Source organism: Metabacillus sp. KJ11-3 (assembly GCF_055808295.1).
In genome coordinates this window covers 4,177,024-4,230,000 of the sequence record NZ_CM147865.1, presented here as the reverse complement: position 1 = coordinate 4,230,000, position 52,977 = coordinate 4,177,024, and the positions used below count along the sequence as shown (strand labels likewise).

The following is a 52,977-nucleotide window of genomic DNA, read 5'->3' as shown; positions in this document are numbered from 1 at the left end:
TGACGCAGAAATGTGAAGTTTATCGGAAGCCGTAAACTATATTATTTGGTGATGATGGCGAAGAGGTCACACCCGTTCCCATGCCGAACACGGAAGTTAAGCTCTTCAGCGCCGATGGTAGTTGGGGGTTTCCCCCTGTGAGAGTAGGACGTTGCCAAGTGAAAAGAGGAAGAAAAGATCAGTAGAGATACTGGTCTTTTTTTGTGTGAAAAAATAAAAACCGAAGGTTTTTCCTTTCCCAAAGAACAAAGACAAATGGAATCTAGGGAGAAGTATAACAATGTAGATTTTTGGTGGACATTGGAGAATAGTTGGTAATTTAGGATAATCAAAGATAAATTAGACTTAACTCAATGTTAATGTACCAAAGGATTCATTTGATAACGAATGTGGCTTTAAATATAGATGTTGTTGTAGGGGAGATTGAACAAAGAAGATTGGTAAAGTATATTGCACGACAATATAAGCATATCAAGGCTTTTATTTTAGTCTCCCTTTACCGTTTTCTATCCTTCCGGAAAATACTTCAAACTATGATTTAAGACATTTTAGCGTGAATTACATGTGATTCACGCATTTCCTATTTAAAGATTATTGTCTTTCCATTTATATCTATAATTCCAGAAATAATTTCAAGTTGTAATTGTTGTTTATGGTAAAGAGATTGCAATTTAGGGACAGAAATGTTTAATGAAGAATAACTATTTGCAATTTGATTTAATTTTAATGAGAATTCTCAGGTGATTTTTTTCAACCAAAACAGTTAACATGATGTTTTTATTATTACCTTGGTAATCCATTAAAAGCTATTGTTTGATAAAAATGAATTAAGTAGTTGACAATAAACAAATAGTTAGTTATTATAAATATCTGCCGTTAATTGGCTGAATTAAAAATTTGATTTTAAAATACTTTTAAAAAAGTTGTTGACTTATTATGTTTCGAACGGTATACTAATAAAGTTGCTTCCGAAAAAGGAGTTAACAATAAATGATCTTTGAAAACTAAACAAAACCAAGCGTGCCAACGTTAATTTCGATTAACAAAAACGTACTATATAGTACAAAACTTTTATGAGCTATATCAAACACTTTATTGGAGAGTTTGATCCTGGCTCAGGACGAACGCTGGCGGCGTGCCTAATACATGCAAGTCGAGCGAATCTGAGGGAGCTTGCTCCCAAAGATTAGCGGCGGACGGGTGAGTAACACGTGGGTAACCTGCCTGTAAGATTGGGATAACTCCGGGAAACCGGAGCTAATACCGGATAACATTTTGAACCGCATGGTTCAAAATTGAAAGACGGCTTTTAGCTGTCACTTACAGATGGACCCGCGGCGCATTAGCTAGTTGGTGAGGTAACGGCTCACCAAGGCAACGATGCGTAGCCGACCTGAGAGGGTGATCGGCCACACTGGGACTGAGACACGGCCCAGACTCCTACGGGAGGCAGCAGTAGGGAATCTTCCGCAATGGACGAAAGTCTGACGGAGCAACGCCGCGTGAACGATGAAGGCCTTCGGGTCGTAAAGTTCTGTTGTTAGGGAAGAACAAGTACCAGAGTAACTGCTGGTACCTTGACGGTACCTAACCAGAAAGCCACGGCTAACTACGTGCCAGCAGCCGCGGTAATACGTAGGTGGCAAGCGTTGTCCGGAATTATTGGGCGTAAAGCGCGCGCAGGCGGTTTCTTAAGTCTGATGTGAAAGCCCACGGCTCAACCGTGGAGGGTCATTGGAAACTGGGGAACTTGAGTGCAGAAGAGGAGAGTGGAATTCCACGTGTAGCGGTGAAATGCGTAGAGATGTGGAGGAACACCAGTGGCGAAGGCGACTCTCTGGTCTGTAACTGACGCTGAGGCGCGAAAGCGTGGGGAGCGAACAGGATTAGATACCCTGGTAGTCCACGCCGTAAACGATGAGTGCTAAGTGTTAGAGGGTTTCCGCCCTTTAGTGCTGCAGCAAACGCATTAAGCACTCCGCCTGGGGAGTACGGTCGCAAGACTGAAACTCAAAGGAATTGACGGGGGCCCGCACAAGCGGTGGAGCATGTGGTTTAATTCGAAGCAACGCGAAGAACCTTACCAGGTCTTGACATCCTTCGCTACTTCTAGAGATAGAAGGTTCCCCTTCGGGGGACGAAGTGACAGGTGGTGCATGGTTGTCGTCAGCTCGTGTCGTGAGATGTTGGGTTAAGTCCCGCAACGAGCGCAACCCTTGATCTTAGTTGCCAGCATTCAGTTGGGCACTCTAAGGTGACTGCCGGTGACAAACCGGAGGAAGGTGGGGATGACGTCAAATCATCATGCCCCTTATGACCTGGGCTACACACGTGCTACAATGGATGGTACAAAGGGCTGCAAGACTGCGAAGTCAAGCGAATCCCATAAAACCATTCTCAGTTCGGATTGCAGGCTGCAACTCGCCTGCATGAAGCCGGAATCGCTAGTAATCGCGGATCAGCATGCCGCGGTGAATACGTTCCCGGGCCTTGTACACACCGCCCGTCACACCACGAGAGTTTGTAACACCCGAAGTCGGTGGGGTAACCTTTTGGAGCCAGCCGCCTAAGGTGGGACAGATGATTGGGGTGAAGTCGTAACAAGGTAGCCGTATCGGAAGGTGCGGCTGGATCACCTCCTTTCTAAGGATATGAGGCATGCTTGGTATTTTGTTTAGTTTTGAGAGATCATACGATCTTTCAATAAGTAAGAAAACACATAGGAGTGAAAATGCATTCAGCATTTGATTATCCTGTGATTTATGTTCCTTGAAAACTAGATAACGAAAAACAATTCAAGTAATTCACTGAGTTTAAACGCTTAGTTTAGTGATTCTCTTAATAATGTAAGTGACATCTTTGATGTCAAAGGTTAAGTTGTTAAGGGCGCACGGTGGATGCCTTGGCACTAGGAGCCGATGAAGGACGGTACTAACACCGATATGCTTCGGGGAGCTGTAAGTAAGCTTTGATCCGGAGATTTCCGAATGGGGAAACCCACTGCTCGTAATGGAGTAGTATTTTTACCTGAATACATAGGGTAATAAAGGCAGACCCGGGGAACTGAAACATCTAAGTACCCGGAGGAAGAGAAAGCAAACGCGATTTCCTGAGTAGCGGCGAGCGAAACGGAATTAGCCCAAACCAAGAGGCTTGCCTCTTGGGGTTGTAGGACACTCTATACGGAGTTACAAAGGAACGGAGTAAATGAAGAGGTCTGGAAAGGCCCGTCAAAGAAGGTAACAACCCTGTAGTTGAAACTTCGTTCCCTCCAGAGTGGATCCTGAGTACGGCGGGACACGAGAAATCCCGTCGGAAGCAGGGAGGACCATCTCCCAAGGCTAAATACTCCCTAGTGACCGATAGTGAACCAGTACCGTGAGGGAAAGGTGAAAAGCACCCCGGAAGGGGAGTGAAAGAGATCCTGAAACCGTGTGCCTACAAGTAGTCAAAGCCCGTTAATGGGTAATGGCGTGCCTTTTGTAGAATGAACCGGCGAGTTACGATCCCGTGCAAGGTTAAGTTGATAAGACGGAGCCGCAGCGAAAGCGAGTCTGAATAGGGCGTGCAGAGTACGTGGTCGTAGACCCGAAACCAGGTGATCTACCCATGTCCAGGGTGAAGTTCAGGTAACACTGAATGGAGGCCCGAACCCACGCACGTTGAAAAGTGCGGGGATGAGGTGTGGGTAGCGGAGAAATTCCAATCGAACCTGGAGATAGCTGGTTCTCTCCGAAATAGCTTTAGGGCTAGCCTTGAAATGAGAGTCTTGGAGGTAGAGCACTGATTGGACTAGGGGCCCCCATCGGGTTACCGAATTCAGTCAAACTCCGAATGCCAAAGACTTATGTTCAGGAGTCAGACTGCGAGTGATAAGATCCGTAGTCAAGAGGGAAACAGCCCAGACCACCAGCTAAGGTCCCAAAGTATACGTTAAGTGGAAAAGGATGTGGAGTTGCTTAGACAACCAGGATGTTGGCTTAGAAGCAGCCACCATTTAAAGAGTGCGTAATAGCTCACTGGTCGAGTGACTCTGCGCCGAAAATGTACCGGGGCTAAACGTATCACCGAAGCTGTGGACTGTTCTTACGAACAGTGGTAGGAGAGCGTTCTAAGGGCTGAGAAGCCAGACCGTAAGGACTGGTGGAGCGCTTAGAAGTGAGAATGCCGGTATGAGTAGCGAAAGAGGGGTGAGAATCCCCTCCACCGAATGCCTAAGGTTTCCTGAGGAAGGCTCGTCCGCTCAGGGTTAGTCGGGACCTAAGCCGAGGCCGAAAGGCGTAGGCGATGGCCAACAGGTAGAAATTCCTGTACCACCTCCTCACCATTTGAGCAATGGGGGGACGCAGAAGGATAGGGTAAGCGCGCTGTTGGATATGCGCGTCCAAGCAGTTAGGCTGACAATGAGGCAAATCCCATTGTCACATAAGCTGAGCTGTGATGGCGAGGGAACTATAGTACCGAAGTTCCTGATTCCACACTGCCAAGAAAAGCCTCTAGCGAGGTGAGAGGTGCCCGTACCGCAAACCGACACAGGTAGGCGAGGAGAGAATCCTAAGGTGAGCGAGAGAACTCTCGTTAAGGAACTCGGCAAAATGACCCCGTAACTTCGGGAGAAGGGGTGCTTTTTAGGGTGAATAGCCCGGAAAAGCCGCAGTGAATAGGCCCAGGCGACTGTTTAGCAAAAACACAGGTCTCTGCGAAGCCGCAAGGCGAAGTATAGGGGCTGACGCCTGCCCGGTGCTGGAAGGTTAAGGGGAGAGGTTAGCGCAAGCGAAGCTTTGAACCGAAGCCCCAGTAAACGGCGGCCGTAACTATAACGGTCCTAAGGTAGCGAAATTCCTTGTCGGGTAAGTTCCGACCCGCACGAAAGGCGTAACGATCTGGGCACTGTCTCAACGAGAGACTCGGTGAAATTATAGTACCTGTGAAGATGCAGGTTACCCGCGACAGGACGGAAAGACCCCGTGGAGCTTTACTGTAGCCTGATATTGAATTTTGGTACAGCTTGTACAGGATAGGTAGGAGCCTGAGAAGCCGGAGCGCTAGCTTCGGTGGAGGCGTCGGTGGGATACTACCCTGGCTGTATTGAAATTCTAACCCGCGAGCCTTATCGGCTTGGGAGACAGTGTCAGGTGGGCAGTTTGACTGGGGCGGTCGCCTCCTAAAATGTAACGGAGGCGCCCAAAGGTTCCCTCAGAATGGTTGGAAATCATTCGTAGAGTGTAAAGGCACAAGGGAGCTTGACTGCGAGACCTACAAGTCGAGCAGGGACGAAAGTCGGGCTTAGTGATCCGGTGGTTCCGCATGGAAGGGCCATCGCTCAACGGATAAAAGCTACCCCGGGGATAACAGGCTTATCTCCCCCAAGAGTCCACATCGACGGGGAGGTTTGGCACCTCGATGTCGGCTCATCGCATCCTGGGGCTGTAGTCGGTCCCAAGGGTTGGGCTGTTCGCCCATTAAAGCGGTACGCGAGCTGGGTTCAGAACGTCGTGAGACAGTTCGGTCCCTATCCGTCGTGGGCGTAGGAAATTTGAGAGGAGCTGTCCTTAGTACGAGAGGACCGGGATGGACGCACCGCTGGTGTACCAGTTGTCTTGCCAAAGGCATAGCTGGGTAGCTATGTGCGGAAGGGATAAGTGCTGAAAGCATCTAAGCATGAAGCCCCCCTCAAGATGAGATTTCCCATAGCGTAAGCTAGTAAGATCCCTGAAAGATGATCAGGTTGATAGGTCAGAGGTGGAAGCGCGGTGACGTGTGGAGCTGACTGATACTAATCGATCGAGGACTTAACCTAACAATAAAGCGAATGCTTAGTGAATTGAATTGTGTATCGTTATCTAGTTTTGAAGGAATATATATTCTTTCAATCAAAGTTCATATTAAGAGGGTTGCGAGAAACGAACAGTTCAAGGAATCGATTGAGGAGACACCGCAACGTACTTCAGTACGTAAGGATGTTGACGAATGAGATGACGCAGAAATGTGAAGTTTATCGGAAGCCGTAAACTATATTATTTGGTGATGATGGCGAAGAGGTCACACCCGTTCCCATGCCGAACACGGAAGTTAAGCTCTTCAGCGCCGATGGTAGTTGGGGGTTTCCCCCTGTGAGAGTAGGACGTTGCCAAGTAAGAAGAGGTAGAAAGATCAGTAGAGATACTGGTCTTTTTTTGTGTGTTAAAAAACTATTGCCCAAAACCGAAGGTTTTCTGTAAAAATGTAGAGACAAAGTATAACTCCTAGCCTGAGGCTTGGGAGAAGCAAGAAGATCAAGGAAGCGCCGAGAGAGAAGACCGGAATGTGCGCAGTTGGCACATGAGGATCTGAACGAACAAGCTGACGCGGAGATTCGCCGCTTATCGCAAGCCGAAATCCGAACACGGAAGTTAAGCTCTCAGCGCCGATGGTAGTTGGGGGTTTCCCCTGTGAGAGTAGGACGTTGCCAAGTAAAAAGAGGAAGAAAAGATCAGTAGAGATACTGGTCTTTTTTTGTTTGAATTAAATAAATGTAGAAAAACCGAAGGTTTCACGTAAAGAGGTTGGAACAAAATACACTTACTAGCCTGAGGCTTGGGAGAAGCAGATCAAGGAACTTCTACTAAGAGCGCCACGTCCTGTGGTAACGTAGAAGTCAGCACATCCTGTGCAAGTAAGGAAGTGCAGAGAGAGAAGACCGGAGTGTACGATTTTGGCACATGAGGATCTGAACGAACAAGCTGACGCGGAGATTCGCCGCTTATCGCAAGCCGAAATCCGAACACGGAAGTTAAGCTCTCAGTGTCGATGGTAGTTGGGGGTTTCCCCCTGTGAGAGTAGACGTTGCCAAGTAAAAAGAGGAAGAAAAGATCAGTAGAGATACTGGTCTTTTTTTGTTTGAATAAAACAATAGTCACAAGTCAAAGGGTTTAGCGAAATACCAACTTTTTACAAAAAATGTTATATTAAAGAAAACATATAGGCGGGTGCGAAATGGAGAGAAGAAATAATTGGGATGCGAATTTATATGATCAACATCATTCATTTGTCTCTGAGTATGGACAAGATTTAGTAGAGCTGTTAAATCCTATGCAAGATGAGAGAATACTTGATGTTGGATGTGGAACTGGCGATTTAATGAGTATATTGGATCGCTTAGGTGTATCTGTATTAGGTGTGGATCAATCTGTGCCGATGATAGTGAAAGCTAAAGAAAAGTATCAACAATTTAACTTTGAAGTTAGAGACGTGTTGGAACTAGGTTTTAAAGAAGAGTTTGATGCTGTTTTTTCAAATGCTACTTTACATTGGGTAAAGAGCCAATGGTAGCTTTAGAAAAGATGTTTGAAAGCTTAAAGGAAGGAGGACGTTTTGTTGCAGAATTTGGGAGTGCTGGTAATGTAGAGCTGATTTTTCAACGAGTTTAGAAATCAGTGTGAAAAGGAGGGGTATCCTGTAACAAGTGAATCGCTTCCATGGTATTTCCCTAGTATTGGTGAATATACATCATTAATGGAGAAAGTTGGTTTTAAGGTGACATATGCGGTACATTTTAGTAGATCAACAGCTCTCGATGGTGAAGAAGGGCTTAGATACTGGTTGCGAATGTTTATGCCGGATTTTCTAGGTTCATTGCCTGATGATGTAGAAACGAAGGTGTTAGAGAATGTAGAAAATAGCTTACGTTCCATTTTATATAAGAATCAGCAATGGGAAGCAGATTATAAGCGTATTAGAGTTATGGCTTTTAAGTAGGAGAATAAGTAACGTTTAGGTTTTATAACCTAACCAAAAGAAAAACTAAATATTGAATTTTTTGATATTGTGAATGATGATTAAGGATTTCCTTAGTTTATCATTCTTTTTTATTTGCTAAAATAATCACTTTTGATATAAAGGATATCTTTACATAAATAGTGGTAGAATGTAGAATACATAGAACTGTGAGCATGGAGGTAAGAGCATGACATCTAAGCCAAAAAAGAAAAAGTTTATTGTTGAGGAAAATGAAACAATTGATGATTGTCTCGACAGGATGAGTAAGGAAGGGTATATGCCGGTTAGAAGAACAGAACAGCCAATTTTTAAGGAGGAGATCCGGAATAATGTGGTTGAACAGGTCCCGTGTGGAAGAATGATTACATTTGAAGGAAAACTTCTGTAAAAACCGAACAATAAGGAACTATTAAAAAAAATCGTTCGATTTTACGTTGACATGGGATAGCTTCATTGTTAATATAAACATGTAAATAATTAATTTAAAATATACCTCATATATAATTGGGAATATGGCCCAGAAGTTTCTACCCGATGACCGTAAATTATCGGACTATGAGGGAAAGTGTATATACGAATCGGAAATAGACAAATCCGAGCTCGATATATCTAACTTTCTCTACTAGTTGAGAAGGTTAAATATCGAGCTTTTTTGTTATTAAGATTTTTTATAAAGGTGGGGAAAGAATGGATCCGATTGTTGGAGTCATAATGGGAAGTACCTCTGACTGGGACACGATGAAATTTGCATGCGAAATACTGGAGGAACTTAGTATTCCGTATGAGAAAAAGGTAGTTTCTGCACATCGTACACCAGATTATATGTTTGAGTATGCTGAGAATGCTAGAAGCAGAGGTTTGAAGGTTATTATTGCCGGTGCAGGCGGGGCAGCCCATTTACCAGGTATGGTTGCGGCAAAAACAACTCTGCCAGTCATTGGTATTCCTGTTCAGTCAAAGGCTTTAAATGGTCTTGATTCATTATTATCAATTGTTCAAATGCCAGGTGGTGTTCCTGTTGCAACTGTTGCCATTGGCAAAGCTGGAGCAACAAATGCAGGATTATTGGCTGCAGAGATTTTGTCCACAAATGATCAAGCATTAGCTGATAGACTAGATACGAGAAGAGAAGAATTACGATTAAAAGTTTTGGAGAGCAGTGATGAGCTTGACTAATCAAATGATTCTACCAGGCAGTACAATTGGCATCATCGGTGGTGGACAGCTTGGGAGAATGATGGCCATTGCAGCAAGACAACTAGGCTATCGTATTGCTGTATTAGATCCGACAAAAGACTGTCCTTGTGGTCAAATTGCTGATATCGAAATAACAGCCAGCTATGATGATCTTGATGCAATTAAAGAATTAGCTAAGGTAAGTGATGTTATAACATATGAGTTTGAGAACATTGATTACACAGCTTTACGTTGGTTAGAAGAGCATGCATCATTACCACAGAAGAGTTCATTGCTTTTGCTAACACAGGATCGTGAAACAGAAAAAGCTGCGATTGTAAATGCAGGTTGCCAGGTTGCGCCATATGAGATTATCCATTCCGCAGAAGAAATGCAAAAGGCAGTAGAAGTGCTTCAGTATCCATGTGTCTTAAAAACGTGCCGTGGTGGTTATGATGGTAAAGGACAAGTCGTGCTTCGCATGGATAAGGATCTCTCAAAAGCTGAGGAGCTGCTAGTTCACGGAACATGTATATTAGAAAAGTGGGTTCCTTTCGAAAAGGAAATTTCAGTAATTGTGACGAGATCGGTTAATGGAGAAACAAAGACGTTCCCAGTAGCTGAAAATATTCATAAAGACAATATTTTATACCAAAGCATTGTTCCTGCCAGAGTATCGGATCGTGTCATTCAGAAGGCGGAAGAGCTTGCTATTAAACTATCAAATAGTTTTGAACTTGTTGGAACACTTGCCGTTGAAATGTTTTTAACAGACAATGACGAAATTTATATAAATGAGTTGGCACCACGCCCACATAACTCGGGTCATTACACCATTGATCTATGTGAAACAGATCAGTTTGAACAACATATACGTTCTGTATGTAATCTTCCTTTAGGGCAAACAAAGCTATTACAAAGTGGTATGATGGTTAATCTTTTAGGAGAGGATTTAACAATAGTAAGTGAGCATCTTTCCCTGCTGCAACATGCTAAGCTTCATCTTTACGGCAAAAAAGAGCCTGCCTCTAAGCGTAAGATGGGACATATAACATTTATTATTGAACCAATTCAGGATAATATAGAAAAGATTAATAAAATATGGGGTCAAAATTGAACGGAGGCAAAAGAAATGATTGAACGTTATACAAGACCAGAAATGGGTGCAATTTGGACGGAAGAGAACAAATTTAAGGCATGGTTAGAGGTTGAAATTCTTGCATGTGAAGCCTGGGCAGAGCTTGGTGTTATTCCAAAAGAAGATGTGGCACTGCTTCGTGAAAATGCATCATTTGATGTGAATCGCATAAATGAGATTGAGCTAGAAACTCGTCATGATGTTGTAGCCTTTACAAGAGCAGTATCTGAGACTCTTGGCGAAGAGCGTAAATGGGTTCATTACGGTTTAACATCAACAGATGTTGTTGATACAGCTTTATCATATTTATTAAAGCAAGCGAATGATATCTTATTGAAAGATATTGAGAACTTTATCCAAATATTAAAAGAAAAAGCTCAAGAGCATAAATATACAGTTATGATGGGACGTACTCACGGTGTTCATGCCGAACCAACAACTTTTGGTTTAAAACTTGGTTTATGGTATGAAGAAATGAAGCGTAATTTAGATCGTTTCAAACGTGCAGCAGAAGGCGTTGAGTACGGAAAAATCTCTGGCGCAGTAGGAACGTATGCAAATATTGATCCATTTGTTGAAAAGTATGTTTGTGAAAAGCTAGGAACAAAACCAGCTCCAATCTCAACACAAACCCTTCAACGTGATCGTCATGCTGATTACATGGCATCCATCGCACTTGTAGCAACATCAATCGAAAAATTTGCTGTTGAAATTCGCGGTTTACAAAAAAGTGAGACTCGTGAAGTGGAAGAGTCCTTTGCAAAAGGTCAAAAAGGGTCTTCAGCAATGCCACACAAACGTAATCCGATTGGTTCAGAAAACATGACTGGTCTTGCGCGTGTTATTCGCGGTTATATGTTAACAGCTTATGAAAATGTTCCATTATGGCATGAAAGAGATATTTCTCACTCTTCTGCTGAGCGTATTATCTTACCGGACGCTACGATTGCTCTTAACTATATGTTAAATCGTTTTGGTAACATCGTGAAAAACTTAACGGTTTTCCCGGAAAATATGAAGCGTAATATGGATCGTACACAAGGTCTTATTTACTCTCAACGTGTCCTACTTGCTCTCATTGATACTGGAATGACTAGAGAAGAGGCATATGATCTAGTTCAACCAAAAGCAATGGAAGCTTGGGAAAAACAAGTACCTTTCCGTGGTTTAGTAGAAGCTGAAGAAAAAATTACTTCAAGACTCTCAGAAGAAGTCATTGCTGATTGTTTCGATTATAACTATCACTTAAAAGGTGTAGATACAATTTTTGAACGTCTTGGTCTTTAAAAAATAATAGCAAGGGCTAAACAAGTCCCTTGCTATCTCTTTGAACAAAAACATAGGTAAGAAAATCTGACAGAACATAATCTAAAGGTTCCCAATATTCAGTTTTAGGAGGGCTTTCATGAGCACAGAAAAGCTTGAGTTACTATATGAAGGTAAAGCTAAACAGATTTTTAAAACAAACGAACCTAATATTCTATGGGTCTCTTATAAAGATTCCGCTACTGCTTTTAACGGTGAGAAGAAGGAAGAGATTACTGGTAAAGGGCGATTAAATAACGAAATATCCACATTGATTTTTGAAAAGTTAACAGCAAATCATATTGAAAACCACTTTGTGAAAAGACTGTCATCAACAGATCAGCTTGTCAAAAAAGTAACGATTATTCCTTTAGAGGTCGTTATAAGAAATGTTGTAGCAGGAAGCCTTTCTAAACGAATCGGTATTGAAGAAGGAACAGAGATTAAGAATCCTTTAGTGGAGTTTTACTATAAAGACGATAACTTAGGCGATCCACTCATTACAGAAGATCACATTGCTTTATTAGAATTAGCTACGCCAGAACAGGTTCAAACACTAAAAACACTTGCCAAGCAGGTCAATGAAGTGCTTAAGGCTCATTTTCTTTCCTGTGATATACGCCTGATTGATTTTAAATTAGAGTTCGGTATGACAGAGGAAGGAAAAATTATTCTTGCTGATGAAGTATCACCTGATACATGCAGATTATGGGATATCAACACAAATGAGAAGTTTGACAAAGATGTTTTTCGTAGAAATATTGGTAGTTTAACAGATGCATATGAAGTTATTTTAACTAGACTTGGAGGCCAATCAACATGTACAAAGTAAAAGTTTATGTCACGTTAAGAGAAAGTGTATTAGATCCACAAGGAAGTGCGGTAAAGAGTGCATTACACAGCATGGACTATCAAGAAGTTCAAGATGTTCGTATCGGGAAATATATGGAGTTAACGATTGAGAAGTCAGATCGTGATTTAGATACAGCTGTTCGTGAAATGTGTGAAAAATTACTTGCTAATACAGTGATTGAAGACTTTAGCTATGAGGTACAGGAGGTTGTCACAAAGTGAAATTCGCTGTGATTGTATTCCCAGGATCTAATTGTGATGTTGATATGTATCATGCAATTAAAGATGAGCTCGGTGAAGAAGTGGAGTATGTATGGCATGATGAAACAGATTTAAGCCAATTTGATGGAATTCTTCTACCTGGTGGTTTTTCATACGGAGATTACTTACGCTCAGGAGCTATTGCCCGCTTCTCAAATGTAATGAAGGAAGTCGTGAAAGCTGCTGAAGCTGGTAAGCCTGTACTAGGTGTATGTAATGGATTCCAGATTTTATTAGAGGTAGGATTACTTCCAGGTGCAATGAAACGAAATGAAAACTTAAAGTTTATGTGCAGACCAGTTAATTTAAAGGTTGCAAATAATGAAACAGCCTTTACTTCAGCTTATGCTAAGGATGAGGTTATCTCAATTCCGATCGCACATGGAGAAGGGAACTATTATTGTGATGAGCAAACACTACAAACGCTTAAAGAAAACAATCAAATTGTGTTTACGTACGAAACGAATCCAAATGGCAGCCTAGTTGATATTGCAGGTATTACGAACGAGCGCGGAAATGTATTAGGAATGATGCCACACCCTGAGCGTGCTGTTGATGAGCTATTAGGAAGTGCAGACGGATTAAAATTATTTCAATCAATCGTAAAAAACTGGAGGGAATCTCATGTCACTACTGCTTGAACCAACTAACCAGATGATAAAAGATGAAAAAATCTACAGACAAATGGGTGTAAGTGATGACGAGTTTGCTCTGATTGAAAAAATTATTGGACGTCTTCCAAATTACACAGAGATCGGTATTTTTTCAGTAATGTGGTCTGAGCACTGCAGTTACAAAAACTCTAAACCCATTCTTAAAAAATTCCCTGTTACAGGTGAAAAAGTATTACAAGGTCCTGGTGAAGGTGCAGGGATTGTTGATATCGGTGATAACCAAGCCGTCGTATTTAAAATCGAAAGTCATAACCACCCATCAGCAATTGAGCCGTATCAAGGTGCTGCAACAGGTGTAGGTGGAATCATCCGTGATGTTTTCTCAATGGGAGCAAGACCGATTGCAATCTTGAATTCACTTCGCTTTGGAGAACTAGAAACACCTCGAGTGAAATACTTATTTGAAGAGGTTGTTGCAGGGATTGCAGGATATGGTAACTGTATCGGTATTCCAACAGTAGGTGGAGAAATCCAATTTGATGATTCATATGAGGGAAATCCACTGGTTAACGCAATGTGTGTTGGTTTAATCAATCATGAAGATATTAAAAAAGGTCAGGCTAAAGGTATTGGCAACACAGTTATGTATGTGGGTGCGAAAACTGGTCGTGATGGAATTCATGGTGCAACATTTTCTTCTGAAGAATTAACCGACGATTCTGGTGCAGATCGTTCAGCTGTTCAAGTAGGGGATCCATTTATGGAGAAACTTTTATTAGAAGCTTGTTTAGAAGTAATTAAGAATGATGCATTAGTTGGTATTCAAGACATGGGGGCAGCTGGATTAACAAGCTCTTCAGCAGAGATGGCAAGTAAAGCTGGTTCTGGAATGGAAATGGATCTTGATCTTATCCCACAACGTGAAACAGGAATGACTCCATATGAAATGATGCTTTCTGAGTCTCAAGAAAGAATGCTCCTTGTTATTGAAAAAGGAAGAGAGCAAGAAATCATTGATCTTTTTGAGAAGTATGATTTAGAGGCTGTTTCAGTTGGTAGAGTAACAAATGATAAAATGCTTCGTCTATTTCATAAAGGAGAAGTCGTTTGTGAGCTTCCAGTAGATGCTCTTGCTGAAGAGGCACCAGTTTATCACAAGCCTTCTAAAGTACCTGCGTATTATGAAGAGTTCCAAAAAATGGACGTAGCACCACTGCAAGTAGATAACTATAAAGAAACACTTATTAATCTATTAAAGCAGCCGACGATTTCTTCTAAAGAATGGGTTTATGATCAATACGATTACATGGTTCGTACAAATACAGTTGTTGCACCAGGTTCAGATGCTGCAGTCGTTCGTATTCGTGATACGAAGAAAGCATTGGCAATGACAACAGATTGTAACTCTCGTTATCTCTACCTTGATCCGGAAGTTGGCGGAAAAATTGCTGTAGCGGAAGCAGCACGTAACATTGTATGTTCAGGAGCTACTCCATTAGCGATTACGGATAACTTAAACTTCGGTAACCCTGAGAAACCGGAAATCTTCTGGCAAATCGAAAAAGCTGCGGACGGTATTAGTGAGGCTTGCCGTGTATTAAATACACCGGTTATCGGCGGAAATGTTTCACTATATAACGAAACAAACGGAACAGCAATCTATCCAACTCCTGTTATCGGAATGGTTGGATTAATTGAAGATACAGATTATATTACAACTCAAGATTTCAAAACAGCTGGAGATCTTATCTATTTAGTAGGGGAAACGAAAGCAGAATTCGGTGGTAGTGAGCTTCAGAAGCTTACACACGGAAAAATCTTTGGTCAATCACCTGAGCTTGATTTAGACAAAGAAAGCAAAGTACTAGGCCAGCTCTCAGCAGCAATCCGTGCGAAGTCTGTTGCATCTGCACACGATGTTTCTGAAGGTGGAGTCGCGGTTGCATTAGCAGAACCATTATTCGGCGGCAAAGGACTAGGTGCGGAAGTAGCTCTATCAGGTGATGCAACTGCAGCACTATTTAGTGAATCGCAAACAAGATTCGTTGTTTCAGTGAAAAAGGAAAACAAAGAAACATTTGAACAATTAGTTGAAGCGGTTTGTATCGGGGAAGTAACAAACTCTGGTAACCTAATTATTAAAAATGAACAGGATGAAACACTTGTCGATGCATCTGTTGAAGAATTAAAAGATGCATGGAAAGGAGCAATCCCATGCTTGCTGAACTCAAGGGATTAAACGAAGAATGTGGTGTATTCGGAATCTGGGGTCACCCGGAAGCAGCGCAAATTACGTATTATGGCTTGCATAGTCTCCAGCATAGAGGTCAAGAAGGTGCAGGGATTGTAACAAGTGATGGTGAGAAACTAACTGGTATGAAAGGGTTAGGGCTCATCAATGAAGTATTTGCAAACGGGAAATTAAAAGAGCTATCCGGTAAAGCGGCGATCGGCCATGTTCGTTATGCAACAGCAGGTGGAGGCGGATATGAAAATGTTCAGCCTTTGCTTTTTAAGTCACATAGCGGAAGCTTAGCTCTTGCACATAACGGAAACCTTGTGAATGCAACACAGGTTAAACATCAGCTTGAAAGCCAAGGGAGTATTTTTCAAACAACTTCTGATACAGAGGTATTAGCACATCTAATTAGAAGAAGCGGCTATCAGGATATGAAAGAAGCTGTAAAAAATGCCTTAACGATGATTAAGGGAGCATATGCATTTTTAATTATGACGGAAAATGAAATGATGGTTGCTCTAGATCCTAATGGATTACGTCCACTGTCTATTGGAGTCATGGGAGATGCGTATGTTGTTGCATCTGAAACATGTGCATTTGATGTGGTTGGGGCAAAGTACGAAAGAGACGTTCAACCTGGTGAGCTTTTAATTATCAATGATGAAGGAATTCGCTCTGAGCGCTTCTCTATGAATATCAACCGTTCAATATGCAGCATGGAATATATTTACTTCTCACGTCCTGACAGTAATATTGATGGCATTAACGTTCATACAGCACGTAAAAACCTTGGCAAACGCTTGGCTGTTGAATCAGAAGTGGATGCCGACGTTGTAACAGGTGTACCTGATTCAAGTATTTCAGCAGCAATCGGTTTTGCTGAATTAACTGGAATCCCTTATGAGTTAGGTTTAATTAAAAATAGATATGTAGGCCGAACATTTATCCAACCTTCACAATCATTACGTGAGCAAGGTGTAAAGATGAAGCTTTCTGCTGTTCGCGGTGTTGTTGAAGGGAAGCGTGTTGTCATGGTTGATGATTCGATTGTACGTGGAACAACAAGTAAACGTATTGTGAATATGCTTCGTGAAGCAGGGGCAAGAGAGGTTCATGTGCGTATCAGTTCACCGCCAATCGCAAATCCATGTTTCTATGGAATTGATACTTCTACACATGAGGAACTAATTGCTTCAAATCATTCAGTGGAAGAAATTCGGCAAATTATTGGGGCTGACAGCTTGGCTTTCTTAAGTGTTGAAGGCTTACTTGAAGGTCTTGGGCGGCCATATGAAGGTGAAACAAGAGGTCAATGCTTAGCTTGCTTCACAGGTCGTTATCCTACTGAAATTTATGCAGATACCGTTTTACCGCATGAAAAAGCGTAAATAGAAAAATGTGATAGGAATCGAATGCTCGATTCCTGTCTTACTTTAAAGTAAAAAATGGTCAGTCTCGCACTGATCTTTAATAAGATAAATAGATTAGTTTTTAGGAGGATCACACATGTCTGACATTTATAAGCAAGCTGGTGTAGATATTGAAGCTGGTTATGAAGCTGTGACAAGAATGAAAAAGCATGTTGCCAAGACAATGCGCGCTGGTGTATTAGGTGGACTTGGCGGCTTTGGTGGAATGTTTGATTTAAGTGAACTAAATTACAAAAAGCCTGTCCTTGTTTCAGGAACAGACGGTGTTGGAACGAAGTTAAAGCTTGCTTTTATGGCTGATAAACATGATACGATCGGAATTGATGCTGTTGCCATGTGTGTGAACGACATTTTAGCTCAAGGTGCAGAGCCTTTATTTTTCTTGGATTATCTAGCACTAGGAAAGGCAAAGCCGGAAAAAATCGAGCAAATTGTAAAAGGAATTGCTGACGGTTGTGAACAATCAGGATGTGCATTGGTTGGTGGAGAAACAGCAGAAATGCCAGGTTTATACGAAGAGGAAGAATATGATGTTGCCGGCTTTTCGGTGGGAGCTGTGGAAAAAGAAGAAATTGTAACAGGTGAACATATTAAGTCCGGCCATGTTTTAATTGGTCTTGCATCAAGCGGAATTCACAGTAACGGTTTTTCATTAGTTCGCAAGGTTCTGTTGGAGGATCAAAAGCTTGAACTTGATAAAGTTTATGAGCCTTTTACACAAAACTTAGGAGAAGTACTTCTAACTCCAACAAAAATTTATGTGAAGCCTGTCTTAGACGTGGTTAAATCCTATCAAGTTGATGGAATGGCCCACATTACCGGTGGCGGTTTTATTGAAAATATTCCAAGAATGTTACCTGAAGGAACAGGAGCAGAAATTGATCTTGGTTCATGGCCAAAGCCTGCAATCTTTGACTTTCTGAAGGAAAAAGGCCAGCTGGAAAGTGAAGATATGTATAATGTATTTAATATGGGAATTGGTTTTGTTCTTGCTGTGAAAGAAGAAGTATTGCAAGATGTGCTTGCAAAACTAGATGCAAATGGTGAAAAAGGATATGTCATTGGACGCGTCATTGAGGGCTCTGGAGTAACATTCAATGGAGGAGCATTTTAATGAAAAAGTTAGCCGTTTTTGCATCAGGGAATGGCAGTAATTTTCAAGCGATATTAGATGAAGTGAAAAGAGGAAATTTAGAGGCAGACATTAGCTTGGTTGTATGTGATAAGCCAACAGCAGGTGTCATTGCACGAGCTGAAGCAGCAAATATCCCGGTTTTCTGTTTTATCCCGAAAGAATATGAAACAAAGGCTCAGTTTGAACAAGAAATTTCAGCTGTTTTACAAAAACATCAAATTGATCTCGTTATCCTTGCGGGCTACATGAGGTTAATTGGTGAAACACTGCTAACGGCTTATGAGTCAAAAATCATCAATATTCACCCATCATTGCTGCCTGCTTTCCCAGGGAAAGATGCGATCGGACAAGCATATGAAGCAGGGGTAAAAGTAACGGGTGTAACTGTCCATTATGTAGATGCGGGCATGGACACAGGTCCAATTATTGCTCAGAAGGCAATAGACATTTCAGAGGAAGATACTGCCCAATCCATTGCTGAAAAAATCCATGCAGTTGAACATGTATTATATCCAAAAGTCATTCAAGAACTAGTTACCAAATAAAGCTTAGAGGTGAGGAATCATGTCAGTAAAACGTGCACTTGTTAGTGTTTCAGATAAAGCGAATCTTGTTCCTTTTGTAAAAGAGTTAATTGAATTAGGTGTTGAAGTCATTTCAACAGGTGGAACAAAATCATTATTAGAAGAAAACGGACTAAACGTTATTGGAATTTCAGAGGTAACAGGTTTCCCTGAAATTATGGACGGCCGCGTTAAAACCCTTCATCCAAATATCCATGGCGGTTTACTAGCTGTGCGAAATAATCCTAGTCATATGAATCAGCTGAAGGAAAATAATATTGAAACCATTGATATGGTTGTGGTGAATCTTTATCCATTCAAAGAAACCATTTCAAAACCTGATGTTCAATTCCAAGATGCGATTGAGAACATTGATATTGGCGGTCCTTCTATGCTTCGTTCTGCAGCTAAAAACCATGAAGATGTGACAGTGGTTGTTGATCCGGCTGATTATCAAAACGTATTAGATGAACTAAAATCATCAGGTGAAGTTTCATTAGCGCAAAAGCAACGCTTAGCTGCAAAAGTATTCCGTCATACAGCTGCATATGACGCGTTAATTGCCGAATTCCTAACGAAAACAATTGGTGAAGAAGATCCTGAAACTGTCACATATACATTTGAGAAAAAACAATCTCTACGCTATGGTGAAAATCCTCACCAAAGTGCAACATTCTATCAAAAACCATTCGTACCAACGGCTTCAATTGCAAATGCAAAGCAGCTGCACGGGAAAGAGTTATCTTTTAATAACATTAAAGATGCTGATGCAGCACTACAAATTGTACGTGAGTTTGCAGAGCCGGCAGCGGTTGCTGTTAAGCATATGAATCCATGTGGCGTTGGTGTTGGAACATCAGTAAACGAAGCATTTACACGTTGCTTTGAAGCAGATCCAACTTCTATTTTCGGCGGGATCGTTGCACTAAATGAAGAAGTTGATGTAGAAACTGCCAAGCAGTTACATGAAATCTTCCTTGAAATCGTTATTGCTCCATCTTTTAGCCAAGAAGCATTGGATGTTTTAACAAGTAAGAAAAACCTTCGTTTGTTAACAATTGATGTAAAAGCAGCATCTAAACAGGATAAAGTACTTCAATCTGTACACGGTGGTTTACTTGTACAAGATGAAGATACCCTTTCACTAGATGATGTTGAGGTAACAATTCCTACGAAACGTGAGCCTTCTGAGGAAGAATGGAAGGACCTTAAGCTTGCTTGGAAAGTAGTCAAACATGTGAAATCAAATGCCATTGTGCTCACAAAGGATGAAATGACAGTTGGTGTTGGCGCCGGTCAAATGAACCGTGTTGGTGCAGCGAAAATTGCGATTGAACAAGCGGGTGTTAAGGCACAAGGCAGTGCATTAGGTTCTGATGCATTCTTCCCTATGTCAGATACGGTTGAAGCAGCTGCAAAAGCAGGTGTAACAGCAATTATTCAACCGGGTGGGTCTATCAAGGATGAAGATTCTATTCGTATGGCGGATGAGTATGGTATTGCGATGGTATTCACAGGAGTACGTCACTTTAAACATTAAGAACAAAAGCGCAAGCGCCTTGATCAGCCTCGGGCAAATAAGACGCAAATGAATAGAAGACGTTGTTTGTCTTCAATTCATTTGTGGCTAGACCCTAGAGGGGCTAGGCGCTGGCAGTCAAAACACGCGACGTCAATCGCCATGACTGCACTTGCACATCCTGTGCTTCGGAGCTGGATGTCAAAGCGCTTATCCACAGTTCAAGGATTTTATAAATTCCTAAACGATCAACATGGAGCCAGTTGAACTGGCTCTAGAATGTTTTATAAACAAGAGCGGGGTGTGAAGATGAAAGTACTGATTATCGGGCAAGGCGGACGTGAACATGCATTAGTATGGAAGGCAGCACAAAGTAAACTTGTAGAGGAAGTTTTTGTTGCACCTGGTAATGATGGAATGGATGAGCTGGCTACACGAGTAGACATCAGCGAAACAGACAATGGAGCACTAGTTTCTTTTGCAAAAGAGAAAAACATTGATTTAACAATCGTTGGCCCTGAAGTTCCTTTACTAAACGGTATTGTAAATGATTTTGAAGCTGAAGGTTTAAAAGTATTTGGACCAAGAAAAGAAGCAGCACTTATTGAGGGCAGCAAAAACTTTGCTAAAGAAATCATGATCAAATACAATATTCCAACAGCTGAGTATCAAACATTTACAGATGTTGAAAAGGCAAAGACATATATTCAGGAAAAAGGTGCACCAATTGTTATTAAAGCGGACGGGTTAGCTGCAGGTAAAGGTGTAACAGTTGCTGAAACTCTTGAAGTAGCGTTAGATAGTGTGACAGATATGCTGGAAAATGCGAAGTTCGGTGATGCATCAAGTTCTGTTGTTATTGAAGAGTTTTTAGCAGGTGAAGAATTTTCACTAATGGCATTTGTTAAAGATGAACAAGTATACCCAATGGTCATCGCTCAAGACCATAAACGTGCCTATGACAATGATGAAGGCCCAAACACTGGTGGAATGGGTGCCTATTCTCCTGTCCCACAAATTTCAGAGGAAGTTGTGGAAACAGCAGTTGAAACAATTTTAAAACCGGCGGCAAAAGCGCTTGTTAGTGAAGGCCGTTCATTTACAGGAATTTTATATGCAGGACTCATCTTAACACCGAATGGTCCAAAAGTTATTGAGTTTAATGCTCGTTTTGGTGATCCTGAGACACAGGTTGTTCTGCCAAGATTGGAATCTGATTTGGTAGAATCATTATTAGCCATTCTAAATGATGAACCTGTAGAGTTAAAGTGGTCTGAACAAGCCGTGCTAGGTGTAGTTCTTGCTTCGAAAGGCTATCCAAATGATTATGCAAAGGGACAACCGATCGGTACTCTTACTGCCAAACATGAAGAAGCTGTTATCTTCCATGCAGGGACAAAAAAAGTGGATAATCAGTTTGTCAATAATGGGGGACGTGTGCTAGTTGTATCTGGCTATGGTTCAACCATTCAAGATGCACAAAAACAAGCGTATGAACTAGTAGAAAAAATTTCAGCTCCTGCATTGTTTTACAGAACTGACATTGGAAACAAAGCTATTAAGCACGTCGTTTCTTAATATAGACATATAGCAAGGCAACAATGCCTCCAATTAAGGCAATAAGAAGAAAAGACATATCTGTTAAATATTCTAAAAACATATGTAACACCTCCTAAAACGATAGAATAAGGGGCTGGCAAGGCCAGTCCCAATTTATTTAAACAAATGGTTGTAATTAGTTTAGTGTCTAGCTCCAGCGCCTAGACCCTCGAGGTCATAAGTGAAGAATTTGCCCTAGGCAGATCAATGCGCTTACGCTTTTCTTATTAAGAAGGATTATACGTAACTTCCTCCACATCTTCACCAAAATAATCTTCATCATCATCTTCAAAGAAATAAGTATTCCTATTTTCAAACAAATAGGTGATTGGGCAAAAACGCAGAATACCTTCTCCAACTTTCATTGCGCCAAGTATGATCGCAATAAGATAAGAATCTCTCCAAGGCTTCTTACAATATTTTGATGTAGCCCATGCTAATACAGATAGCCCACATGTAATCCGAATAAGCGCATTTACAATCCCTATATTTGGTCTAACCATCATAAGCCTCCCTAATTGTCATAAAATTGAAATAAAAACTTTAATGCGTTAATAAATTCCATATGTTAACATAGTATCTAAGTAGTAACTAGAAAATGGAGGGTTTTTTATGCCCGAGCAAAAATTTCAATGGAAAAATAGTCAGATACGAAAACAAATAGAGGTATTAACGAATCATTTAGCTCCAACAGTTGTGCTTAAAAATGCAACATATCTTAACTCATACTTAAGACAATGGATGAAAGCAAATATTTGGATCTATGAAGATCGCATTGTTTATGTGGGGGATAAATTACCTGAACATTCATTTCAAACGGAAGAAATTGATTGCGCTTCCAATGTAATTGTACCAGGATATATTGAACCACATGCACATCCATTTCAGTTATATAATCCCCAATCCTTAGCGAGATATGTGTCACAAACAGGAACAACAACATTTATAGGTGATAATCTTTTTCTTCTTTTGCAGTCCAGTAAAAAGAAAGCGCTTACTTTTATGGATGACATGGAAAAGTTGCCTTATCACTATTTCTGGTGGGCCAGGTTTGATTTGCAGACAGAGGTACACTCTGAGGAAAGTGTCTTTTCACATGATTTTGTTCGAAAATGGTTGGAGCATAAGTCAGTTCTTCAGGGTGGTGAGTTAACAGGATGGCCAAAGCTTGCTGATGGAGATGATTGGATTCTGTATTGGTTGCAGGAAACAAAACGAAGGGGAAAACGAATAGAAGGTCACTTTCCAGGTGCCTCTAATCATACGTTAACAAAAATGAAGTTATTTGGAGTTGACAGTGATCATGAATCAATGACAGGAAAAGATGTGATAAATCGTCTAAAGATGGGATATACTGCTGCATTAAGACAATCATCTATTCGCCCGGACCTGGAGAAGTTAATAAAAGAAGTGCAAAATGAGGGGCTTTCGGTATATGATCATGTCTATTTCACAACAGATGGTTCAACACCGACTTTTTATGAAAATGGAATGATAAATTCGTGTATAGACATCGCTTTGGACTGTAATGTTCCTGCGATTGATGCTTATCACATGGCCTCTTTTAATATTGCCAGGTATTATCAGCTGGAAGATCGCATCGGCGTTATTGCTCCGGGGCGTATGGCAACATTAAATATCCTTGAAAATATTGATAACCCTGATCCTCTTTCGGTTATGTCAAAGGGAAAATGGCTGGTGAAAAACAGAGAGGTTCAACAATATAACGATGATGTGGACTGGGGACAGTATGGGTTGGAACCTGCTGAAATAAAGTGGGATTTACTCATTGATGATTTGCAATTTTCGATGCCGATGGGAATGAAAATGCGTAATGCTGTCATAATGGAGCCTTATTCAGTTACAATTGACAGTTCCTCCGACGTACTTTCGGAAGATCATGATGAAAGTTTTTTAGCATTAATCGACCGTAATGGGGAATGGCGGATTAATACTGTGATCAAAGGCTTTTCAAAGAAAGTGCAGGGTTTTGCTAGTTCATATTCAACAACTGGTGATATGATAGTGATCGGCAAAAATAAAAAAGAAATGCTGTCAGCTTTTGCACGAATGAAAGATATAGGTGGAGGTATTGTATTAACGGAGAATGGGCGCATCATATTTGAAATGCCATTAAAGTTAAATGGTGGAGCTTCCCAAGAAGTACTAGAAAAGGTTATAACAAAGCAAAAGGAATTAAATATCTTATTAAAAGAGAGAGGATACCGATTTGATGATCCGATTTATTCTTTGCTTTTTTTATCATCTACTCATTTACCCTATATACGAATTACACCAAGAGGTATATTTGATGTGATGAAAAAAACGGTACTCTTTCCATCTATAATGCGTTAAAATATAAAAGTGGAAATTAGATAAGGTTGTGTTAGTTTGAGGAATGTAAAATTTGCGGCCGCTTTCTTTTCAATATGTGTATTTATGAGTGCCTGCAGTAATGATGAATCACAAGAGCAAAGGATTCCGGATAATGGTGAAGCATCCGAACAAATAGAAGAAACAGTAGTAGAAGCAGTTGAAGAAAGCGTTGTCTCGCCATTAACAGGATTAGAAACAGACGAACAAAATATAACACAACGTCCAGTTAGTGTGATGATTAACAATCACCCAGCCGCAAGACCGCAATCAGGGTTATCAAAAGCGGACATTGTCTATGAAGTCTTAGCTGAAGGAAATATTACCAGGTTTTTAGCTGTCTTTCAAAGCGACATACCTGATATTATCGGGCCTGTAAGAAGTGCAAGACCTTATTATATTGATTTAAGTAAAGGATATGATTCCCTTTATATTGCCCATGGCTATAGCCCGGATGCGTTAGTAAAGCTAACAAACGGTGAAGTCGATTCCTTAAATGGTATGGAATACGACGGAACGCTTTTTGGAGAGCTGAACATCGGAAAGCACCGCACAACTCCTATATATCAAAAGAAAATATTTTAGTAGGTGCTATTTCCAAACAATATGAAGTGGCAGCAGAAGTAGAACCCTTTGAATTTTTATCCGAAGAGGAAGTCCAAAATTTAAAAGGGGAACATGTTAACAAGTTTGTTATCAAATATGACAATTCCCAAACCTGGCAAGCAACTTACGAGTATAATCAAACTGATAAGGTCTATAGTCGCTATAGTGACACTCAACAAACAGTTGACCTTGAAAGTAATGATCCTGTTAAACTTTCTAATATTTTTGTAGTAGAAATGAAGCATAACATCGTAGATGACTATGGAAGACGCGGAATTAACTTGACGTCTGGAGGAAAAGCTTTATTACTTCAAAATGGTTTGATGCAAGAGGTAGATTGGGTAAATGAAGATGGTAGGATTTTACCTGTAAAAGAAGGGAACATCGTAAAGTTTGTTCCGGGAAAAACATGGATTAATATTGTACCAAATTTAGATATGTTTCTAATTCAATCGCAAGAATAAAAGGAGAATGAATTATGCAAATAGAAAAGCTTCGCGGAAAAGAGCTTGATCAGCTTTTTCAATCTATTTTGTCATTAAAAGACCTTGAGGAATGCTATCGTTTTTTTGATGATTTATGTACAGTCAATGAAATTCAATCTCTGGCACAGAGGCTGGAGGTTGCTAGAATGCTGCGTGAAGGCAATACCTATCATAAAATTGAAACAGAAACAGGTGCCAGCACAGCCACTATTTCACGTGTTAAGCGTTGCTTAAACTATGGAAATGATGCCTACACAATGGCATTGGAACGTGTTCATGGAAATAAGGAATCAGAAGAAGTTGAATAAATAGATAAACACCACAATATGTGGTGTTTTTTATTTGACGTTTATCCAGAAATTACGCTCGTAAAACTTCAAACATCTTCCTTCTCTTTTAAGTTTTTTGCTAGCATGTAATTTGCTATAATAGGGAAATGGATGTTTTGAATGGAGGAATCCAGCATGTACGATATTACCGAGTGGAAGCATGTGTTTAAACTCGATCCTGATAAAGAGATAAATGATGAAGAGTTAGAGAAGATCTGTGAATCCGGTACAGATGCAATTTTAGTCGGTGGAAGCGATAATATCACAGAGGATAATGTGTTGAACTTAATGGCGAGAATTAGACGCTATCTTATCCCTTGTGTTTTGGAAGTTTCCACAGCAGAATCCATCATTCCTGGTTTTGATTTGTACTTCATTCCAACTGTTTTAAACAGTAAAAAAACGAAGTGGATGATGGAACTACATCATGAAGCTGTTAAGGAATATGGCGAGATTATGAATTGGGATGAAATTCTTGTTGAGGGCTACTGTATTCTTAATCCGGAATGTAAAGCAGCAGCTTTAACAGATGCAAATACAGAATTGTCCATTGAAGATGTGAAGGCTTATGCCCGCGTAGCAGAAAATATGTATCACTTACCGATCTTCTATTTGGAGTATAGCGGTAAGCTTGGAGATATGACTGTCGTCGAGCAAACAAAAAAGGTGTTAAATCATACAAAGCTATTCTATGGCGGTGGAATTTCAACTCCTGAGCAAGCAAAAGAATTTGCTCAATATGCAGATGTGGTTGTAGTGGGCAATGTTATATATGAAAATTTACCAGCAGCATTAAAGACTGTGGATGCAGTTAAAGAATGATTGAAAATAATTTTTTAAAGGTATGAAAGTATAAATTATTAATTAGTTATAGTGTCTAGCTCCAGCGCCTAGCCCCTCGAGGTCATAAGTCAATTTGAAATTGAAGGCAAAGAACGCCTTCTATTTCAAATTGACTTATTGCCCTAGGCTGTTCAAGGCGCTTGCGCTTTTCTTAGTTGAAGGTTTTTTGTGATGACGTTAAAATAGAACATATGTTTTTATGAAGGATGGTGAGGATGTTGCAATTTTTATCAAATCAGTTATTAGCAGGTTTGAATGATATGCAACAAAAAGCGGTAAAAACAACAGACGGCCCTTTACTAATTATGGCCGGTGCCGGTAGTGGAAAAACAAGGGTGTTAACACACCGTATTGCATATTTAATGACAGAAAAACAAATTGCCCCGTGGAATATATTGGCGATTACGTTTACGAATAAAGCTGCACGTGAAATGAGAGAGAGGATCCAAGGGATCTTAGGTTCTGGCGGGGATGATATTTGGATTTCTACCTTTCACTCGATGTGTGTAAGAATTTTACGAAGAGATAGTGACAGAATGGGAATCAATCGTAACTTTTCCATTCTTGATACGACAGATCAATTGTCAGTAATAAAATCAGTACTAAAAGAGAGAAACTTGGATCCTAAAAAATATGATCCAAGAAGCATACTAGGATCTATTAGCAGTGCCAAAAATGAACTAATCACACCAGAAGAATTTGATAATCAAGCAGGAAGTCATTACGAGCAAATCGTTAGTGATATATACAAAGATTATCAAAAGAAACTCCGTAAAAACCAGTCACTTGATTTTGACGACCTTATTATGACAACCATTCAATTATTTCAACGTGTTCCGGAAGTGCTAGAGACATATCAAAGAAAGTTCCAGTATATTCATGTTGATGAGTATCAAGATACGAACAGAGCGCAATATATGCTTGTTAAGCTTTTAGCTGCAAGATTTCAAAATTTATGTGTTGTTGGAGACTCTGATCAATCAATCTACCGATGGCGTGGAGCAGATATTGCTAATATTTTATCGTTTGAGAAGGATTATCCTCAAGCAAATGTTATTTTATTAGAACAAAACTATCGTTCAACCAAGCTTATTTTAGAAGCCGCCAATGAAGTGATTAAGAAAAACTCGAATCGTAAACCTAAAAAGCTTTGGACCGAAAATCCGCAAGGGCCGAAAATTACGTACTATCGTGCTGATAGTGAGGCATCAGAAGGACAATTTGTGGCAGGGAAAATTAAGCAGTTGGTGGATTCAGGACAACGTAAGCTTTCTGATATCGCGATTCTGTATCGTACAAATGCACAATCCCGTATTATTGAGGAAGTATTATTAAAGTCAAACTTAAATTATACAATCGTTGGTGGTATTAAGTTCTACGACCGAAAAGAAATTAAGGATTTACTAGCATATCTTCGTTTAATTGCTAATCCTGATGACGACATTAGCTTGGCCCGTGTTATCAACGTACCGAAACGTGGTGTTGGTTCAACATCTTTCGATCGGATTGCAAATTATGCAATCGATCAAGATATCTCTATATTCCGGGCACTGGACGAAATAGAACATATTGGAGTAAGTGCCAGAGTTGTTAATGCATTGGTAGAGTTTCGGGAATTAATCCGAAACCTTGGTAATATGCAGGACTATCTTTCCGTTACTGAGCTTGCTGAAGAAATTATTGAAAAATCGGGTTATCGAGACATGCTAAAGCAGGAAAAAACTCTTGAGGCCCAAAGCCGCCTGGAAAATATTGATGAATTTTTATCTGTTACTCAAACTTTTGAGAAGCAAAATGAAGACAAAAGCCTTGTTGCCTTTTTAACAGACTTAGCTCTTGTATCAGATATTGACAAACTTGATGAAGAGGAACAGGAACAAAGTGATGCACTCGTTTTAATGACACTTCATTCTGCAAAAGGCCTGGAGTTCCCGGTTGTCTTTTTAATTGGACTTGAGGAAGGAGTTTTCCCACATAGCCGTTCTTTAATGGAAGAAGATGAGATGGAGGAAGAACGCCGTCTGGCATATGTAGGGATTACAAGGGCTGAGCAGGAACTGTTTATTACAAATGCCCAAATGCGTACATTATTTGGTAGGACGAGTATGAATCCGGAATCACGATTTATTTCCGAAATTCCAAGTGAGCTAATTGAGAACTTGAATGAACAGGTGAAAAAAGCTTCAACTTCATTCAATACTGCACGCAGACAGGAAAAACGCCCCCCAGTGTCAAGGCCTGTTGTTACACCATCTTCTACTGGAGGAGATGAACTACCATGGGCAGTTGGAGATAAAGCTGAACATAAAAAATGGGGTATTGGTACGGTTGTAAGTGTAAAAGGAGCAGGAGAAGGAAAGGAATTAGATATTGCATTTCCTAGTCCAGTCGGGATTAAACGTCTCCTTGCTAAATTTGCTCCTATTAATCGTGTGTAAACCAAAAGTTCCGGAAGAAAGGATTGGACATCTGAATGGATAAACAATCAGCAACAAAACGAGTTCAAGAGCTTCATGAACTACTAAACACTTACAACTATGAATATCATGTTTTAGACCAGCCAAGTGTTCCTGATGCAGAATATGACCGTCTCATGCAAGAACTTATAAAGGTCGAAGAAGAATTTCCTGAATTTAAAACACAAGACTCTCCTACCCAAAGGGTTGGAGGGGTTGTGTTGGAAGCTTTTCAAAAGGTTGTTCATCGAACGCCGATGCTAAGCCTTGGCAATGCATTTAATGAACAAGACCTGCGGGATTTTGATCGAAGAGTTAGACAAGCTGTCGGTGACGATGTCCAGTATGTTGTTGAATTAAAAATAGATGGATTAGCCGTTTCTCTTCGCTATGAAAGTGGTTATTTTATCCAAGGTGCTACACGTGGTGATGGAACTACTGGTGAGGATATCACGGAAAATTTGAAAACTGTGCGCTCTATACCGCTAAAGCTAAAATCGAATGTGTCCTTTGAGGTACGCGGCGAAGTATTTATGCCGAAGAAGTCTTTTGAAAAATTAAATGAACTTCGACTAGCCGCAGAGGAAGAGCCATTTGCAAATCCCAGAAATGCTGCTGCAGGTTCAATTAGACAACTGGACCCTAAAATAGCAGCCAAGAGAAATCTCGATATTTTTGTTTATAGTATCGCTGATTTAGGGGCGACTGGCATTCAAAGACATAGTGAAGCACTAGATTTTCTTGAGAAAGAAGGCTTCAAAACAAATAAAGAACGTAGAAAATGTGAAAATATTGATGAAGTGATTACTCTGATTGAAAACCTTCAGGAAAAACGTGCAACACTACCTTATGATATTGATGGGATTGTTATTAAAGTAGATTCCTTAGATCAGCAGGAAGAACTTGGGTTTACGGCAAAAAGTCCCCGCTGGGCTGTTGCTTATAAATTTCCTGCTGAAGAAGTTATGACAAAACTAATCAATATCGAACTAAGTGTAGGAAGAACAGGAGTTATCACACCGACAGCTATTTTAGAACCGGTGAGGGTTGCTGGTACAACCGTACAACGTGCGTCACTACATAATGAAGATTTAATTCGAGAAAAAGACATTAAGCTCGGAGATACAGTTGTGGTTAAAAAAGCGGGAGATATCATTCCCGAGGTCGTCAATGTTTTAGTGGAACATCGTACAGGTGAAGAACAGGAATTTTCAATGCCAACACATTGCCCGGCATGTGAAAGTGAGCTGGTAAGAATTGAAGGAGAAGTAGCATTACGCTGTATTAACCCACAATGCCCTGCTCAGATTCAAGAAGGTCTCATTCATTTTGTTTCACGGAATGCGATGAATATAGACGGTCTTGGAGAAAGAGTTGTTTCTCAACTATTCCTTGCAGGATTAATTAAAGATGTGGCAGATCTTTACCGTTTAACAAGAGAACAGCTCCTCGGGCTTGAGAGAATGGGTGAAAAGTCAACAGACAACCTATTACAAGCAATTGAGCAATCGAAGGAGAATTCACTTGAAAGACTTCTTTTTGGTTTGGGCATTCGCCACGTCGGATCAAAAGCAGCTAAAACATTGGCTCAGCAATTTGAAACAATTGAAAACCTTCAGAAGAGTACAGAGGAAGAGTTAGTAGCGATTAATGAAATCGGTGGAAAAATGGCAGATGCTATTACAACTTATTTTCAAAACCCCGATGTACAGCATCTTGTGAGTGAATTACAAGCATTAGGTGTTAACACAATGTACAAAGGCCCTAAACTGGTAAAAGCGGAAGACAGTGATTCTTATTTTGCCGGAAAAACGGTTGTGTTAACAGGGAAGCTTGAACAATTGTCACGAAATGAAGCGAAAGAAGGTATTGAAGCACTAGGTGGTAAAGTGACTGGAAGTGTTAGCAAAAGCACAGATCTTGTCATAGCCGGCGAGGCCGCAGGAAGTAAACTTAAAAAAGCGGAAGAGCTAAATATCGAAGTATGGAATGAGACTCAATTAATAGAAGAGTTAAATAAATAATCGTCAACCCGTCCCAGTGAAATAGGAAAAAATAAGAGGTGTGGACTTACATTGAAAAAGAAACTAGTTGTGGTGCTAACAGGCTTACTGTTTTTAACAGCGTGTGCACCTAATTTCGGAGAGCAAGAGGAAATCGTTCAGGAAACCGTGGATGAATCTAAGGAAACAGCGATCATTCCAAAATATAACATTTCAGATTCATATTACAAAATGATTTTACCGTTTAAGCAAGGGGAAGCAAGAGGCTTAGTTTCTGAGCAATTAAATACCCGACTAGATATAGATGAGTTTGAAACGGGATTAATGAGAGTTGCGCAGGAGACATTTTCAACAGATAAATATCTATACCAGGAAGGACAATATTTAACAAGTGATGTTATTACTAGCTGGTTAAAACGAAAGCTAACAGGAGATGCCTTGGAACAGGCCCAAGCAGAGGCGAAAAAAGGTGGAGAGAAATTTGTAGATCTAGGATTAAATCCTGCTCTCACTGGTGAAGGTGGACTAGAGCAAAAGAATGCTGCAAATCCTATTTATCTCGCACATATGCTTGAACATAACTATTTAATCCGTGAAGGTGATACCGTAGAGCTTGGCGGAGTTGTTATCGGGTTAGCGATGAATTCTGTACACTACTTCAATCAAGAGGCTGGTTATGCTAGAGAGCATAAAATTAGTAGAAGTGAAATCCTCTCAAAAGGAAAAGAAATTGCACAGGAAGTCATTAATCGTGTTAGAAACACGAGTGGTTTAGAAAACGTACCAATTGTTATTGCTTTATACGAACAAGAAGAGAAGTCCTCAATTGTGCCTGGTAATTTTATTGCGAAAACAACAGTAAAGCAGGGGACAAACAATTTAGGGAAATGGGAAGATATAAAGGAAGATTATTACTTCTTTCCATCACCGGAAGCAACAAAAGACTACAGAGATGACGCACAAATGTTTAATCGATTTAAGCAGGATATCGAAGAATTTTTCCCAAATTACACAGGTGTAATCGGAAAAGCATTTTACAAAAATGAGGAACTTAACTACCTGGATATTGAAATTCCAATGCAGTTTTATGGAAAAGCAGAAGTAGTGGCATTTACTCAATTTGTTACAGGGAAAATCATGGAATACTTTCCGGATTACATGAATGTGGAAGTTAATATTATGTCAACATCTGGTCAGGAAGCACTCATTTTGAAAGAACCAAACCAAGAGGAACCAACCGTTCATATTTATAAATAAAAAAACCGCTTGGAGATCTCCAAGCGGTTTTTTCTATTCAACATCACAATGAAAATACTCTATCTTTGTACCTGACTTTTCAATAATAGGAAAGCCACCCTGGTCATAGCAACTAGCAGAAAGTGATTGTACCTCTTTATAACTAAAGTAAAATTGAAAGAAAACCAATGATCCTACTAATATTAGTATGGTTGAAAGTGTGCATATAAGTATGGGCTTCTTTTGCCTGAGCATGTTATCCATTCCAGTAAAGCCGCTCATTTTGTGGTTGTTCATAAAGTGGAATTTCATCCTCTTTTAAATCCTGCGGTGATGTATTTTCTGGTTGTTGTGCTTGGGGTGATATACTATTTATTTTTTCATCTGAATCTTTGTTTGATAAAGTATGAATTAACTGAGATGTGAGGACATTTCTTTTTTCATATGCAGTTAAAAAGGCTGCAGTGGCAATAAGGATTCCTCCACCTATCAACGCAAATATATAAGGTCCGAAAGAACCAACCATTTGAAGTAACATAAAGTCGATTGACCCGCCATACATTTCTCTTTCTGCTTCTGCAGCTTTAAAGGTCATAGATATATGATTGATTAATCCACCTGCACCAAGGAGGATTAAAAATCCACCAAAGCCAATTAAGAATTTCTTCAATTTTACCACTCCTGACGAAATGATTCTCGTCCAATTTTACCATAAATTATTAGATATCTCCAGAAACTTGAAGATATAAAGTGGTGTTTTAGATAAGTAAATAGAGGGAAAAATAAATTATTATATCATGAAATCCTAGGTGCGGAAAGACATAAATCAGCAAAAAATATGTGGAAAAACGCAATTTTCGCGAACTTAATTTTATGAATTTTAATGAATAGATATAATTTATAATAGGATATTTTGACTAATTGATGCGTTTTTGTGAATAATTATGCAATTTCTATTTCGTGACCAAGACGGAAATTTGTTTGATCTGTCAGATTGTGTTAAGATGTTAAACGTCTCGTGCCTACTGTCAGTCTATTAGCCTATAAATATCTTTCATCATGAAATTGCATATGACTGCATAAGGATTTGTTAAAGCTAATTTAGGGGGTGTCCAAATGGAATTAACTTTAGCAACATGGTGTTGGCTGTTGATCCCAATGCCATTGTTAGTAGTACTATCGATTATTACTTATTTTACTGAGAAAAGGAGTGGTTAAAGAAAAATGGATATTAATATAGCCCAATTAACGGCAATTATTATTTATCTGATAGGGATGTTAGTTATTGGAATAGTTGCATCCAAAATGACAAGTAATTTAACAGATTACGTACTTGGAGGAAGACGTCTAACTCCGGGAGTAGCCGCTTTAAGTGCAGGAGCATCAGACATGAGTGGTTGGTTAATGCTGGGTTTACCCGGAGCCATGTATGCCAGTGGTATGGGAGGAATGTGGATTGCAATAGGTTTATCAGTCGGTGCTTATTTAAACTGGCAATTTGTTGCAAAGCCATTTAGGGTATATACGGAAGTTGCAAATGATTCAATCACGGTATCTGACTATTTTGAAAATCGTTTCCGTGATAAATCAAGGTTACTAAGAATTGTGTCTGCTATTGTTATTCTGGTATTCTTTACATTCTACACTTCATCAAGTCTTGTAGGAGGTGCCATTCTCCTTGAAAGTTCGTTTGGAATGGATTATAGACTAGCGTTATGGATTGGTTGTGGAGTAATCCTTTCATATACTCTCTTAGGAGGCTTCCTGGCAGCAAGTTGGACTGATTTTATTCAAGGAATTTTAATGCTTTTAGCTTTAGTCATTATACCAATCGTTGTTGTATATGAACTTGGTGGTTGGGGAGACACATTACAAAAGATTGGAAATATTGATCCATCTTATCTAGATATCAATACAGGAGCAACATTTATAGGAGTAGTTTCACTACTTGCATGGGGACTTGGTTATTTTGGTCAACCGCATATCGTTGTTCGATTTATGGGAATTAGATCGACTAAGGATATTCCAAAAGCTCGATTAATTGGGATGACATGGATGATTATTTCACTCTTTGGAGCAATTTTTATCGGGTTCACAGGAATTGCTTACTTTGCTGATGCACCGCTTGAAAACTCTGAAACAGTGTTTATTATGTTTTCACAAGTGTTATTTAATCCTTGGGTTTCAGGATTCTTACTTGCAGCCATTCTTGCAGCTATTATGAGTACAGTAGATTCTCAATTAATTGTTGCTTCAAGTGCTTTAGCACAGGACTTTTATAAGCAGCTATTTAAAAGAGATGCTACACAAAAGGAAGAAATGATTGTTGGAAGAATTGCTTGTCTTGTTATTGCGATCATTGCAATCTTCTTAGGTTATGATCGAGACAGTAAAGTTCTTGAGCTTGTAAGTTATGCATGGGCCGGGTTTGGTGCTGCATTTGGTCCACTTATTATCTTGAGCTTGTTCTGGAAACGAATGACCAGAAATGGTGCATTAGCCGGAATGATTGTTGGTGCACTAACCGTTATTATATGGTCTAAACTAACGGGTGGTATTTTTGATCTCTATGAACTGGCACCAGGATTCATCTTTTCTTGGATCACAATTTGGATTGTGAGTTTATTAGGAAAAGAGCCTTCTGAAGAAGTTCAAAATGAGTTTGATACGTTTAAAGCTGAATTAAGAAAATCTTAAAGCCTAAACATCCCCTTTCATTTAAGGGGGTGTTTTTTGATAGGCAAAAAAAGATTCGCTTCATAGGATATATTATTAAAACGTAAATGGAGGTTATAAAGAATGACTGATCCAATGAAGCTGATCAATGAGTTTTTTCAAAGCCGGCCTAAACGAACATTGCTGGATTCTATAGATGATGCATTTAGGAAATCAAACCCTGTTGCCGGTTTCTCCATAGATGTAAAGGAGACAGCAGATCATTTTATTATAATCGCGGAGCTACCAGGTGTCCCGAAAGAGGATATTCAATTGGAATTGCGTGGAGATGATGTGGTCATTAAGGTGAAGGAACAACGACATCAAAGCAGAAGAATCGGTGGAGTCAAGAACGTTTCGTTGCCTCATTATGTATTAAGGAAAAATATGAAGGCCATGTATAAACACGGATTACTGGAGATTCAGCTCGATAAAAAGAAGCCAAAGAAGATTGAGATTGAGTAGTACTTAAAGTCCCCCGCTAGTATACAGCTAGCGTTTTTTTATTGCCCAATTGTAGGTTTTTGTCGAAAGTCGATAAATTTGAAAAATCGAAGCTAAAGTAGAAGGAATCGGAGATATATCTTAATAATCGTAGATGAAATCCTCAGAATCGAAGATAATCATAAATTTGGTCTCAAAGTATGGCAGCTTTTCTCTACAATTGTTGATTAAATATATGTTCATTTGGTATCATCAGAGTATTGTGATTGTACGATTTTGTGGAGGTGAGTGTTAGATGTCTAGAATTTCAACTGATCAAGTAAAGCATGTTGCGAATTTAGCTCGTTTGGCTATTTCTGAGGAAGATGCGGAGCTTTTTACAAAACAATTAGATGCAATTATTACATTTGCAGAGCAATTAAATGAAGTCGATACTGAAAATGTTAAGCCTACTTCTCATGTATTGGATATGAAAAATGTAATGAGAGAAGATGTTCCGAAAAAAGGATTAGACAACGAAGAGGTTGTTAAAAATGCACCAGATCATGCGGATGGGTATATTCGTGTACCATCAATTTTAGAATAAAGGAGGGACAAGCATGGCATTATTTGATCATAAAATATCAGAATTAAAAGAACTTTTACATAAGAAAGAAATTAAGGTTTCTGATTTAGTGGATGAATCTTATCAACGCATCCAAGCGGTTGATGATAAAGTTGGAGCGTTCCTTGCATTAAATGAAGAACAGGCACGTACATATGCTAAGGAATTAGATGAAGCGTTAGATAGTCGTAATGAATTTGGGCTATTATTCGGTATGCCGATCGGGGTCAAAGATAATATCGTAACAAAAGGCTTACGTACAACTTGTGCTAGTAAGATCCTGGAAAACTTTGATCCTATTTATGATGCAACGGTTGTGAAACATCTTCAAAATGCTGAAGCAGTGACAATCGGGAAACTAAACATGGACGAATTTGCGATGGGTTCATCAACTGAAAACTCCGGTTATAAACCCACTCGCAATCCTTGGAATTTAGAAACTGTACCAGGTGGTTCAAGCGGCGGATCTGCTGCTGCTGTAGCTGCTGGTGAAGTTCCTTTTTCACTTGGTTCTGATACAGGTGGCTCCATTCGTCAACCGGCATCCTTCTGTGGTGTTGTTGGATTAAAGCCTACATATGGACGGGTTTCCCGCTTTGGTTTGGTTGCTTTTGCATCATCTTTAGATCAAGTTGGTCCAATTACACGTACAGTTGAAGATAATGCTTTCCTCCTGCAAGCGATCTCGGGTGTAGATGAAATGGATTCGACTTCTGCAAATGTGGAAGTACCGGATTTCCTTTCTTCACTAACAGGTGATGTGAAAGGATTAAAAATCGCCGTACCAAAGGAATATCTTGGTGAAGGTGTAACTGAAGAAGTGAAGCAGTCTGTTCTTGATGCATTAAAAGTGTTGGAAGGACTAGGAGCAACATGGGAAGAGGTGTCATTACCACACTCTAAATATGCTCTAGCAACATACTATTTATTATCTTCATCTGAAGCTTCTGCAAACCTATCTCGTTTTGATGGTGTTCGTTACGGCCATCGATCAGATAATGCTGAAAACCTTATTGATTTGTACAAGCAAAGTCGAGCTGAAGGCTTCGGTAATGAAGTAAAGAGACGTATCATGCTTGGAACATTTGCATTAAGCTCTGGTTATTATGATGCTTACTATAAAAAGGCACAAAAAGTACGTACATTAATCAAAAAAGATTTTGAAGATGTTTTGGAAAAATATGATGTCATTATTGGACCAACAACACCAACACCTGCCTTTAAAATCGGTGAAAATGTAAAAGATCCATTAACTATGTATGCAAATGACATTTTGACGATTCCAGTTAACTTAGCAGGTGTACCAGGAATCTCTGTACCATGTGGTCTATCAAATGGATTACCACTTGGTTTACAAATTATTGGTAAGCATTTTGACGAAAGCACGATTTACCGCGTTGCTCATGCGTTTGAGCAGGCAACAGAACATCATAAAGCAAAACCTGAACTGTAAGGGGTGAGGAAACAATGGAATATGAAACGGTCATAGGACTTGAGGTCCATGTTGAGTTAAAAACTGAATCGAAAATCTTTTCAAGTGCACCAAACCACTTTGGTGCTGAGCCGAACACAAATACAACCGTAGTCGAGCTGGGCTATCCAGGTGTATTACCTGTGTTGAATAAAAAAGTTGTTGATTTTGCAATGAAGGCATGTATGGCGTTGAACTGTGAAGTTGCTACTGAGACGAAATTTGATCGTAAAAATTATTTTTATCCGGATAATCCGAAAGCATACCAAATTTCCCAATTTGATAAACCGATTGGGGAAAATGGGTGGATTGATATTGAAGTAAATGGTGAAACAAAACGTATCGGCATCACACGTATTCATATGGAAGAAGATGCAGGTAAATTAATTCACTCAAATGACGGCTACTCTTTAGTTGATTTAAACCGTCAAGGTACACCTCTTATTGAAATCGTATCTGAACCTGATATCCGTACACCTGAAGAAGCTTATGCTTATTTAGAAAAGCTCAAAGCGATCATTCAATATACTGAGGTATCGGATTGTAAAATGGAAGAAGGATCACTACGTTGTGATGCGAACATCTCATTACGTCCTGTAGGACAAGAAGAGTTCGGAACAAAAACAGAGCTTAAAAACTTAAACTCCTTTGCATTTGTTCAAAAAGGACTAGAATATGAGGAAAAACGTCAGGAAAAAGTTCTTCGTTCCGGTGGGGTGATTGACCAGGAAACTCGTCGCTATGACGAAGCAACGAAGAAAACGATCCTTATGCGTGTTAAAGAAGGTTCTGATGATTACCGTTATTTCCCTGAGCCGGACCTTGTTGAACTTTATATTGATGATGAATGGAAGAACAGAATTCGTGAGTCCATTCCTGAGCTGCCGGATGCACGACGCAAACGATATATTGATGAGCTTGGCTTACCTGCGTATGATGCACAGGTATTAACGATGACAAAGGAAATGTCTGATTTCTTTGAAGCTACACTTACAGCTGGTGCTGAAGCAAAGCAAGCATCAAACTGGATCATGGGTGAAGTTTCTGCTTACTTAAATGCTGAAGGGAAAGAGCTACATGATGTCGCTCTTACGGCAGAAGGTTTAGCAGGGATGATTAAGCTAATTGAAAATGGAACGATTTCTTCAAAAATTGCGAAGCAAGTATTCAAAGAGCTTATCGAGAACGGTGGAGACCCTGAAACCATTGTAAAAGAAAAAGGCTTGGTTCAAATCTCCGATGATGAAACATTACGTAAATTTGTTAACGATGCGATCGATGCAAATCCACAATCTGTTGATGACTTCAAAAATGGTAAACAAAAAGCAATTGGCTTCTTAGTTGGCCAAATTATGAAGGCAACAAAAGGACAAGCAAATCCACCTATGGTAAATAAACTATTGATGGAAGAAATTCAAAAAAGATAAAGCAAAAAGAGAGATCTGCTATGCACGGGATCTCTCTTTTACATGGTATCTTGTTGTAATAAATGATGAAGGATGCGATCTTTGTCATCGAAAAACTGTTTCATTAATTGATAATGGTTTGTGTCCTCAAGCTTTGTTTCACGAATCCCTACTTCTGATAATTCATAAATTGTTGCCTGAGGATAAGCCATAATAATCGGTGAATGAGTGGCGATAATAAATTGAGAGTCATTTTGAACGAGTTCATCAATTCTCGAGAGCATCGACAGTTGCCGTAAAGGTGAGAGAGCCGCTTCAGGCTCATCCAGTAAATAGATACCTTGTCCACGAAATCGGTTCTTAAAAGTGGCAAAGAAGGACTCACCATGTGATTGTTCATGTAAAGATCGTCCTCCATATCCGTCAATGACCCTGGGCCCTCCACCTTCCTTGTCTAATTCTTCAATATTTGAAGCAACATTATAAAAGCTTTCAGCGCGTAAGAAAAAACCGTCCTTAGGTCTAATTGTTCCTTTTATTAGTCTTAGGAAGTGATCAAGGTTTGAGTGAGAATCATAGGTGGAAAATGTAAAATGGAGTGAGCCTCCTTCAGGATTAAAGCCTATACCAAGGGCAATAGCTTCTAATAATGTCGACTTACCCATTCCATTTTCTCCAACCAAAAATGTAACATTTGGATGAAGGGATATTTCATCAAGAAATTCTACACTTGGCAGATTAAAGGGATATTGCTGAAAAGAAGGAACACAATCCCTTAATAGTTGAACACGCCTAATATACTGGTCATTCAGCTCGTCCATATGTATACCTGCTTTCCAAATGATTTGCTAATAATTGTAACAAAAATGCGAACAGGTTCATACTACTTCTGCATGGGAAATGGAATGAAAAACTTTACTTTTATTATAAAACATGGTGATAATGGTAGTTGGGTTAAAATGTTTTGTACCCATAAAAATGGGAGACAATGATAATAGTATATAAATGATTTTAAAAAAGACTTAAATGTCATTTCATGAATATAGGATGATGTGTATGAAAAGAGCTAGAATTATTTATAATCCAACCTCGGGACGTGAGCTTTTTAAAAAGAATCTTCCAGAGGTATTACAAAAATTTGAACAAGCAGGCTATGAAGCGTCTTGTCATGCTACAACATGTGAAGGAGATGCCACAAAGGCAGCAAAAGCTGCATGTGAACGTGACTTTGACTTGATTGTCGCAGCTGGTGGAGATGGAACAATCAATGAAGTCGTGAATGGCGTGGCTGATCAAGAAAATCGCCCTACACTTGCCGTTATTCCAGTTGGAACAACAAATGATTTCGCGCGGGCTATCGGTATTCCGTTAAACAATGTGCTTCAAGCAGTTGAAGTCATATTAGCAGGAAAGGCTAAAAAAATTGATATTGGTAAAGTGAATGACCATTACTTTATTAATATTGCTGGTGGAGGTCGCCTGACAGAGCTTACCTATGAGGTTCCAAGTAAGCTAAAAACTATGGTAGGACAGTTGGCTTATTATTTAAAAGGAATGGAAATGTTGCCTTCCATTCGTCCTGCTGAGGTAGAAATTGAATATGATGGAAAGCTTTATGAAGGAGAAATCATGTTGTTTTTAGTATCTCTTACAAACTCAGTTGGCGGTTTTGAAAAGCTTGCACCAGATTCAAGATTGGATGACGGAATGTTTGATCTGTTAATTCTAAAAAAGACAAACTTGGCAGAATTTATCCGAATAGCCGGCTTAGCATTAAGAGGCGAGCATATTAATGATGAGCATCTTATCTATACAAAAGCGAACCGTGTTAAGGTACAAAATAAAGATAAAATGCAGCTCAATTTAGACGGTGAATATGGTGGATTACTGCCTGGAGAGTTCGTTAATATGTACCAGCATATTGATGTCATTATGTCAGCTGAAAAAGTAAAACAAATGGAAGAATAAGAAACTTGGCACAGGGTAAGAGCCAGGTTTTTTACTTTCATTGTACTATGATAAAATAGTGTAAATTATTGTACGTAAAGGAAGAACGACATGTCAAAAATTCAAGTACCTGTTGCAAAAAACGAATACTACGATGTTACCTTTGAGGATTTAACACATGAAGGCGCAGGAGTTGCTAAAGTGGATGGCTTTCCTATCTTTGTTGAAAATGCTCTGCCAGACGAAAGAGCAAAAATAAAAGTCATCAAGGTAAAAAAAGGTTTTGCCTTTGGTCGATTAATTGAAACGTATGAACAAAGTAAACATCGTACAAATGCACCCTGTCCCATTTATTCACAATGTGGAGGCTGTCAGCTTCAGCATCTTAGTTATGAAGGGCAACTCGACTTCAAGAAAAAACAAGTGGAACAGGTCTTAACACGAATTGGAAAACTGGATTTAACAAAAGTTCATGTACATCCTACATTAGGAATGAACGACCCCTGGAACTATCGAAACAAAGCACAGGTCCCTATTGGTGAACGTGAAGGTGGACTTGTAGCGGGCTTTTATCAGAAAAGAAGCCATGACATTATCGATATGGAAAGATGTCTCATTCAGCAAGCGGAAAATGATGATATTGTACAAGCTGTAAAGAGTATATGTGAAACCTATGGAATCCGGGCATATAACGAGGAAAAGCACAAAGGCTGGCTGCGTCATATTATGGTTCGCTATGGCCATATTACAAAGGAAATGATGGTTGTATTTGTCACAAAAACAGCAGATTTTCCTCATAAGAATGATATTTTAAAGGAAATAACAACTAAATTTCCACAAGTAAAATCAATCGTACAAAACATTAATAACAAGCGAACCAATGTTATCTTTGGTGACGAGACGAAGGTGCTTTGGGGAGAGGAATATATTTACGATAAAATTGGTGACGTGAAGTTTGCCATTTCAGCCAGATCTTTCTATCAAGTAAATCCGGAACAAACAAAAGTCTTATATGACAAAGCTCTTGAATATGCCGGTTTAACGGGTGAAGAATCTGTCATCGACGCCTATTGTGGAATCGGGACAATTTCATTGTTTCTGGCTCAAAAAGCAAAGCGGGTTTTTGGTGTAGAAATTGTACCTGAAGCAATTGAAGATGCGAAGAGAAATGCCGATCTGAATGGAATGACAAATGCTGAGTTTGCTGTTGGTGAAGCGGAGGTTGTTATTCCGGAATGGTACAAGCAAGGGAATACAGCAGATGTCATTGTTGTGGATCCTCCTCGTAAGGGCTGTGATGAGGCACTGTTGAAGACCATTATAGAGATGAAGCCTAAACGGGTTATTTATGTGTCTTGTAATCCCGGTACGTTGGCAAGGGATTTGCAGGTGCTTGAGTTAGGCGGGTATGAAACGGTTGAAGTGCAGCCTGTTGATATGTTTCCGCATACGACACATGTTGAAGTTGTGACGAACTTGAAATTGAAAATGTCTACCTAAAAGTCCGACTCTGTTCTCGTGAAAATACTTTTGCGATTTCGGGGTCTTTTTCCTGTTAAAACCATGCCAATACAGTGTTCTCCCAATTTTCTAATCAGTTTTTTATCAAAACTTTATTTTAACTCTATTAGTGGAATGCTAGTTGATAGGGTGGATTTCCACAGTTTGATAAAAAGTGCTTTAGCATGGTATAAGTGTAATTGGACATATTGCTTTTTATTCTTGGGATAAGGGTTTTACCTTGATATCCCGTAATGAAAGGATTTGAAATTTGAAGATGATAGATAATTTTTGGCGTGAATTACCACGACCTTTTTTTATATTAGCACCAATGGAAGAAGTGACGGATGTTGTTTTTCGTCATGTAGTGAGTGAAGCAGCAAGACCTGATGTGTTTTTTACAGAGTTTACAAATTCGGAGAGTTATTGTCATCCAGAGGGAAAAAAGTGTTCGTGGTCGTTTGACTTTTACAGAGGATGAACAACCGATTGTAGCCCATATATGGGGGGACAAGCCTGAATACTTTAGGCAAATGAGTATTGGTATGGCGGAACTTGGGTTTAAGGGAATCGATATCAACATGGGTTGTCCTGTGCCTAATGTGACGCAACATGGAAAGGGAAGTGGTCTTATCCTCCGTCCGGAAGTTGCTGCTGAATTAATACAAGCAGCAAAAGCAGGAGGATTGCCTGTCAGTGTAAAGACAAGGCTTGGATTCACGGAAGTAGACGAATGGCACGACTGGCTGGCACACATATTGAAACAAGATATTGCGAATCTTTCCATCCATCTACGTACAAGAGACGAAATGAGCAAAGTACCTGCTCATTGGGAGCTAATTCCGGAAATTAAGAAACTTCGTGACGAGGTGGCACCAGATACACTCATAACGATTAATGGGGATATCCCAGACTACCAAACTGGCTTAAGGCTTGCCCAGCAATACGGTATTGATGGAGTTATGATTGGGCGTGGTATTTTCCATAATCCATTTGCTTTTGAAAAAGAGCCGAAAGAACATAGCAGTGAGGAGTTGCTTGATCTCTTAAGACTGCATATGGATCTTCATGATCAATATTCAGGTTTAGAGCTGCGTCCGTTCACGGCTCTTCATCGATTTTTTAAGATCTATGTCAAAGGTTTTCGAGGGGCAAGTGAATTAAGAAATCAATTAATGAGTACAAAGTCAACAATGGAAGTGCGTGCATTGCTTGATAACTTTGGATCAAAAGAATCTTGATGGCATTGGAACAGTAATTCTCGTGCACAAATAGTTGTAACATAACTCACTTTTAACAAAGGCAACGAACCTAATTCCAGGTTGTTGCCTTTTAATCTTTCTTAAATTTATAAACTGGAATACTGCTAAATATTTCAAATGATTTTATAATAGAAGTAAACAATTACTATGTTGGAGGAAACTATGTTTTTCATTGGTCTAACTGTATTTCTAATCTTGCTTATAGCGGGTATTGTTCTTCTTATAGAAGCTTCTTATTTGATTGGAAGTATTTTATTAGGATCAGCCATTATTTTATTGATTTTTTTAATTAGGTATTATCGCAAAAGAAGTCATAAGAAAGAAAACAGTAGTTCGGACTGTTTAGATTGTAACTCATCAGCAATGAATTGTCCTGATTTCTCCTCGATGAAAAAAATGGATTGTGATTGCGATGGAAATAAAGGCTTTGATTGTGACTGCAGCCCAAATTAATTGTCAGCATGGGAGGAAAAACAATGAATGAAATTTTATATATAATCCCATGTCATCGTATGCCTGAGAGGTGTTTGCATTTTAAGGGGAAACCTATGCGTCTTTGTGCTAGATGCTTTGCCATGTTGCTTGGCTATATGTGCACTCCGGTTGTTGTAGCTATTCATATGGTTCTTCCTTTTTGGATTCCAATTATTATGGCAATTCCACTATTAATTGATGGATTTACACAAAAATGGGGCTGGAGGCTAAGTTCAAACTCTATTCGTTTTATAACTGGAATTCTATTTGGTATCGGTCAATCAATCTTAATATCAACTATTGTTTGGACTATTGCCCAGTATGTTAATTGAATAAAGAAATATTGCTTCTTATATGCATCAGGTGCAATCAATCATCAGAGGGGAGTATCCCCAGCTGATGATTGATCACACTTTAAAAGCCGTATCATTAGGAGAGACATTCGCTTCTGATGCTAGTCTTTTTCGAAAAACAACTTTGCTTAAGGTAACACTCAATTCGTACAAAAGCAGCAAAGGAATAATAACTAGAACGTCTGATATAAAATCAGGAGGGGTAATTAAAATCGAAATAACAATTAGAGAAAAATAGGAGATTTTCCGCGCCTTTACTAGTTTTTTTGGATTAATAATTCCTAACTTTGTTAAAAACATGATAACCGCAGGCATTTCAAATAAAAAACCGAAAGGTATTGTCAGATTAAACATAAACTGAAAGTATTTTTCAGCTGTAAAGAAAGTTGCAAATTGATCATCTATGAGTCCTGTTAAAAATGAGAGGACAATTGGAAACAAAATTAGGTAACCAAATGCAATTCCGATAATGAATAGGAAAAATAAGGATGGAATAAAGGCTAAAGAGTGTTTTTGTTCCTCTTTAGTAAGGGCAGGTTTGACAAACTGCCATATTTGGAATGCTGCAATCGGAATCGTGGCAGCAATAGCCATTACTCCAGCAATCATCATGTAAATCCAGATAATATCCCCAGGCCCCAGTAAAGCTAACTTTCCATCAAGATCTTTCACTAAAAATTGATAAATATCTTTCACAAAAATAAAAGCTATTATAAAGGAAAGAATAAAAGAAATACTTGTGATGATTAGGCGTTTACGTAATTCATCTAAATGGTCAATGAGTTTCATTTTAGTTTCTTCCATAAATAAACTCCTTTTACAAGTGAACGATGTAGGCAGATTTAAAGTATGCCTACATCGTTCAGTGTGTTTAACTACCGGTCTTACTATCTGTTTTCTCAATTCCGACTAGCTTATTTTTTTCTTTCGTAGAATTCTTTTGTTCTTGATCATTATCTCCGTTTACCAGATCGTTGGTTGCTTTTTTAAATTCTTTTAATGTGCTTCCGAAAGCTCGTCCGATTTCAGGTAATTTGGAAGGACCAAAAATAATCAAAGCGATGACTAGAATGAGAATAAGGCCCGGTATTCCAATGTTTGATAACATTTTTTCACCTCCAGATGAATTTTGGTCTGGTTAAAGAATAGGCATTCCATGACGCTCTAGTGCTGCTGCTTCTAAACGGGACATTCCTTGCTCTTCAGCAAAAGAGAGAAGCTTGTCAGAAACAGCAGGTGCTAAAGATTCTGGTGGTGCGGCAAGTCCCATTGCACGTTGGCGTGCAGTATTTCTGCGGGCGAAAGGTCCCCAGATCGCAAAGGTAATCCCAGGTGTTTGCATATTAACAAAGAACGTTTTTCCATCTGGTGAAAATGTAGGTCCTGCGAACTCAGAGCCGTTCATCATATTTTCTGCAAATGTATAAATAGTGCCTTCCGGTGTTAATCCGACGATGCGGTCATTTCCGCCGCCATCTTCGGCAATCCAAAGGTCCCCCCATGGAGTGATCGTGATATTGTCAGGCATTTCTAATTCATTTTTTGCAGTAGATTCATAGAAAAGCTCAAGTGTATTTGTCGCAGGGAAATAGCGATACACACGGCCAAGTTCTTTAGAGCCGGCACTTGTGTCATCAAACCAAAATGTTCCTGCAGAAAAATAAGCTCCTTCTAAGCGGCTAAATTGAATACAGCCTAAATCCTTGGCATCCTGCTGAGCACGCTCCGGGTTTAATTTTTTCCAGACGATACCAAACTTTTGTCCGCTGTTTAGCTGACTAGGTGAAGAAGTAGAAATTTCATCAATCGCTGCAGCTTCAAGAATTCCACCCTTTTGAAGTGAACCAAGCGTTTGGCTGCGGTCATGCGGAGTAAAACGATACAGGAAGCTTGGGCTGCTATCTTCTGTTAAATACCAAATACCGGTTGAGGGATCCACAGCGCATGCTTCATGTGAGAAATAGCCCATATCACGAATAGGTGTTTTCGACATTTCGTTCTCAGGATCTAGAGGATTTACTTCAAATACAAAGCCATGACCTAATTCTCGTGTTTCTTCACACGTTAACCAAGTGCCCCATGTAGAAGCGCCACCAGCACAGTTACGGATTGTTCCTGAGTTGCTTACATACTCATCAATGACTTCCCGGTCAGGTGTCACAATCAGAGTTGTCGTACCGCCAGCAGCTCCTTTGCTCCAAGGGTTTTTTCCGTTTACAGGAAAATCAGAGTTTGTTCCATTCTCATGGTTACGGACAAGGATTGTCGTATTTTTCTCACCCTTATATGCGGCCATTCCATCAAGCATAGCAGGAACCAAGTCTCCGTTAGGCATTGGATCTCCTGTTTTTGAAATGATTCGATATTGAAACCCTCTTGGAAGATCAAGAATTCCATTCGGATCCTTTACTAAAGGACCAAACCCTTCAAATCCACTGGTTGCTTTTCTTGAATTACTTGCTGCTGCAACACTCTCAGGTCCTCCTGTTAATGACAATACTCCCGTTGCTCCTAGTGTTAATGCGACAGTACTCATTCCACCGACTTTTAAGAAATCACGTCTGTTCAGTTCGTTTTTCCCCAAATTCACCACATGTTCCTCCCTATTATTTTTATGAGGATGTATCATCTATGAAACTAGCTCTAGTAGAAAAGTTAACAGGAAATTATAAAGGGTATGTTAATTTAATGTAATTTCCTAAAAAATCTATGAACATGTTCCTAAAGTATGTAGTAATGGAAGATAAAGGATAAGTTGAATTAGTCATTTAGTCGTAATGAATCCATGTTAATTCATTATTACGTACCCTAGTAGGGAAAAAGAGAGGGATGAAGTACTAAGTATTTAGTATAGGTAAGATAAAATGATCCATGAAAAATATTAATGCTTTATTAAAAATGTAAAGGCTATGTGAATAAACAACAACTTTTGAGAAAACAGTCTATTTGAAAGTAAATTTAATGTAAATATTGTTTACTGAAAATTAACATAAAATGGAACAAATTATGGTATTTGGAGAAAATAGAAGGAAACTGGAGAAACTTGTCTCTAAAATAAATAATTGTCAATTTATGAGGTTTTTCAAGTGAAAATAGATTTCTTTATAATGCAGGTGTGTTGTTCTTTATTTTGCTTATAGATTCTTAAAAAAGAACAATGGTTCACTAATCGTTATCAAAAGGAAGGGAGCTCACTCACCGTACACCTAGAGGCAGATGTCAATTAGTTGAGATGGAAATGGTAGATTTGATCGTGTCTTTAGAATTCTTAATATGATTATGGGGAGGAAATGAAATGAGTATTAAGAGTAAATTAGGTTTAGGTGTAGCAACAGCGGTTTTGGGGATGGGATTGATCGGTGGAGGTACGTTTGCCTATTTTAGTGATACAGCAGAAGCTAGTAACACTTTTGCCGCAGGTACGTTAGATCTCGCAGTAGATCCTGAAGTAATTATTGATGTGGATGACTTAAGTCCAGGGAGTTGGATGATTCGTGCTTTTGATTTAGTAAACAATGGATCGCTTGACATTTCTGAAGTTCTTTTATCGACAAGCTATGAGGTCGAAGATGCAAAAGGTGACAATACAGATGATTTTGGTAAACATATTCGAGTGAATTTTCTTGAAAACAGTGATAAGAGTGAAGAATATGGCCCTAATGATATTATTTTTTCAACAACTCTATATGAATTGCAACAAATGACTCCGGATGCTGTTGAGAAAAACGTAATTGGATTTGAAAATGAAGGTAGTGGATTGCCGGCTGGTACGCAAGACACAATGTATGTTGAGTTTGAATTTGTGGATAACGGTGAAGATCAAAATCAATTTCAAGGGGACAAACTAAGTCTCAAATGGGCTTTCGAGGCTAGATAATATTTTTATTTAAGTAGAAAGGGAGAGAAGCATATTCTCTCTCTTCTACTATTTTTATACTAACAGAAAGTATATGTATTTTAAGGATGATAGTATAAAAAAACTAAGCTTTCGCCATTAGGACTTGGCGACAAGCCAAGCTTTTCTAATCTTAAAATACTATGAGTCTAGTATTCATCATGAGATTCAAAGTGAAAATCTTATGTTTGGAGGAACTAAAAATGAGTCTTAAACGAGATATAGCATTAAGTTTCGCAACAGCAGCACTAGGGTTAACATTCATATCCGGAGGTACTGTTGCTTATTTTAATGATACAAAATTAGCAAATAATACGTTTACAACCGGATTATTAGAGCTTGGGATGAATAAAAATACCGTTATCCAAGTTGAAGACATAGTGCCGGGGGATACAATGCATGGTAATTTTGTCCTTACTAATGATGGAACAGTTAATATAAAAGAAATCATTTTACATTCTTCCTATGAAGTCGTGGATAAGGGGAAGTCAAATCAAGATGATGATTTAGGTGATCATATAAAAGTGAAGTATTTATATAATGTAAACACTAGGGAAAGAGTTATTGTCGAGAAAACGTTATCTGAATTAAAAGATAATCCCCAGCAAATTTTGAAAGAACTTCCTGTTGGAAGTAAAGAAGAGAAGTTTGCCGTTCAATTTCAATTTATCGATAACGGTGAAGATCAAAATCATTTTCAAGATGATGAATTATTACTCAATTGGAATTTTGAAGCTGTACAAAGAGATGGGGATCCTGACCTCTAAAAGAGAACAACTAAGTTTGAAATGAAGCAAGGTGGAGATCGTTTTGAAGAGTTACCAAACTATAGTAATTATAAAAATAATGCTTATATGGTATTTACTGTTAGTGTCAGCTGGATTATTAACAACAAGTACTGGTGCATATTACAGTAATCAAAAAGAAGCAAACGGAAGTATGACCATTGGTACTTGGGAAAGTGAACATGAAAAAGAAAAAATGGAGAAAGAGATTGAAAGAGCTAAGGAAATTGGAGAAGAGCAAGAAATTCAGTTAGAAAGTGCTGCTGAACATACTACTGATGAATAGGAGGGAGATTGAGATGGAATTTTTAAAATGGGTGAATCGTATGGTTACGTGTATATTGGTGCTTTTACTAGTGAGTGTAGCAGGACTCGTGCTTTCCACAAAACTTACGAATGGCGAACCATCGGTATTTGGCTACCAATTAAAAACAGTACTGTCGGGGTCAATGGAACCAGGGATTCAAACAGGATCAGTTATTGCTGTGAAGTCAGTTAACGAAGAGGAAAGGGAAAACCTCCAAAAAGGGGATGTTATTACTTTTATAGAAGAGAATAGACTTGTTACCCACCGAATAGTTGAAGTTATACAGACAGACAGGCATATTCAATATTTGACCAAGGGGGATCATAATAATGCGCCAGATACAAACCCTGTTTTAGCTGAAAATGTTGAAGCAGTGTACAATGGATTTACGATTCCTCTTTTGGGTTATTTCATAAATTTTGCACAATCTCCAAATGGGAGTATTTTGTTTATGATCATACCTGGTATTTTGTTACTAGGGTACTCTATATGGACTATATGGAAAACGTTGAGACATTTAGAAGATAAATATAAAAACAACCCAATCTAAATAAAAGATTGGGTTGTTTCAGTGTTCGGTTTAATTATTCATCTACCAATTATTCTAGCCTATATTGTCTCAATACTCGTCTCTCGCAGAATAAAGAGGATTTCTGCCTATGGGTTAATTACAGAATAGATTAAATGGTGATTTATAGTTATTAAATATAGTTTGGTGAATTTAATGAATAATTTGAAATAATATTGACATTAACCTGTTAAGACTTTATATTGAAAACAGTTCTCATTATCAATTAAAGGAGCAAGTTAAATGTCAAACATATTAAATAAAAAACAATCTTTATTTACGTTTGTAATCGTGCTAATTCTATCCCTATCTTTACTAGGGTGTTCAAGTGAATCAATAAATAATTCGGGAGATTCTTCAAGTGAAAGTGAAAATATACTTACTTTTGCTTGGCCTAGAGATATCGGTGATTTAAATCCACACCTTTATAATCCATCTCAATTATTTGCTCAATCTATGGTATTTGAACCATTAGTTAGTTACCAGGAAGATGGTGAATTAAAGCCCCATTTGGCTGAATCGTGGGAAATTTCAGATGATGGAAGAGAATATATTTTTAACTTGCGTCAAAATGTGAAGTTTTCTGATGGCACAGTTTTTAATGCTCAAGTTGTGAAAAAGAACTTTGATGCTATTTTAAATAATATAGATTTACACAGTTGGTTAGGATTTATTCCGAAGGTTGCTCAAACAGAGGTAGTAGATGAGTATACATTTAAATTAACATTAACAGAACCTTATTATCCTACTATTCAGGAGTTAGCTGTTGTTCGGCCAGTTCGATTTTTAGGAGAAGCAGGTTTCCCTGAAGATGGAGACACATCTAAGGGAATAACAACACCGGTCGGTACAGGACCATGGGTATTGGATGAATATAAAGTAGATGAATATGCTATTTTTAAACGTAATGAAAATTATTGGGGTGAACTACCAAAAGAAGAGAAGATTAAAGTAAAAGTCATTCCAGATGCTGAAACACGTGTACTTGCTTTTGAAAAAGGCGAGTTAGATCTTGTATATGGTGAGGGTGTGATCAGTTTAGATTCCTTTAAACAACTAGAATCGACAGGTTCCTATGAAACTAGTATTTCTGAACCAATTGCTACTAGACAATTAGTTATGAATACAAACAAGGAACAGCTATCCGATATACGTGTTCGTCAAGCATTGCATTATGGGTTTAATAAAGAAGCAATGGTCGAGGGAGTGACATCTGGATTAGAAGAGAAGGCTGACTATATTTTACCTACTAACTTCCCTTACACTTCAAATGTCAGGGCAACCACGGTTAATTATGATAGTGAAAAAGCGAAACAATTATTAGATGAAGCAGGCTGGAAGTTACCTAAAGGAAAAGACATTCGTGAAAAAGATGGCCAACCACTTGAAATTGAATTAATGTATAACTCTGCTGAATCAATTCAAAAAACAATGGCAGAAACATTACAATCTGAGTGGGCGGGGATAGGTGTAAAATTAAATATTGCCGGAGTAGAGCTCACGACTCAAGTAGAAAGATTTAAAGCGAATGAGTTTGATATGAATTTCTTTAGCAATTATGGCGCTCCATATGATCCACATACTTTTGTAAATATCATTGCAACAGAGGGGTTCGGATTTAGGGAATCTATTTCGGCTTATCCGAATAAAGCGGAGTTGCTGACCCAAATAGCTGAAGTTCAACAAACCACCGATGAAAATGAGCGTCAAAACCTTTACACAGAAATATTGGGTTCACTACAAGAACAAGGGGCAATCGTACCAATCTCTTATATTAAGCAAGTAGCAATCTATCAAAAGAATGTTTCTAATTTCACATTCCCTGCTAATCGAGATGAACATCCATTCACAGGTATTAGTATCGAGAAGTAAGCGTTAGGAGATTTATTATGGGCACTTATATCCTGAAAAGAATTATAACAATCATTCCTATATTCCTTTTAGCTACTTTATTAACATTTGGTATGATTCACTTATCACCGGTGGATCCCGCTGAAGCATATTTAACTGCTGCACATATCCAACCAACAGAAGAAATACTTGCCCAAAAAAGACATGAGTTTGGCTTAGATCGACCGCTTCTAGTTCAATATATGAACTCCATTGTAAAGATTAGCCAACTTGATTTTGGAACCTCTTTTGTATCAAATAAACCCGTATGGGAAGAGGTTTCTTCTCGAATACCAGCGACCATTCAATTAACTATAGGCAGCATCATCATCGCGATCTTAGTTAGTGTTCCTCTTGGATTTTTAGCGGGTATCAAAAAGAACAGTGGAATCGACCATTTCAGTCGATTCCTCTCATTTTTAGGGGCTTCCATCCCTTCTTTTTGGCTTGGATATTTATTGATTTTTTCTTTTCTGTAAAACTTGATCTTTTTCCAGTTGAAGGGATCGGAACATGGAAACATTTGATTTTACCTTCCATCACGTTGGCTTTACCTTTAATTGCGTTATATACCCGGCTGTTACGTGCAAGTGTTCTTGAAAACTTACAAGAACCATATGTTCTTTTTGCACGGACGAGAGGAATTCATGAAAGAGTCATAATGGGAAAACATGTGTTAAGAATGGCCATTTCTCCTATGATTACAGGACTTGGAATGAATATAGGTAAACTAATGACTGGAGCAATTATTGTAGAGGCAGTCTTTTCCTGGCCGGGATTTGGCCGTTATTTCATTGAGGCTACATTTAATCGTGATGTTCCTGTTATTCAATGCTATGTGCTATTGGCTGCCGGGTTATTCTTAATAAGTAATTTGGTTGTAGATATTATCCAAATGTATATTGACCCACGTATTTCAAGAAAAGGAAGGCAACACGAATGATTGCGAAGTTACGGGATAATTTTAAAAGTAAAAAAACGATTGTTATTTGTTCTCTTATCATGCTTGTGTTATTTTTTATCACACTCTTTGCTCCCTGGCTTGCACCTAATGATCCCATTGCGGTTAATTTAGCTCATAAACTTCAGTCGCCTTCTTTGAATTACCCTTTAGGAACAGATCACTTAGGTCGATGTACGTTATCCCGTATTTTATACGGAGCTCGGATTTCGCTTGGGTTTGCTACATTGATATTTATTTCCTCATTAAGCATCGGTTTAGTGGTTGGGATCATTGCTGGGTTCAAAGGTGGTTGGGTGGACCAGTTATTAATGAGGTTGGGCGATGGTGTGATGGCATTTCCAAGTCTTTTGCTAGTACTTGGGTTAGTCGGTATTTGGGGAGCGGGTCTTAAACAAGTGGTATTAGCATTAATTCTCGTCCAATGGGTCTATTATGCAAGGGTAATTCGAGGACTTGTCTTAAGCCTTAAAGA

General features: G+C 39.1%; 47 protein-coding genes, 4 rRNA genes, 1 pseudogene and 1 riboswitch (1 of these 53 only partly in view). Of the genes and pseudogenes, 45 read left to right on the top strand and 7 right to left on the bottom strand.

What is annotated here, in order from left to right:
- Window positions 1-44 precede the first annotated feature (44 nt).
- The 19 genes from rrf (AC0L8O_RS21035) to purD all read left to right on the top strand — a co-directional run bounded on the left by rrf (AC0L8O_RS21035) (window position 45) and on the right by purD (window position 21,568).
- Window positions 45-160, top strand: a 5S ribosomal RNA gene (gene rrf, locus AC0L8O_RS21035).
- Window positions 161-1,092: 932 nt separating this feature from the next.
- Window positions 1,093-2,643 (top strand): 16S ribosomal RNA (locus tag AC0L8O_RS21030).
- Window positions 2,644-2,870: 227 nt separating this feature from the next.
- A 23S ribosomal RNA gene (locus AC0L8O_RS21025) occupies window positions 2,871-5,800 on the top strand.
- 220 nt (window positions 5,801-6,020) lie between these two features.
- Window positions 6,021-6,136, top strand: a 5S ribosomal RNA gene (gene rrf / locus AC0L8O_RS21020).
- The 16S, 23S and 5S rRNA genes sit together here, the layout of an rRNA operon.
- A gap of 839 nt (window positions 6,137-6,975) precedes the next feature.
- Entirely contained in the window at window positions 6,976-7,311 is a 336-nt protein-coding gene (locus AC0L8O_RS21015) for a class I SAM-dependent methyltransferase (RefSeq protein WP_473445114.1), read from the top strand.
- A 183-nt stretch (window positions 7,312-7,494) separates the two neighbouring features.
- Window positions 7,495-7,737, top strand: coding sequence for a hypothetical protein (locus AC0L8O_RS21010; protein WP_473445112.1), 243 nt, complete (start codon window positions 7,495-7,497; stop codon window positions 7,735-7,737).
- 208 nt (window positions 7,738-7,945) lie between these two features.
- Complete coding sequence (locus AC0L8O_RS21005; RefSeq protein ID WP_026562380.1) at window positions 7,946-8,146, top strand: NETI motif-containing protein; 201 nt, start codon at window positions 7,946-7,948, stop codon at window positions 8,144-8,146.
- 86 nt (window positions 8,147-8,232) lie between these two features.
- Window positions 8,233-8,334: riboswitch (purine riboswitch) on the top strand.
- A gap of 111 nt (window positions 8,335-8,445) precedes the next feature.
- Window positions 8,446-8,934, top strand: a complete 489-nt coding sequence (purE, locus tag AC0L8O_RS21000; RefSeq protein WP_473445110.1) for a 5-(carboxyamino)imidazole ribonucleotide mutase — start codon at window positions 8,446-8,448, stop codon at window positions 8,932-8,934.
- Window positions 8,921-10,051: a 5-(carboxyamino)imidazole ribonucleotide synthase gene (gene purK, locus AC0L8O_RS20995; RefSeq protein ID WP_473445108.1), complete on the top strand. Its 1,131-nt coding sequence runs from the start codon at window positions 8,921-8,923 to the stop codon at window positions 10,049-10,051. The genes purE and purK overlap by 14 nt, the downstream gene beginning before the upstream one ends.
- 15 nt (window positions 10,052-10,066) lie before the next feature.
- Window positions 10,067-11,359: an adenylosuccinate lyase gene (gene purB, locus AC0L8O_RS20990; protein WP_102231076.1), complete on the top strand. Its 1,293-nt coding sequence runs from the start codon at window positions 10,067-10,069 to the stop codon at window positions 11,357-11,359.
- Window positions 11,360-11,477: 118 nt separating this feature from the next.
- Complete coding sequence (gene purC / locus AC0L8O_RS20985) at window positions 11,478-12,209, top strand: phosphoribosylaminoimidazolesuccinocarboxamide synthase (protein ID WP_473445106.1); 732 nt, start codon at window positions 11,478-11,480, stop codon at window positions 12,207-12,209.
- A complete protein-coding gene (purS, locus tag AC0L8O_RS20980) occupies window positions 12,197-12,451 on the top strand; it encodes a phosphoribosylformylglycinamidine synthase subunit PurS (protein WP_473445104.1) in 255 nt (84 codons plus the stop codon). The genes purC and purS overlap by 13 nt, the downstream gene beginning before the upstream one ends.
- Window positions 12,448-13,131, top strand: a complete 684-nt coding sequence (gene purQ / locus AC0L8O_RS20975) for a phosphoribosylformylglycinamidine synthase subunit PurQ (RefSeq protein ID WP_251686107.1) — start codon at window positions 12,448-12,450, stop codon at window positions 13,129-13,131. Before purS ends, purQ begins: the two co-directional genes overlap by 4 nt.
- On the top strand, window positions 13,115-15,343 hold the full coding sequence (purL, locus tag AC0L8O_RS20970; RefSeq protein WP_473445102.1) for a phosphoribosylformylglycinamidine synthase subunit PurL: 2,229 nt from the start codon (window positions 13,115-13,117) through the stop codon (window positions 15,341-15,343). Before purQ ends, purL begins: the two co-directional genes overlap by 17 nt.
- Window positions 15,319-16,731 carry an amidophosphoribosyltransferase gene (gene purF / locus AC0L8O_RS20965; RefSeq protein ID WP_026562372.1) on the top strand — a complete coding sequence of 471 codons (1,413 nt, stop codon included), beginning with the start codon at window positions 15,319-15,321 and terminating at the stop codon, window positions 16,729-16,731. The genes purL and purF overlap by 25 nt, the downstream gene beginning before the upstream one ends.
- 118 nt (window positions 16,732-16,849) lie before the next feature.
- Window positions 16,850-17,887, top strand: a complete 1,038-nt coding sequence (gene purM / locus AC0L8O_RS20960; RefSeq protein ID WP_473445100.1) for a phosphoribosylformylglycinamidine cyclo-ligase — start codon at window positions 16,850-16,852, stop codon at window positions 17,885-17,887.
- Window positions 17,887-18,453, top strand: a complete 567-nt coding sequence (purN, locus tag AC0L8O_RS20955) for a phosphoribosylglycinamide formyltransferase (RefSeq protein WP_473445098.1) — start codon at window positions 17,887-17,889, stop codon at window positions 18,451-18,453. The genes purM and purN overlap by 1 nt, the downstream gene beginning before the upstream one ends.
- Window positions 18,454-18,472: 19 nt before the next feature.
- On the top strand, window positions 18,473-20,011 hold the full coding sequence (gene purH, locus AC0L8O_RS20950; RefSeq protein ID WP_473445096.1) for a bifunctional phosphoribosylaminoimidazolecarboxamide formyltransferase/IMP cyclohydrolase: 1,539 nt from the start codon (window positions 18,473-18,475) through the stop codon (window positions 20,009-20,011).
- Between the two features lie 288 nt (window positions 20,012-20,299).
- On the top strand, window positions 20,300-21,568 hold the full coding sequence (gene purD / locus AC0L8O_RS20945; RefSeq protein WP_473445094.1) for a phosphoribosylamine--glycine ligase: 1,269 nt from the start codon (window positions 20,300-20,302) through the stop codon (window positions 21,566-21,568).
- Here the strand turns inward: purD and AC0L8O_RS20940 are convergent.
- Complete coding sequence (locus tag AC0L8O_RS20940; RefSeq protein ID WP_353579938.1) at window positions 21,549-21,650, bottom strand: EYxxD motif small membrane protein; 102 nt, start codon at window positions 21,648-21,650, stop codon at window positions 21,549-21,551. The two genes, purD and AC0L8O_RS20940, sit on opposite strands and share 20 nt — an antisense overlap.
- Before the next feature lie 166 nt (window positions 21,651-21,816).
- Window positions 21,817-22,095: a YgaP family membrane protein gene (locus AC0L8O_RS20935; protein WP_026562367.1), complete on the bottom strand. Its 279-nt coding sequence runs from the start codon at window positions 22,093-22,095 to the stop codon at window positions 21,817-21,819.
- 106 nt (window positions 22,096-22,201) lie between these two features.
- Between AC0L8O_RS20935 and AC0L8O_RS20930 the strand changes: the two genes are divergently transcribed.
- The 8 genes from AC0L8O_RS20930 to AC0L8O_RS20895 all read left to right on the top strand — a co-directional run bounded on the left by AC0L8O_RS20930 (window position 22,202) and on the right by AC0L8O_RS20895 (window position 31,941).
- Window positions 22,202-23,944, top strand: a complete 1,743-nt coding sequence (locus tag AC0L8O_RS20930; RefSeq protein WP_473445092.1) for an adenine deaminase C-terminal domain-containing protein — start codon at window positions 22,202-22,204, stop codon at window positions 23,942-23,944.
- A 36-nt stretch (window positions 23,945-23,980) separates the two neighbouring features.
- Window positions 23,981-24,547, top strand: a complete 567-nt coding sequence (locus AC0L8O_RS20925; RefSeq protein ID WP_473445090.1) for a DUF3048 N-terminal domain-containing protein — start codon at window positions 23,981-23,983, stop codon at window positions 24,545-24,547.
- A gap of 26 nt (window positions 24,548-24,573) precedes the next feature.
- Window positions 24,574-25,032: a DUF3048 C-terminal domain-containing protein gene (locus AC0L8O_RS20920; protein ID WP_473445088.1), complete on the top strand. Its 459-nt coding sequence runs from the start codon at window positions 24,574-24,576 to the stop codon at window positions 25,030-25,032.
- A gap of 14 nt (window positions 25,033-25,046) precedes the next feature.
- Window positions 25,047-25,361, top strand: a complete 315-nt coding sequence (locus AC0L8O_RS20915; protein WP_026562364.1) for a YerC/YecD family TrpR-related protein — start codon at window positions 25,047-25,049, stop codon at window positions 25,359-25,361.
- A 156-nt stretch (window positions 25,362-25,517) separates the two neighbouring features.
- The gene (gene pcrB, locus AC0L8O_RS20910; protein WP_473445086.1) at window positions 25,518-26,204 is read left to right on the top strand and encodes a heptaprenylglyceryl phosphate synthase; all 687 of its coding nucleotides are present in this window, start codon (window positions 25,518-25,520) and stop codon (window positions 26,202-26,204) included.
- Window positions 26,205-26,443: 239 nt separating this feature from the next.
- On the top strand, window positions 26,444-28,663 hold the full coding sequence (gene pcrA, locus AC0L8O_RS20905; RefSeq protein WP_473449073.1) for a DNA helicase PcrA: 2,220 nt from the start codon (window positions 26,444-26,446) through the stop codon (window positions 28,661-28,663).
- A gap of 35 nt (window positions 28,664-28,698) precedes the next feature.
- Window positions 28,699-30,705 (top strand): NAD-dependent DNA ligase LigA, encoded by a 2,007-nt coding sequence (gene ligA, locus AC0L8O_RS20900; RefSeq protein ID WP_473445084.1) that lies wholly within the window; start codon window positions 28,699-28,701, stop codon window positions 30,703-30,705.
- A 51-nt stretch (window positions 30,706-30,756) separates the two neighbouring features.
- Window positions 30,757-31,941 carry a CamS family sex pheromone protein gene (locus tag AC0L8O_RS20895; protein WP_473445082.1) on the top strand — a complete coding sequence of 395 codons (1,185 nt, stop codon included), beginning with the start codon at window positions 30,757-30,759 and terminating at the stop codon, window positions 31,939-31,941.
- 235 nt (window positions 31,942-32,176) lie between these two features.
- On the opposite strand, the gene AC0L8O_RS20890 is transcribed toward AC0L8O_RS20895, so the two are convergent.
- Window positions 32,177-32,590 carry a hypothetical protein gene (locus AC0L8O_RS20890; protein WP_473445080.1) on the bottom strand — a complete coding sequence of 138 codons (414 nt, stop codon included), beginning with the start codon at window positions 32,588-32,590 and terminating at the stop codon, window positions 32,177-32,179.
- A gap of 554 nt (window positions 32,591-33,144) precedes the next feature.
- Here AC0L8O_RS20890 and putP point away from each other — a divergent pair.
- From putP to gatB, 5 genes are all read left to right on the top strand, one after another.
- A complete protein-coding gene (putP, locus tag AC0L8O_RS20885) occupies window positions 33,145-34,617 on the top strand; it encodes a sodium/proline symporter PutP (RefSeq protein ID WP_473445078.1) in 1,473 nt (490 codons plus the stop codon).
- Window positions 34,618-34,719: 102 nt separating this feature from the next.
- Window positions 34,720-35,100 carry an Hsp20/alpha crystallin family protein gene (locus AC0L8O_RS20880; protein WP_473445076.1) on the top strand — a complete coding sequence of 127 codons (381 nt, stop codon included), beginning with the start codon at window positions 34,720-34,722 and terminating at the stop codon, window positions 35,098-35,100.
- A gap of 274 nt (window positions 35,101-35,374) precedes the next feature.
- Window positions 35,375-35,665 carry an Asp-tRNA(Asn)/Glu-tRNA(Gln) amidotransferase subunit GatC gene (gatC, locus tag AC0L8O_RS20875; protein ID WP_078433233.1) on the top strand — a complete coding sequence of 97 codons (291 nt, stop codon included), beginning with the start codon at window positions 35,375-35,377 and terminating at the stop codon, window positions 35,663-35,665.
- Window positions 35,666-35,678: 13 nt separating this feature from the next.
- Complete coding sequence (gene gatA / locus AC0L8O_RS20870; RefSeq protein WP_473445074.1) at window positions 35,679-37,136, top strand: Asp-tRNA(Asn)/Glu-tRNA(Gln) amidotransferase subunit GatA; 1,458 nt, start codon at window positions 35,679-35,681, stop codon at window positions 37,134-37,136.
- 14 nt (window positions 37,137-37,150) lie between these two features.
- Window positions 37,151-38,581: an Asp-tRNA(Asn)/Glu-tRNA(Gln) amidotransferase subunit GatB gene (gatB, locus tag AC0L8O_RS20865; protein ID WP_473445072.1), complete on the top strand. Its 1,431-nt coding sequence runs from the start codon at window positions 37,151-37,153 to the stop codon at window positions 38,579-38,581.
- A gap of 38 nt (window positions 38,582-38,619) precedes the next feature.
- Here gatB and AC0L8O_RS20860 read toward each other — a convergent pair whose 3' ends face one another.
- Complete coding sequence (locus tag AC0L8O_RS20860) at window positions 38,620-39,381, bottom strand: AAA family ATPase (RefSeq protein WP_473445070.1); 762 nt, start codon at window positions 39,379-39,381, stop codon at window positions 38,620-38,622.
- A 235-nt stretch (window positions 39,382-39,616) separates the two neighbouring features.
- Between AC0L8O_RS20860 and AC0L8O_RS20855 the strand changes: the two genes are divergently transcribed.
- The 5 genes and pseudogenes from AC0L8O_RS20855 (at window position 39,617) to AC0L8O_RS20835 (ending at window position 44,075) form a co-directional block, all read left to right on the top strand.
- Complete coding sequence (locus AC0L8O_RS20855) at window positions 39,617-40,528, top strand: diacylglycerol kinase (protein ID WP_473445068.1); 912 nt, start codon at window positions 39,617-39,619, stop codon at window positions 40,526-40,528.
- A 90-nt stretch (window positions 40,529-40,618) separates the two neighbouring features.
- Window positions 40,619-42,007, top strand: coding sequence for a 23S rRNA (uracil(1939)-C(5))-methyltransferase RlmD (gene rlmD / locus AC0L8O_RS20850; RefSeq protein WP_473445066.1), 1,389 nt, complete (start codon window positions 40,619-40,621; stop codon window positions 42,005-42,007).
- A gap of 277 nt (window positions 42,008-42,284) precedes the next feature.
- Window positions 42,285-43,248, top strand: a pseudogene (locus AC0L8O_RS20845) (tRNA dihydrouridine synthase).
- 183 nt (window positions 43,249-43,431) lie between these two features.
- Window positions 43,432-43,722 carry a hypothetical protein gene (locus AC0L8O_RS20840; RefSeq protein ID WP_473445064.1) on the top strand — a complete coding sequence of 97 codons (291 nt, stop codon included), beginning with the start codon at window positions 43,432-43,434 and terminating at the stop codon, window positions 43,720-43,722.
- Window positions 43,723-43,817: 95 nt separating this feature from the next.
- Window positions 43,818-44,075, top strand: a complete 258-nt coding sequence (locus AC0L8O_RS20835) for a DUF2085 domain-containing protein (RefSeq protein WP_473445062.1) — start codon at window positions 43,818-43,820, stop codon at window positions 44,073-44,075.
- A 75-nt stretch (window positions 44,076-44,150) separates the two neighbouring features.
- Here AC0L8O_RS20835 and tatC read toward each other — a convergent pair whose 3' ends face one another.
- From tatC to AC0L8O_RS20820, 3 genes are all read right to left on the bottom strand, one after another.
- Window positions 44,151-44,900 (bottom strand): twin-arginine translocase subunit TatC, encoded by a 750-nt coding sequence (tatC, locus tag AC0L8O_RS20830; protein ID WP_473445060.1) that lies wholly within the window; start codon window positions 44,898-44,900, stop codon window positions 44,151-44,153.
- Window positions 44,901-44,967: 67 nt separating this feature from the next.
- Window positions 44,968-45,204 (bottom strand): twin-arginine translocase TatA/TatE family subunit, encoded by a 237-nt coding sequence (locus AC0L8O_RS20825; protein WP_026562244.1) that lies wholly within the window; start codon window positions 45,202-45,204, stop codon window positions 44,968-44,970.
- A gap of 30 nt (window positions 45,205-45,234) precedes the next feature.
- A complete protein-coding gene (locus tag AC0L8O_RS20820) occupies window positions 45,235-46,686 on the bottom strand; it encodes an alkaline phosphatase PhoX (protein WP_473445058.1) in 1,452 nt (483 codons plus the stop codon).
- A gap of 705 nt (window positions 46,687-47,391) precedes the next feature.
- Between AC0L8O_RS20820 and AC0L8O_RS20815 the strand changes: the two genes are divergently transcribed.
- The 8 genes from AC0L8O_RS20815 to nikC form a co-directional block, all read left to right on the top strand.
- Entirely contained in the window at window positions 47,392-47,973 is a 582-nt protein-coding gene (locus tag AC0L8O_RS20815) for a CalY family protein (protein WP_026562242.1), read from the top strand.
- Window positions 47,974-48,194: 221 nt separating this feature from the next.
- Window positions 48,195-48,758 carry a TasA family protein gene (locus AC0L8O_RS20810; protein WP_473445056.1) on the top strand — a complete coding sequence of 188 codons (564 nt, stop codon included), beginning with the start codon at window positions 48,195-48,197 and terminating at the stop codon, window positions 48,756-48,758.
- Between the two features lie 43 nt (window positions 48,759-48,801).
- Entirely contained in the window at window positions 48,802-49,062 is a 261-nt protein-coding gene (locus AC0L8O_RS20805) for a hypothetical protein (RefSeq protein WP_026562240.1), read from the top strand.
- Between the two features lie 13 nt (window positions 49,063-49,075).
- On the top strand, window positions 49,076-49,633 hold the full coding sequence (sipW, locus tag AC0L8O_RS20800) for a signal peptidase I SipW (protein WP_473445053.1): 558 nt from the start codon (window positions 49,076-49,078) through the stop codon (window positions 49,631-49,633).
- A gap of 261 nt (window positions 49,634-49,894) precedes the next feature.
- Window positions 49,895-51,523, top strand: a complete 1,629-nt coding sequence (gene nikA, locus AC0L8O_RS20795; protein ID WP_473445050.1) for a nickel ABC transporter substrate-binding protein — start codon at window positions 49,895-49,897, stop codon at window positions 51,521-51,523.
- A gap of 17 nt (window positions 51,524-51,540) precedes the next feature.
- Window positions 51,541-52,020 (top strand): ABC transporter permease, encoded by a 480-nt coding sequence (locus AC0L8O_RS20790; RefSeq protein ID WP_473445047.1) that lies wholly within the window; start codon window positions 51,541-51,543, stop codon window positions 52,018-52,020.
- Complete coding sequence (locus AC0L8O_RS20785; RefSeq protein WP_473445045.1) at window positions 51,984-52,484, top strand: ABC transporter permease subunit; 501 nt, start codon at window positions 51,984-51,986, stop codon at window positions 52,482-52,484. Before AC0L8O_RS20790 ends, AC0L8O_RS20785 begins: the two co-directional genes overlap by 37 nt.
- Window positions 52,481-52,977, top strand: partial view of a nickel ABC transporter permease subunit NikC gene (gene nikC, locus AC0L8O_RS20780; protein ID WP_473445043.1) — the 5' portion only. It continues 337 nt past the right edge of the window; the window shows 497 of its 834 coding nt (coding positions 1-497); the start codon lies at window positions 52,481-52,483; its stop codon lies beyond the right edge, outside the window. Before AC0L8O_RS20785 ends, nikC begins: the two co-directional genes overlap by 4 nt.

What these genes read in the sequence shown, in the direction of transcription:
- AC0L8O_RS20915 (WP_026562364.1), top strand. Translation starts at nt 25,047, where the DNA reads ATGCAAATAGAAAAGCTTCGCGGAAAAGAGCTTGATCAGCTTTTTCAA.
- AC0L8O_RS20840 (WP_473445064.1), top strand. Translation starts at nt 43,432, where the DNA reads ATGTTTTTCATTGGTCTAACTGTATTTCTAATCTTGCTTATAGCGGGT.
- rlmD (WP_473445066.1), top strand. Translation starts at nt 40,619, where the DNA reads ATGTCAAAAATTCAAGTACCTGTTGCAAAAAACGAATACTACGATGTT.
- AC0L8O_RS20880 (WP_473445076.1), top strand. Translation starts at nt 34,720, where the DNA reads ATGACTGATCCAATGAAGCTGATCAATGAGTTTTTTCAAAGCCGGCCT.
- AC0L8O_RS20940 (WP_353579938.1), bottom strand. Translation starts at nt 21,650, where the DNA reads ATGTTTTTAGAATATTTAACAGATATGTCTTTTCTTCTTATTGCCTTA.
- purH (WP_473445096.1), top strand. Translation starts at nt 18,473, where the DNA reads ATGTCAGTAAAACGTGCACTTGTTAGTGTTTCAGATAAAGCGAATCTT.
- gatB (WP_473445072.1), top strand. Translation starts at nt 37,151, where the DNA reads ATGGAATATGAAACGGTCATAGGACTTGAGGTCCATGTTGAGTTAAAA.
- AC0L8O_RS20935 (WP_026562367.1), bottom strand. Translation starts at nt 22,095, where the DNA reads ATGATGGTTAGACCAAATATAGGGATTGTAAATGCGCTTATTCGGATT.
- sipW (WP_473445053.1), top strand. Translation starts at nt 49,076, where the DNA reads ATGGAATTTTTAAAATGGGTGAATCGTATGGTTACGTGTATATTGGTG.
- AC0L8O_RS21010 (WP_473445112.1), top strand. Translation starts at nt 7,495, where the DNA reads ATGGAGAAAGTTGGTTTTAAGGTGACATATGCGGTACATTTTAGTAGA.
- tatC (WP_473445060.1), bottom strand. Translation starts at nt 44,900, where the DNA reads ATGGAAGAAACTAAAATGAAACTCATTGACCATTTAGATGAATTACGT.
- gatC (WP_078433233.1), top strand. Translation starts at nt 35,375, where the DNA reads ATGTCTAGAATTTCAACTGATCAAGTAAAGCATGTTGCGAATTTAGCT.
- nikA (WP_473445050.1), top strand. Translation starts at nt 49,895, where the DNA reads ATGTCAAACATATTAAATAAAAAACAATCTTTATTTACGTTTGTAATC.
- ligA (WP_473445084.1), top strand. Translation starts at nt 28,699, where the DNA reads ATGGATAAACAATCAGCAACAAAACGAGTTCAAGAGCTTCATGAACTA.
- AC0L8O_RS20930 (WP_473445092.1), top strand. Translation starts at nt 22,202, where the DNA reads ATGCCCGAGCAAAAATTTCAATGGAAAAATAGTCAGATACGAAAACAA.
- putP (WP_473445078.1), top strand. Translation starts at nt 33,145, where the DNA reads ATGGATATTAATATAGCCCAATTAACGGCAATTATTATTTATCTGATA.
- purN (WP_473445098.1), top strand. Translation starts at nt 17,887, where the DNA reads ATGAAAAAGTTAGCCGTTTTTGCATCAGGGAATGGCAGTAATTTTCAA.
- AC0L8O_RS20810 (WP_473445056.1), top strand. Translation starts at nt 48,195, where the DNA reads ATGAGTCTTAAACGAGATATAGCATTAAGTTTCGCAACAGCAGCACTA.
- gatA (WP_473445074.1), top strand. Translation starts at nt 35,679, where the DNA reads ATGGCATTATTTGATCATAAAATATCAGAATTAAAAGAACTTTTACAT.
- purD (WP_473445094.1), top strand. Translation starts at nt 20,300, where the DNA reads ATGAAAGTACTGATTATCGGGCAAGGCGGACGTGAACATGCATTAGTA.
- purF (WP_026562372.1), top strand. Translation starts at nt 15,319, where the DNA reads ATGCTTGCTGAACTCAAGGGATTAAACGAAGAATGTGGTGTATTCGGA.
- purE (WP_473445110.1), top strand. Translation starts at nt 8,446, where the DNA reads ATGGATCCGATTGTTGGAGTCATAATGGGAAGTACCTCTGACTGGGAC.
- purC (WP_473445106.1), top strand. Translation starts at nt 11,478, where the DNA reads ATGAGCACAGAAAAGCTTGAGTTACTATATGAAGGTAAAGCTAAACAG.
- AC0L8O_RS21005 (WP_026562380.1), top strand. Translation starts at nt 7,946, where the DNA reads ATGACATCTAAGCCAAAAAAGAAAAAGTTTATTGTTGAGGAAAATGAA.
- pcrB (WP_473445086.1), top strand. Translation starts at nt 25,518, where the DNA reads ATGTACGATATTACCGAGTGGAAGCATGTGTTTAAACTCGATCCTGAT.
- AC0L8O_RS21015 (WP_473445114.1), top strand. Translation starts at nt 6,976, where the DNA reads ATGGAGAGAAGAAATAATTGGGATGCGAATTTATATGATCAACATCAT.
- AC0L8O_RS20855 (WP_473445068.1), top strand. Translation starts at nt 39,617, where the DNA reads ATGAAAAGAGCTAGAATTATTTATAATCCAACCTCGGGACGTGAGCTT.
- AC0L8O_RS20790 (WP_473445047.1), top strand. Translation starts at nt 51,541, where the DNA reads ATGGGCACTTATATCCTGAAAAGAATTATAACAATCATTCCTATATTC.
- AC0L8O_RS20860 (WP_473445070.1), bottom strand. Translation starts at nt 39,381, where the DNA reads ATGGACGAGCTGAATGACCAGTATATTAGGCGTGTTCAACTATTAAGG.
- purM (WP_473445100.1), top strand. Translation starts at nt 16,850, where the DNA reads ATGTCTGACATTTATAAGCAAGCTGGTGTAGATATTGAAGCTGGTTAT.
- purL (WP_473445102.1), top strand. Translation starts at nt 13,115, where the DNA reads ATGTCACTACTGCTTGAACCAACTAACCAGATGATAAAAGATGAAAAA.
- purB (WP_102231076.1), top strand. Translation starts at nt 10,067, where the DNA reads ATGATTGAACGTTATACAAGACCAGAAATGGGTGCAATTTGGACGGAA.
- AC0L8O_RS20835 (WP_473445062.1), top strand. Translation starts at nt 43,818, where the DNA reads ATGCGTCTTTGTGCTAGATGCTTTGCCATGTTGCTTGGCTATATGTGC.
- purK (WP_473445108.1), top strand. Translation starts at nt 8,921, where the DNA reads ATGAGCTTGACTAATCAAATGATTCTACCAGGCAGTACAATTGGCATC.
- purS (WP_473445104.1), top strand. Translation starts at nt 12,197, where the DNA reads ATGTACAAAGTAAAAGTTTATGTCACGTTAAGAGAAAGTGTATTAGAT.
- AC0L8O_RS20825 (WP_026562244.1), bottom strand. Translation starts at nt 45,204, where the DNA reads ATGTTATCAAACATTGGAATACCGGGCCTTATTCTCATTCTAGTCATC.
- AC0L8O_RS20815 (WP_026562242.1), top strand. Translation starts at nt 47,392, where the DNA reads ATGAGTATTAAGAGTAAATTAGGTTTAGGTGTAGCAACAGCGGTTTTG.